The following is a 56,272-nucleotide window of genomic DNA, read 5'->3' as shown; positions in this document are numbered from 1 at the left end:
CGGGGTCGAGCCTTCGGCGGAGACCGCGGACCTCGCACGGCGGATCGTCGCCGCCGACGGTGAAGCCCAGCCGATGCCGGCCACTGCCGGAGAGAAATCGCGCCCGGACGCCGCCGCCCGGCGCATGCCCCGCAATTTCGCCATTGCCGTGCTGCCTTTCGTCAATCTGAACGGCCAGCCGGAACAGGATTTCATGGCCGAGGGCTTCTCCGAGGACCTCATCACCGAACTGTCCAGGCGCCGGGATTTCTCCGTCATCGCGCGGCAGTCGAGCTCACTGTTCTCCGGCCGGCCCGAGACCGCCGCGGCCGCGGCCGCGGAACTCTCGGTGCGCTACGCCCTGGCAGGCAGCCTTCGTGGCATCGGAGGGCGCTTGCGCGTCACTGCGCAATTGATCGACGCTCTCGGGAACCGATGCATCTGGGCGGAGCGCTACGACCGCGACCTCGCCGACATCTTCGCGGTGCAGGATGAGATTGTCGCGAGCATCATTGGCAGCCTCGATGCCGAGGTCCGGCAGGAGGAACGGGAGCGCGCCGCGCGCAAGCTGCCGAGCGAGTTGGACGCCTGGGAGCAATTCCATCGCGGTCTTTGGCATGTCTACCGCTTCACGCGGGAGGATACCGCCAAAGCCGAGGCGCTGTTTCGGCAAGCCCTCGAGCGCGCCCCGGATTTTGCCCTCCCGCATGCCGGGCTCGGCTACGCTGCCTTTGTCAAGGCGGTCTGGTATTTCGTGCCCGATCCCCGCGTTGCGCTGACTGAGGGATTGAAACATGCGCAGGCCGCCATCTCGCTCGATGGCAGCAATGTCTTTTGCCATGTGGTGCTTGGGCGATTGCTGACGCTCGTCGGCGATATCGAGGGCGCCCTGCATCATCTGCAGCTGGCGACCGAGATGAACCCGGGCTTTGCCCAGGCGCGCTTCGGCTTGGCGCAAGCCTTCGTCTACGCAGACAAGCCCAAGGAAGCCTTGTCGGAAATCGACCTGGCGCTCAGGCTGAGCCCCAAGGATCCGCTCCGCTGCATGTTCCTGACATTGCGGTCCTTCTGCCATTTCAGTCTGGGCGACTACGTCTCGGCCGAGATGGCGGCGCGCAGCGCGACGCAATTGCAGTGGGGGGATACCTGGTCGCGGCTTGCCCTCTGTTGTGCGTTGATCGAGCTCGGCCAAGCTGACGAGGCGAAGCAGGTTGCGCGCGAGACGCTGCGCATCGAGGCGGGCTTTTCCCTCGAGGGGTTTAAGCGGCTCGTTGCGCACGCCCCTGAACCAATGCGCAACCGCGTTTGGGTTAATCTTCGGGCCGCGGGCATCGAAATCGACGGAGACATGATTGCGTCCTGAGCCAGTTGAGCGCTCGGCCAACCAGTGACTTCGGTCAAGTCAATCAGGACGAGAAGGAGGCGGTACTTCTGCCATTCCTTTGATGTTGGCGCGAGCCGGCGCTTGATGCACCAATCGCTAAAGTGCGGAGCGTCACCTTGAGCGACGTGAGGCGGATGTCTTCAGTTCCCAGTGAACCGGGTCGATTGCTGCCGCCACTCGCACGGGATCGGTAAGCCCCTGGCCAGATCGCTGCCTCTGATCGGCAGGTCGATCGCTCCATCAAGGCACCCCTCGACCAGCTCTGGCTTGAGAAATGCCAGCGGCAAGAGTTGTGCGACATAGCGTTCGCTGACACCTTCTGTGGTCGCGATCTCCCGCATCGAGCTGGCACGGCCTGCGACCAGATCGTCATACCAGGTGACGGCGCGGGCGATGGCCTTGACCAGCGACTTCTCGGATCGCGAGCTGCTGTCGGCTCCGTCTGTCGGTGGGACCACAAGGTGCAAATCCTGTCCCTTTCGGACGAAGCGCGTTTCGACGTCGATCATCACGCATGTGGGGCTCTCAGCTTGGCGATCGTCTTTATCGAAGAACACAACGCACCCCAGCGGATCGGATTTCAACGCGATGCGAAGACCATCGCGGCGGATTGTGATCCGTTCGACAAGGCGATGAAGCGCCTCTCGCTGTCGCGAGGCGATCGGGTGCCGCAGTTCCGCTGCGAGCGTCGCGCCCGTGCCCAAAGGGGTGGGTTAGATCCGGAGGCCGCGCGGCCCGGCTGAGGCCGTAAAGCAGCAGCGCTCCATTGCCCGTGTCCACGAGCGAGTGCACGCCTTCCGACATCATTGCAGAGCTGCCGGTCCATGCTGCCGCGGCAAACTTCGTTGCCGCGATCAACAAATTTCCGACGATCGCGGCATAGATTACCGTCTTGGACCCAGATCGCGCCGCCATCAGACCCCTCTCAGCTATGTCGAGAAACACCGTGTTGGACGGCGAGTTCCGCGCGCGGCTGATGTACCTAGCGACGGCTTGCTCCGATCAGCGCCGACCCGTCGTTGACGACGCGGAGGCGATTGAGGCCTACGTGCCCGAGGGAACCTGCGTGTCTCGCCTATCTGAAGGCGTGCTTGTCCATCGAAGCGGCATGCTGCATCCTCCGGCTCGGCTAGCGATGGAGGCGCCCATGGCGGCAAATCCGGCCAAGGAAAGCTTGCGAACCGAACAACGCGAACAGCATCGCGCCGAGCGGCGCGAGGGCAAGGATGCGGAATTGACGCACGCGCTGGAGAACACGTTTCCGGCCAGCGATCCCATTGCATCTCAGGCTGCCACCACGAACGGCTCTGCGCTACGCTTAGCGGTCGGCCGGGGTGCTTCAACAGGTGCGGGACGTCGCAAGATCATGCGGTGACGTGGTCAACGCGCCAGATGTTCAAGTAATACAAGTCATCCTGCGCGGGATAAAAAGTACACGCGCGCCCTGGGGAAAAGCGCTATTATCTTTCACGGGAGTTTTCTCTTCCTGTTGAGAAAGACAAATCCCATGAAAATCCCAGCAGAACTGAAGCCGGCCGCCTGGGGCGCCGTCGGCGGAGCCGTCGCGCTTGCGATCATCGGGTTCAGCTGGGGTGGCTGGGTCACCCGCGGCACGGCCGAACGCGACGCCAAGACGCGCTCCGACGCTGCCGTTGTCGCGGTCCTCTCGCCGATCTGCGTGGTCAGGTTCCAGCAGCAGGCCAACGCGACCGAGCAACTCGCCGAGCTCAAGAAAATCGGCTCCTGGCAACAGGGTGATTTCATAGCGAAAGGCGGATGGGCGACGATGCCGGGCAGTTCCTCGCCCGACTCTGACGTGGCCAAGGCCTGCGCCGTCGCCCTCGGTCTCAACAAGACCTAGAGCAGGATGCGAAAAAGTGGGAACCGGTTTTTCGCATGGATCCTGCTCTAACTCTTTGATGAGAGACGGATTCAGCTTTCAGATGGAATCGCGAAGCGATTCCATCTGAAAGCATCCGGCTCTAGGACGATCCAAGCCTGTATCGTTCGCGCCATGCCAGCCCGGGCGGGCCGCTTGGCTGAACTCCAGGTCTCGAGCAGACGCTGCCAGAAGGCCAACGACATGACCGACGACACCGTCGATCTCGACCAGCACCGGGGGATCGCAGCGCAGAAGGCGACGCTGCTTCGTCGCCTTCTCTCGGAGGTCGAAGACGACGCCCGGGCGCTGCGTCTGCGCCAGGAGGAGCTGGAGGCGCAGCTCGGGGCCGCACCGGCCACGACATGGATGGACGCCGCTGAGAAGGCGCGCTATCTGCTCGATCTCTTCGCGACGACGCCAGCCGCGCAGGACCCGCGGCGGCAGGCCTTGATCGCCAATGTCCTGAAGGATTTCGAGCGGCTCTCGAAAAAACGAGGATAACGCCAATGGGCCTCCATTTTCCCAATCAGATCCGCCGCTATGACGCGGCGCGGGACTGCGTTTGTTTCTGGGGCTCCGATTCCGCCTTCGAGGTCGCATTCCAGGTCGACACGGCCGCATTGCGGCACATGGATCTCTCCGCCGGGCAGGACGAGGTCTCGATGCTGCGGGCTTTTGACGGAAATCTCGCCAAGATACTGAAGGCCGCCAGCACAGCCTATTCCCGCAAGCGCCAGAGCTATTACCGCCTGCTGACGACGGATTTCTAGCCGCGTTCGGCCTGTCCGCGCCCGACGGTTTCGCGCCAATGGCGGGCCGATCGAAGGCTTGTTCCCGGATGCGGCGATGCCGCGATCGCCTCAGCCATCCAAGGCCTTCAGCAGCGCGGCAATCTTGATCGTCGCAAAATTGCAGAAGGTGTCGGAGACCGCATAGGGCAGGACGATCTGGTCCTTATGCCGGATCGCACCGCAGGTGTAGACGACATTGGGAACGTAACCTTCCCGCTCGGACGGGTCTGGCCGGACCAAAGGCTCGCGCGAGCGCGCCAACACCCTCGAGGGGTCGGCCTTGTCGAGCAGAACCGCCCCGATCGCATATTTGCGGACAGGGCCGACGCCATGGGTCAACAGCAACCAGCCTTCATCGAGCTCGATCGGGGAGCCGCAATTGCCGATCTGCACGAATTCCCATGGAAATTTCGGCTTCAGGATCGCGACGCCGCCATCCCACGTATAAAGGTCGTCGGAATAGATCAGGTAGAGGTTCTCGTTGTCCTGCCGGCCGATCATCGCATATTTGCCGTCGATCCTGCGGGGGAACAGCGCCATGCCCTTGTTCTGCGCGGCGCTTCCTTTCAGGGGCGACATCCGGAAGGATATGAAGTCGCTTGTCTCGATCAGCTCGGACCTGATCGCCTTGCCACTATAGGCCGTATAGGTCGCGTAGAAGACTTTTCGCCCACCGTCGTCGAATTCGACGAAGCGCGCGTCCTCGATGCCGTTCGACTGCGAGGGCGTGATGGGAAAGATCACCCGCTCGCTGATATCCTCGTCCGGCCTGAAGGCGACCTCGACCGTCTCGCCATCGGGGCCGGATATCCGATTCCGCACCTTCGGAACCGATGCGAGGCGAGCCGTTGGGTCGATGGCCACACTGCCATCGGCGGCGATGAAGCCGGAGCGAAAGGTCAGCGACGACACATGCCCCTCGCCCACGCCACGCAGGCTCAGGATGAAGCGGTGTCCGCCCTCTGGGGCGCCCGACTGGTCGGGATGCGAGACGATGCTCGGATTGAAGAGGGCGGCAGCCTCGAAAGAGTATTCGTGCAGGAAGTAAGCCCCGATCAGCTGCCGCTGTCCGGCGGTGAAATCGACATGGGCTGCGAAGGCGTCTTCCATTTCGCCGGCGCGCGCCTCGAACGTCTCCAGCAGGTTGCGGTGGCGCCCCTGGAAATTTTCGAGGACGTCACGCAATTGGGCCGCCGCCGTCTCAGGGTCGAGGGCCAGGACCCGGTCGACGATATGGTTCGCCCGCGACTTGTCCGTCGCATTGAGATCACGCGGCTCGATGGCCGGTTTGAACGGGCGGACGACCACCCTTGCCGGATCGGGGCACAGAAAAAGCGCCTGCCGGTTCAGGAATGTGGCTTGTGACAAGGCGCCCTCGGCTGTTCGAGCAGGATTGCGAGCATCGGCAAGGCCCTGCAGGGCCCGCATCGGAGCATGCTCTCGAAGTATGAATTAATGGGCGCTCAACAGCTGGAGCGGCGCCGGCCTGGTGCGGCCGGAGCTAAGGTGGGCGAGCTGACGGATCTCGGCAAGACTGAGGAGATAGGACACGACAGACTCGCCGCCCCTGTTCTCATTGGCGCGGTCGCGGTGGAGCCCATCGCGGCAGCTCCCGGTTTCCAGGTCGACCAGGGGCACCGAAAGGTCGTTCTCGCCCAGGAACCAGCCGAAAGCGCGCGACGCCTCGGTCTTCCATGCGCCGTTGCCGTCAGCCCGCCAGGCCGCAAGGCAGGCCGAGATCGTCGCTGTAGCCTCCAGCGGTTGCTGATCGAACGGCAGTGGCGGGCGCCGCTGGTCGCCGAAGCTCTCGGTGCCGACTGGCCTGAAGAAGCCGACCGGAGTCGTCTGCAGCGTCGTCAGCCAGCGCAAGGATCTCAAGCCGGCCTCGACATAGCGGGACGTTCCGGTCGAGATGCCGGTCACCAGCAGCGCCTGGGGCAAGCGCGCATTGTCATAGGCGAGCCCGTGTTCGAACCAGGCCCAATCCTTCGTCCCGGTCGTCGCGAGCATGGTCGTCAATCTGTCGGCCAGGAGACGCCGGATGCGCAGGACAGCACCATCCGCCTCGGTCACGGCGCAATAGGCGTCGAGACCGAGCAGCGCGAAGCCCCAGGCTCGTGGCGAGCGAAAGCCTTCGATCGTCGGCAGCGCTTCTGCGAACAAGGCGGCGGCCCAGCGCCGCCGCGACGGGCTGACATCGCTGCGGGCGCATTCGCCCAGGGCCCAGAGTGTTCGCCCATGGCTGTCCTCCGAGCCTTTGTCCTCGAGCCAGCGCCGGTCGAAGCTCATGAAATTGCGGAACTGGCGCAGGTCGGGATTCCAGGCGTGCTGAATGAAGGCGGCGAAGCGGGAGGTCAGGGCTTCGGAGAGCAGCTGCTCGCCGGAATTGTTGAGCGCGCAGGCCAGCAGCAAGGCGCGGGCATTGTCGTCGACGCAATAGCCGTGGGACCGATCCGGCACCGAATGAACCGCATGCTGAAAAAGCCCGGTATCGTCGCACATCGACAGAAAATACCCGATCTGCATCTCCGGTGGCTTGCGGATGTCGCGTGAGAGATCGCCCTTGTCGATGACGGGGACCACCTTCAGTCGATCGGCGCGCGTGGCCGCTTCGAAGACGGCGAGATAGCGCTCGGCAATGCGTTCCCAGATCATCGATCGGCTGTCGGCATAGGCACGCTCGCGTATGGCCTGCCGACCGAGGTCATCGGTCAGCAATCCGGCGATCGCGCCGCCTATGGCCGAGGAATCGCCGAAGGGAACGAGGATGCCGCGGCCGCCGGCCAAGAGCTCCTGCGCGTGCCAATAGGGCGTCGAGACCACTGCCTTGCCCAGACCGAAGCTGTAAGACAGGGTGCCCGAGGTCATTTGCGCTTCGTTGAGATAGGGCGTGACGTAGACGTCGCACATCGAGATGAAGCCGAGCAGCGTCGGCTGGTCGACGAACTGATCGAGGAACACGACATGGTCCTCGATGCCGAGGCCGCGGACCCGCGCGACGAGGCTTTCGCGATAGGCCTCGCCCTGTTCCCGAACGAGATTGGGATGGGTTGCGCCGAGCACGACATAGACGGCATCGGGCCGGCTCTTCAGGATCGACAGCATGGCGTCGATCATCACCTCGATGCCTTTGTTCGGCGAGAGAAGGCCGAATGTCAGGATCACGGGCCTGTCGCTGAAACCGAATCTCGCCTTTGCCTCGTCAGGCGCGGCGAAGGCGACGTCCGGAATGCCATGCGGAATGACGTCGATGTTGTCCGCCGGAACCCGGTAGACGCTTCGCAGGAGAACCCGGCCCTTCTCGGTCATGACCACGATCCGTGAGGACGCGTCGACGATTCCGTCCATGACGCGACGCTGCGCCGGCGTCGGCTCTGCTAGGACAGTATGAAGCGTCGTGACGACGGGCATGGTCAGCCGCGACAGCAGCATCATGAGATGGCTGCCCGCCTCTCCGCCGAAAATCCCGAACTCGTGCTGAAGCGACACCGCGTCGAACCGGCCGGCATTCAGGAACTCCGCGGCATCGACATAGTCGCCGATGCGGTCGTCGCCGACCTGAAAATGGACGGTGGGCGGATAGACATAGGCGTGCCCGTGATCGTTCATCGCGACGATCGAGGTTTCGATGCCTGTATCTGTCGCCGAGACCGCCTGCTGCAAATCGGTCGTGAAGGTCGCGATCCCGCAGCGGCGCGGGAGCGAGTTTCCGATGAATGCCACACGGTTGAGTCGGGTCATGGTCGCGCCTCCATTGAGCGAGGTCGCGAACCCGCCATTGCTGTTTGAGAATCGGGTTGCAGCAAGGGCCGTGAGAGCGGCGGCTGCAGATCCTGCGCGTCGCGCTGATGCAGGATGTTGCGGCTCGGTTCGGCCGCGGGATAGGCGACGAGCCCCTTGAGCCCGTGGGATCCGGCGCTGAGGGTGGCATGCTCGGCATCGAGATAGACCGCTTCGCCGAGGCGGGCGTTGACCGGCCCGATCCGCGCATCGCCTTCGATGACCAGGAGCCAGGTTTCATGCTCGGCCTGGAGCTGCCAATGCGATTGCGGCGGCAGCTCGATCCGCTCGAGGATGAAATAGGGGTTGGCGACGAGCAGGGTTCTGGCGTCGGTAAGGGGTTTCACAGCGGGTTGCGGCTGGGCAGGCCCGGCCTCGGCGACCGCTACGGCATGGTCGATATGGAGCTCGCGCTGCCGGCCATAGTCGAAGAGCCGGAAGGTCGTGTCGCTGCTCTGCTGGATTTCCGCGATCACGAGCCCTGGGCCAATGGCGTGGATCGTGCCGGCGGGCACGAAGATGACGTCATCCTTCTGGACGGGGCGCCACTGGACCAGCTCGGCGATCGAGCCGTCCGCGATGGCGCCGCGCAACTCGGCCGCATCGAGCTGCCGCTTCAGTCCGAGGGCGACCTCGGCGCCGGGCGCCGCGGAGAGGACGTACCACGCCTCGGTCTTGCCATGCGCCAGCCCGATCGAGCGCGCGAAGGCATCGTCCGGGTGGACCTGGATCGACAGGGCTTGCGTCGTGAACAGGAGCTTGAGCAGGAGGGCCGTGTCGGGCGCCTCCGCGCCTCCACGCTGGAACCAGAGTTCGCCGATTGCGCCGCCACCATCGGCAGCGGCGCTCCAGGGAGCGAGATCGGTGCTTCCCCAGGGCTTCCGCAAGGCCAGCATCGAGGCATGTTCGAGCGCCATGGGGTTCTCCTGGTTCGCGCCGCTCGGGTCAGGGCGACCCGAGGCGGGCGATAATGCCGTCGCATGGTGTTCGCCGCCGGAGACGGTCAATGACGCCAGCTCTGCGGCGTGATCGGCAGTTCGCCGGTCACGTCCACATGGGCGACGTCGCTCGAGGGAGGCAGTTTCTTTTCCGAGAATGTGAGATCGAGGCGGCGCCCGTCATCGGTCAGGAGCTGAAGGTCCCTGCGGCCAAAGACCTCCCTGAGAACGGGACTGGCGAGCTGAATCTCGCCGCAGCTCGTGACGCCGACCGGCTGCCTGAAGAACCCGTCGAAGTCATAGAAGGCGCGGCCGATCTTTCTGCCCTTGCAGGTCAGCGTGCCGCTCCCCGAGATTCCGCCGAGATAGTGCAAGTGCCGTATCCTTTGCTCGTGAGAACGCGCCCAGAGTCGTCGCCGGTCTTCAGCGCAGCCGCCAGTTCGCCGGGTCGACGCGGAAGACCTGGACGCAGGCACCGGACATCGGCCGGCGAACCCATCCGTGGTCAGCGCGGATAAGACAATGATCCACGGCGGCAGAGCCGGCAGGCCCGGAGCCACGGAAAATCCCTAAAAACATAAGTCTTGCTTGCTCGCAAAGCAGCGAGTCGTCGAAATCGCATTTTCGGGCGAGGAATTTGTCGGGCAATGCGCAGAAATTGCGCAGTTACCAGATCACAAAACCATCTATCGACTTTGTGAATATGAGGGCCTTGGAGGTATAATACAAGAATTATTTGCCGTTTTATTTTTAAAAGGGACCTGCCGCGGCCGCGAATAGAATCATCCGAGGATGGAGCGGTAAAGCTGCCAATATCGATCCGCCATGCGCTCCACGGTGAAGCGCGCGGCCACCGCCGCCCTGCAGGCCGCGCGATCGATGTCGCCGATATGACCGATCGCCACGACAGCCTCGTCGATGCTGTCGACCAGGAATCCGGTCACGCCGTGGTCGATCAGTTCGGGCATCGAGCCGCGCCTGGAGGCGATGACCGGCGTGCCGCAGGCCAGCGCCTCCACGACCGACAATCCGAACGGCTCCTCGAAATTGACGAGATGGAGCAGAGCGCGGGCGCCGCCCAGGGTCCTCATGCGGGCCTCGCCGCCGACCGGGCCATGATAGATCACGGACCTCCCGTCGAGCGCGGGTGCGACCTGCACGTCGTAATAACTCCGATCCTGCACGATGCCGGCCATGACCAGGCGCCGACGCACCCGGCGGGCCGCCGCAATCGCCTCGGCCGCGCCCTTGTCGGGATGGATGCGGCCGAAGAAAAGCAGGTCCTCGCCGCCTTCCGGATCGAAGGGAAAATCCTCCAGCCGGATGCCGTGGTGGATCGTCGCCGCATAGCGCAGGTCCGGATGCCGGTCGGCATCGCTGATTGCGACATAATGCACGCGATCCTCATAGGTCTTGAAGACGGGCAGGATGCGATCCGACGAGAAGCCGTGGATCGTCGTCACCACTGGCGTCGTGACCAGCCGCGAGAAGGCGAGCGGCACGAAATCGGCCTGGTTGTGGATGAGGTCGAACTCGTCCGCACGCTCGAAGACATGGGCGACATGCAGCATCTCCCAGACCTTGGCGTCGATCGTGGGATCCTCTGAGTAAGCGGCCGGACAAACCCCGGCGAGCCTACCCGCCGTCAGGCTGTCCTTGGTCGCGAACAAGGTGACGTCGACGCCGCGCGCGACAAGCGCTTCGGTCAGCAGACTCGTCACCAGTTCCCAGGGGCCGTAATGCCGCGGCGGCGTGCGCCACGAAATCGGCGCCAGCATGGCGATACGCAAGCGATCATCCTTCCCTTGTTCTCATTAGCCGACGGTCAGGATCACGCCCTCGTCGGGCCGCAGCAGCAGGACGCCGCCTTCGATCCGCGGGGGGCCGGCAGTGGTGGACAGAAGCAGCCGGCAATCCCCGGCCCAGCCCGGCAGCGCCAGAGATTGAGCATGCGCGCCGAGATTGAGCGCCACGAGGAGCCGCTGCGCCTCATGCCGCCGCTCATAAGCGAGTACATCGCCCTCGGCGTCCAGCATCGCCAGGCTGCCGATCGTCAGCGCGGGATGCTCGCGCCTGACCGCCAGCAACTGGCGATACAGCTCCAGGATCGAACCGGGATTCTGTGCCATCCGCTCGACATTGCGGGTCGGCCAGTCCTGATGAAGCGGCAGCCAGGGACGGGCCGTGCTGAAGTCGGCATTTTTGCTCGCGGCCCATGACATCGGCGTGCGGACCGGATCACGGCCCAGGCCGAGTCCGGGCTCGCGCAACTCGCGAGGGTCCCGGACCTGCTCAGGCGGAATCGCGACGTCGCTCAAGCCGAGCTCGTCGCCGTAATAGAGGGTGGGTGTGCCCCGCAACGTCAACAGGAGCACCGCCGCGATGCGAGCCTGGGCCTGCCCACGCTTGGCAGCGACCCGCGGCCGGTCATGATTGCCGAGCACCCAGTTCGGCCAGCCGCCCGGCGGCAGCGCAGCCTCGTATTCCGCGATGAGGTTGGCCAACGCGCGTGCGTTCCATGGCGCATCGATCAGCTGGAAATTGAAGGGCAGATGCACCCCTGGCCGCTCGCCGCCGTAGTAGTGCATCAACCGCTCGACCGGCAGATAGATCTCGCCGATCAGCACCCGTGCGCTCTGTGCCCCGGCGCCGTAGCTGTCGGCAATGTCGCGCATCGCGGCGGCGAGCATGTGCACCTCCGGCTGGTCGGTGGAATTGACCTGAAGGACGCGGTGCATCTCGCCCATTGCCGGCTGCCAGGCAGGGTTCGACGGATTGTCCGGGAAGCCGGCCGCCTTGACCATGTGCCAGAGCACGTCGATGCGGAAGCCGTCCACGCCGCGGTCGAACCAGAAGCGCAATACGTCATGCATCGCCGCCTGAACGGCCGGATTGCGCCAGTTGAGGTCCGGCTGCTCCTTCAGGAAGGCGTGATAATAATATTGGCCGGTCGCCTCGTCCCATTCCCAGGCGGAGCCGCCGAAATCGCTGATCCAGTTGCTGGGCGGGCCGCCCCCGGGAGCGGGGTCGTGCCAGAGGTACCAGTCCCGCTTCGGGCTGCTGCGGGACGCCCGGCTTTCGAGGAACCAGTGGTGTCGGTCGGAGGTGTGATTGGGCACGAAGTCGAGCAGGACCTTGAGCCCCCGCGCATGGGCCTGCGCCAGCAGCGCGTCGAAATCGGCAAGCGTGCCGAAACGTCCGTCGACATCGCAATATTCGCTGACGTCATAGCCGAAATCGCTCATCGGCGAGGGGAAGATCGGTGAAATCCAGATGGCGTCAATGCCGAGGTCGACCAGATAGTCGAGGCGCTGCGTAATGCCGTTGAGGTCACCAATTCCGTCGCCGTTCGTATCCTGAAAGGAGCGCGGATAGACCTGATAGATCGTGCCCGTCTGCCACCAGGGCGCGCTCACGCGCGTGGATCCGCGGGAATGCCGGTGCTCACACCGCCGCCGCCTGGAGACGGAACCCGCAATGCGAGAGACCACGAGTGACCGGGATCGATATGGCGCGGCTTCACGCTGGCCTGCGCCGGGCTCGGATCACACCGACGGCGCAGAGGCTGCAGTCGTGATCCGGAACACAGATACCGTGGGGATCCTTGGCTCTCCATGACCAGTCCCTTCGCTCGTCTCCACAAAAACAAGGCACGATTGCCACGTATTGCACCGACGCGCGCGAACAAAGCGCAGCCGCGCATCAGACACGGGCTGAACGTTAAGGCTGGTCCATCTGGTAGGAAATGCAGAACGCAGCGTAGCCGGTCGGTCCGCGCTCAAGTCCGGTGGCCGAAACCCTGCGTCCATGGCTCGAAATGCACGCCGACCGGGTCAGGCGCGGCATCACCCGCAAGCGTTCAGCGAACGCCTGCTGAGTTCAAATCGACGCGGAGGAGAGCGGTTCGGCAGGACCTGCATCCACCGCGAGCAATCCGCAATGTCTCATGTTTTGGCCGCGCTGCGTTCGAGCCATTCAGCCTGTCGATGCCGGCGAGTGCCTCTCCAGGCCCCCGATCCCATGGCCGGTTCAGGTTCTGCCCCCTTGTGACCCGCCAGACATTTGATCGATAAGGCTCGTCGCAGATTGCCGGACCTCCATCGGCGTCCGGCCATAGCGCATCCTGAATTGCCGATAGAATGTCGAAGGCTCGGTGAAGCCGACATCGAAGGCGATATCGGCTATTCGCCTCGCATCCTGGCTTCGATCGGACAGACAGTCATGGACATGGGCCAGGCGCTGGCCGGCGACGTAATCCGAGAAGCTCGTGCCATCCTCGGCAAAGAGCTGGCGAATATAGCGGCCGCTGATCCCGAATCTCCGGGAAAGCTGATCGGTCGACAGGGCCGGATCGGCGAGGTGTCGTCTGACATGCTGCTTGATCGCGAGCAGCCGCGCCGCGCGGATGCCGGATGCGGGAGGCCCGCTGCCTGCCCCGCCGAACGACGCTGCCAGAAGGTCGGCGATGTGGCGCGACGCCAGCGGCGCGAGCGCAGCGGGGGAGTCCATCGCGTGCAGCGATGAGAGGTAGTCGAAGAGGAGCTGATGCGCCGGCTGAGCCCGGCCGATATGGTGCGGCGCGACATCGTCGAGATTTGTCACGAGAGGCGCCAGCAGCGAGCGCTTGAACTGGAGCGCCATCGTCCATTGCGAATCCTCGGTATGGGCCGACCAGCGGCGGTCGAGCGGCAGGATCGCGGCGGTGCCCGGCCGGGTCTCGAAATCGCCGCGCCCGGGCATGGCGAGCCGGTAGCCGCCCCGGTTCCAGGAGAGGATGATGTCGTCATTGTCGTCCGACATCAGCTCCCGGGAGCGGCTCCAGCTCATCGGCGAGACCGAGCCTTTGGTGCACATCAGCTCCGGCAGGATCAGCGTTCTCGCGTCGAATTTCAGCTGATGGCCGGGGTCGGGCGTGACCTGCAGGCGCATCTGGATGCGGCCGTAGAAATCCCGGATGAACTCGTCCCGACGATGCTCCGGAATATCGCTGGCTGAGAACAAGGCCGTCTGTGCGGCGACGTCGACAGGCATGGTCGGTGGCACCCCACGAGACTATGCGGACGGTGAGCGAATTTTCGGGCCATTTCAAGCGGTGCGGCCGCTCACGCCTGTTCCGCCAGTGCAAGCGCGAGTGCCGCCGATGCCATACGCCGCCCGCCCGTCTCTGCTAGCGGAGATGGTTCGGGGAGCCGGAACACCGACGGGGCAGCATGGCGGAGCGCATCGACTTCGAGCCATCGGTGGCCGCGACCGCGGCGCCGCGGGTTCGCCATGTCGCGATGAACACGGAGGGGCTTGCCCCGAAGGAGGCGATCGCCGCGTGGCAGGAGAGCATCGGCCTGCTTTACGATGTCCGCCTGCGCAACAATGTCGAACCCTTCCATTTCCACGCCGATGCCTTTCATCTCGGCGAGATCGTCCTGACCGGATACCAATGTGCGGCGCATAGCTTCGATCGCTCGCGGGCCCGTATCGGTCGCGACGGGCTCGACCATATCACGCTGCAGGTCTGCACCAGGGGCAGCCATGGCAGGCGCGACGGCGGATCGGCCGATCAGGCCCGCCCGGGCGATCTGCTGATCGCCGACCTGGCCCAGCCGCAGGCGACGGCCGCCAGCGATTTCGACAGCCTCAACCTGACCATACCGCGACGATTGCTGGCGCCGCTCCTCAAGGCGCCGGACGAGCAGAACCTGCGCCTCATTCCGGGCAAGGCTCCGCTGGCCGCCCTGCTCCGTAACCATATGCGGGGCCTGTATCTCGGTGCAGCCGGGATGAGCTGCGACGAGGCGGATGCGATCGTCCGTCCCACCATCGAGCTGGCCGCTGCCGCGCTCAACGCCGCGGTCTCCGAGGAGAGCGTCGCGTCGGTTCGGCAGGCGCTGACCCGGCAGATCAGCCGCTACATCGACAATCAGATCGCCGATCCGGCCCTGACCATCGAAGCGATCGCCGCTGCGTTCGGGATTTCGACGCGCAAGCTCCACTATCTTTTCGAGGCGCATGGCGGCGTGTCGTCCTATGTCACGCGGGCAAGGCTGCACCATGCGCGCGCGCTGCTGGCCGACCCGGTCCAGCAGGGCAGGAGCATCGCCGAGATCGCAGAGAGCTGCGGCTTCGCCTATCGCACGAATTTCGTCCGCGCCTTCCGCAAGCGTTTCGGCGTGACGCCGCGCGAGGTCCGGGCTCATGCGGCGGAGGGCCGCCGCCTGCACGGCAAGCCCAGCGGCGAGACGACGATGTGGCATTGGATCCGCCAGCTCAGATGAGGCGGGGTCGCGCATTGCGCCGCGGCTGAGCGATTCCCCGCTGGCGAAACCGCTCGAAAATCACGACCGGGATCGGCTTTATTCCCTGGCTGGTCTGCAGAATCTGCAGGGCCGGATACGGATTCGGCAGCCTCGGATACATTTGAATCCGAGCCGCCGCATTTCCTTGCAAGCCGGCTGACGCTCGCTCCAAAAACCGCCCGCAAGGCTGGGAAGCAAGTTCCCGACACCGGCGTCGTGCGCTTCGCGTCAGCGAAACGCAGGCGCTCTTCGGATTGCCCCGGCGCGAGCAGACGGCGTTTCAAGGGGCGATTTCATGGCGCGGGCGAATTTCGGTGTCCGGTTCGGTCGGGCGGCAGCAGCAAGGCGCGGCCCCGGGCTTCGCACCATGCTGCTGGCGACGACCGCCTTCGTCGCGCTGGCGCCGGTGCCGCCCGTCGTGGCGCAGACGGCCTGGACCGGCACCAACTCGAACAACTGGTTCGATGCCGGCAACTGGAGCGCCGGCACGCCGACCATCGCCACCGACGCCGAGGTCGACAATATCGCGCTCAACGTGCCGACGGTCTTCGCCATCGGCGCCAATGCGCTCTCGCTCACCATCGGCAACACCGCCCATGGCGCCCTGGTCGTCCAGGGCGGCGGCGTGCTGCTCAACACGACCGGCTATCTCGGTCGCGGGCTCGGCTCGCTCGGCACGGCCACCGTGGTCGGCGTCGATTCGGTCTGGGCGAATACCGGCAATTTCTATGTCGGCGACCAGGGCACCGGCATGCTGACGATCGCCAATGGCGGCAAGGTCAGCAGCCATGATTCCTTCGTCGGCAATACCGGCTCGGGCTTCGTCACGGTCACGGGGTCGGGCTCGAACTGGACGGTCACGGACCCGCTGATCATCGGGAATTTCGGCAGCGGCACGGTCACGATCGACAATGGCGGGACCCTGATCGCCGAGCGGGTGACGCTCGGCGCCGGCAATGGCTCGGATGGCTCCCTGACCGTCAGCGGGCCCGGATCGAGCTTGATCGGCGACAGCGATTTCATGATCGGCGACAAAGGCAGCGGCACGGTGACCGTGGCGGGCGGCGCCAAGGTCGAATCGCAGACCCTGGTCCTCGGCTTCGGCCAGACCGGGTTCGGCAGCCTCACCATCAGCGGCGCGGGCTCGTCCTGGACGACCTCGGCCAGCGGCAGTGTTGGCAGCGAGGGCGTCGGACATCTGCGCATCGAGGCGGGAGGCTCGCTCGGCATCGTCGGCCTGTCCTTCGCCAGCGACGCGCAGGCATCGGGAACCGGGACGGTCACCGGCGCCGGCTCGAGCCTCACCGCCAGCGGCAAGATCTTCGTCGGCGCCGGCGGCAAGGGAGCGCTGACCGTCTCCGACGGCGGCGCCGTGACCAGCGAGAATGCGAGCATCGCACTCGGCGGAACCGGCGTCGTCACCGTCACGGGCGCCGGCTCGCGTTGGACGAACAACGCGCTCTTCCAGGTCGGAAATAATAACGGCTTCGGCACCCTGAACGTCGAGGCCGGCGGCAAGGTCGAGACGCTGGAATCGATCATTGGCGACAACGGCCAGGGCCTGCTCAATGTCAGCGGCGCCGGCTCGAGCTTCACCAATACGGCGAACATGCTGATCGGCGACGAGCGCGACGGGGCGGTGTCGATCAGCGCCGGCGGCCAGGTCGGCGCGCAGAGCGTCATCGTCGCCGACGAGACGGGCGCGACCGGCGCCATCTCGGTCAGCGGCGCCGGCTCGTCTCTGGTCGCGACCGAAAATCTCTTCATCGGCCGCCGGGGCAACGGCGTCATGTTCGTGCAGGATGGCGGCACGGTGAGTTCCGGGATTTCGGCCCTCGGGGCGGGACCGGGCAGCATTGGTGAGGCGACCGTCACCGGCTCCGGCTCGGCCTGGCTCAACAGTGCCGATCTTTACATTGGCGGCGAAGGCAGCGGCGTTCTCACCGTCGCCAAGGGCGGCCGGGTCGAGGTCGCCGGCACGACGCATATCGCCGCCGGTGCCGGCTCCTCGGGCACGCTCGTCATCGGCGCGGCCAAGGGCCTGCCTGCCGCCGCTCCAGGCGCATTCACGGCTGGCCCGATTGTCTTCGGCCCGGGCAACGGCAAGCTCGTCTTCAACCACCTCTCGAACGGCTATCAGTTCGCGGCGGGCATGTCGGGCTCGGGCACGATCGAGGCCGTCTCCGGCACGACCGTGCTGAGCGGCAATTCGAGCGGCTTCACCGGCGCGACGACCGTCGACGGCGCTACGTTCGTCGTGAATGGCAGCCTCGGCGGCACGCTCGACGTCCTGGCAGGCGGGCGGCTGCAGGGGGCCGGCACGGTCGGCTCCGTCGCGGTCGCGGCCGGCGGAACCATCGCCCCCGGCAATTCGCTCGGCACGCTCAACGTCGCCGGCAACATGACATTCGGCGCCGGCAGCAGGTATGAGGTCGAGGTCGACCCGGCCAGCAATGCCAGCGACCGCGTCCATGCCAGCGGCACGGTCACCATCAATGGCGGCGCGGTCAGGCATATCGGCCTCGACGGCACCTACCGCCCCTTGCAGCGCTACACGATCGTCACCGGCGATGGCGGCGTGAGCGGGGCCTTCGCGAACGTGATCTCCGACTACGCCTTCCTCGATCCGACACTGAGCTACGACCCGAACAACGTCTTCCTCAGGCTCGTGCGCAACGATGTCTCCTTCTGCGCGATCGGACAGACGCAGAACCAATGTGCGGCAGGCAATGGCGTGCAGAGCCTCGGCCTCGGCAACCAGCTGCATGACGCCATCCTGATGCTCGACGAGGGCGGCGCGCGCGGCGCCTTCGACCAGCTCTCCGGCGAGATCCATGCGTCCGCCAAGGGCGTGTTGGTCGAGGAAAGCGCAATGGTGCGCGCCGCCACGCTCGACCGTCTGCGCCAGGCCTTCGGCGGTGTCGGCGCAGCGCCGATGGCGACGCTGAACTATGGCTACACCGCCGACCTCGCCCCGGCCGTCAAGGGACCGATGCCGAGGCTCGGCCAGGCCGAGCGCTTCGCGGTCTGGGGGCAGGGCTACGGCTCCTGGGGACGCAGCGACAGCGACCGCAACGCCGCCAGGCTGACGCGCTCGACCGGCGGCATGATCGTCGGCGCCGATATCGCGGCGTTCGACACCCTGCGCTTCGGTGCGCTCGCCGGCTACAGCCGCACCAGCTTCGAGGTCAAGGACAGGCTCTCCTCGGGCGACAGCGACAACTATCATTTCGGCCTCTATGGCGGTGGCCAATGGGGCGCCTTCGGCCTGCGCACCGGCGCGAGCTATAGCTGGCACGACATCGAGACCGCGCGCAGCGTCGCCTTCGCCGGCTTCGGGGACAGCCTGAAGAGCAGCTACACCGCCGGCACCGCGCAGGTCTTCGGCGAGCTCGGCTACCGGATCGACCTCGGCCGCGCCGCGCTCGAGCCTTTCGCCGGCCTGGCCTATGTCAACCTGCGCGCGGACGGTTTCACTGAACGCGGCGGCGCGGCCGCGCTCCGCCGGCAGGGCTCGGATACCGGCCTCGGCTATTCGACGCTCGGCCTGCGCGCCTCGACCAGCGTCACGCTCCAGGGCATGGATTTGACGCTGCGCGGCGCACTCGCCTGGCGCCACGCCTTCGGTGACACCACGCCGCTGGCGACGCTGGCCTTCGCCGGCGGCAGCCCCTTCACGGTCGCGGGCCTGCCGATCGCCAGGAATGCCGCCCTGGTCGAGGCCGGGCTCGACCTCGCGATCACCCCGCGCGCCACGCTCGGCCTGTCCTATACCGGACAGCTCGCCAGCGACGCCCAGGACCACGCCTTCAAGGGCAACCTGGCGATCAGGTTCTGACGTCGCCGCTCTGTCCAGAGCGACGTCCGACGAGCCCCTCCATCAGATCGAAGTAGGTCGGTTCAACCTATCGCCAGCAATGCGAGGAGCATCTCGCGATCCTCGACAGCCTGGCCGCGGGACGCCAGGCGGAGGCCGCGGAGCGCCTGCGTCTTCACCTGACGCACACCATCGACAACCTCGGCGGCATCCGCTCGCTGCTGAGCCGCTGATCGCGCAGCCCTGTCCTCCTGCAAATCGCGCCGGAAACTCCGCAGCTACGAAAAGGCGGCTACAGGACGGAGGGTTTGCGCTCCCAGCGTGCGACTGCCTGCTTCAGGGCTTCGAGCTCGCGCTCGGCATCCTCGTCGCGGGTGCTTCCCTGCAGGGCCTGGATGCGCTCTTTCGCCAGGTGGTGGTCTTCCGGCGTATCGAGCGAGTAGGCCGGCGCGCCGTCGTTGCCATCATCTGGCCCATGCTCGACTTTCGTTTTCATCGCTTTGGCTCTTTCGCGGTTGGCCGCCGCCGCTTCGCAGGGCGCGTGCCCGGCTCGTCAATCGTCCGACGCGAATTCGCTCGTCTGGTGCGGGTCGTCCCGGACCTTGCGCAGCACGCGCATCGCGTCCGTGTAGACTTTGATCGCGTCGGAGATCGTCTCGAGCTCGCGCTCCTCCTCACGGCCGCCCGTGCGGCCCATCAGCGCGTCCGCGCGAGCGAGGGCGGCGGTGAGTTCGGCGTCGTTCCTGATGGTGACTGGCTTGCTGGTCATGGTCGTCAACCGCGGCCGCTAGCTTTCGTTCCATCCCGGTCCCGAAGCCTTTTCGGTTTCCTGCACCGGGCCTGCGAAGGCGTCAGGTGACGTCGGCGCGTTCGCGCGCCAGGCCCGGCACGGCCGCCAGCAGCTCGCTTGTATAGGCCGCCTCCGGCTCCTGGAAGACGCGCTTTGCGGTCCCCAGCTCGACGATCCTTCCGTGCTGCATCACCGCGATCCGGTCGCAGATATTGGAAGCGACGCGCAGGTCATGCGTCACGAAGATCATGGCGAAGCCGATGCGGCGCTGCAGGTCCTCGAACAATTGCAGCACCTGCGCCTGCACCGAGACGTCGAGCGCCGAGACCGCCTCGTCCGCGACGATGATCGCCGGCTCCATGGCGAGTGCGCGGGCGATGCAGATCCGCTGGCGCTGCCCGCCCGAGAACTCGTGCGGAAAGCGCTCGAGCGCGTCGCGCCTCAGGCCCACCAGCTCCATCAGGTCTTCGGCGCGCGCGATGGCCTGGCTGCGCGAGAGCCCGTGCTGGACAGGTCCCTCGATCAGGGACTGCCCGACGCGTCGGCGCGGGTTGAGGGACTTGTAGGGGTCCTGGAAGATCATCTGGATATGGCGGCGCATCTCGCGCAAAGCTGGGCCGGCAAGCCCCGAGATATCCTGGCCCTTGAACAGGATGCGGCCCGAATCCGGTGTCTCGAAGCGCAGCAGCGCCTTGGCGAGGCTGGTCTTGCCCGAGCCGGATTCGCCGACGACGCCGAGCGTTTCGCCGGCGGCAAGTCCGAAGGAGACGGCGTCGAGCGCCCGCGTCTCGCGCTTGCCGCTGAAGAAGCCCGAGCTGCGATAGGTCAGCGAGAGAGCCTCGAGGGCGAGCACCGGCACGTTTTCGGTTTCCGGCTGGGGCCGGTAGCGGAAACGAGGCACGGCCTCGATGAGCGCGCGGGTATAGGGATGCTCCGGCGCCTCGAGCACCTGGCCCGGTTCACCGTGCTCGACGACCTTGCCGTGCTGCATCACCACGACATGATCGGCGACCTCGGCCACGACGCCGCACTCATGGGTGATCATCAGCACGCCGCTGTCGTGCTTGGTCAAAAGCTCGCGGAAGAGGCGCAGGATCTGGGCCTGGGTGGTGACATCGAGCGCGGTCGTCGGCTCGTCGGCGATGATCAGCGCCGGCTCCAGCGCCAGCGCCATGGCGATCATGACGCGCTGGCGCTGGCCGCCGGACAGCTGGCGGGGATAGGCGCGGGCCAGTCTCTCCGGCTCCGGCAGATGGACGTCCGCCATGAGCTCGCGCACGCGCGCCTGCCGCTGCTCGCCGGTCGTCTCCGGGCGGTGGATCTGCAGCACCTCGGCGATCTGGTCGCCGACGCGCATGACCGGGTTGAGCGCCGTCAGGGGCTCCTGGAAGATCATCGCCATGCGGTTGCCGCGCAGCTCGCACAAACGCGCCGGCGAGGCCGCGGCGATATCCTCGCCCTCGAGCCGGATCGTGCCGCCGGTGATGCGCAGCACCTTCTCGGGCAGCAGCCGCATCACCGCCGCCGCCGTCACCGACTTGCCGGAACCGGATTCGCCGACCACGCAGACGATCTGCCGGCGATGGACGTCGAGCGAGACATCCTGGACCGCGTGGCTGCGATCGAGGCCTTCCGGCAGCGCGACGCTGAGCTTCTCGATGCGCAGGATCGGCTCGGACGCGCTCATGACGCCACCTTGGTGGCGCGCGAAAGCCTAGGGTCGAGCCGGTCGCGCAGCCCGTCTCCGAGCAGGTTGACCGCCATCACCGTCACGGCCAGGAACAGGCCGGGCGCGATGATCGTCCAGGGCGCGCGCTGGAAGACGGCGCGACCCTCGGCCAGCACATTGCCCCAGCTCGGGATGTCGGGCGGGAAGCCGACGCCGAGGAATCCGAGCACCGCCTCGGAGAGGATAGCGGCGGCGAACATATAGGTCGTCTGCACGATCAGCGGCGCGATGCAGCTCGGCAGGATATGGCGCAGCAGCACCAGTATGGGCGGAATGCCGAGGCCTTCGGCGGCGCGGACATAGGCTTCCTCGCGCACGCTGAGCACCACGCTGCGCACCAGCCGCGTCACGCGCGGGATCTCGGAGAAGGTGATCGCCGCGACGATGGTGAGAAGGCTCGGACCGACGAGCGAGACCAGCGCCACGGCGAAGAGGATCCCCGGGATCGCCATGATCCCGTCCATGATCCGCATCGCGATCGGGTCGAGCCAGCGCAGATAGCCGGTCAGGAGGCCGATCGCGGTGCCGATCGCCGCGCCCGCCAGCGCCGCCAGCAGGCCGACGAGCAGCGAGATCCGCCCGCCATGCAGGACGAGCGCGAAGACGTCGCGTCCGAGCGCATCCGTGCCGAACCAGAACTCCTCGCCCGGTGGACGCAGCCGCAGGCGCGGGCGGATCAGGAAGGGATCGTCGCCGGTGATCGGTCCGGCGAACATTGCCGAAAGGGCGATGGCGAGCAGCAGCACGGCGCTGAGCAGCGCGATGCGGTTTGCGAGAAGCGCTTCGAGAAGATCGTAGCGTCGCGGGAGAACGCTGCCCTGTCCGGGTGTCGACATGGGCGCGCTCAGTAGCGGATGCGCGGATCGACGATCACATAGGCGATGTCGATCAACAGGTTCACGCCGATATAGATCAGCGCGAAGAACAGCATCAGCCCCTGCACCACGGGATAGTCGCGGGCGAGGATCGCGTCGATCGTCAGCCGCCCGACGCCGGGCAGGTTGAAGACGCTCTCGGTGACGACCGCGCCGCTGATCAGCAGCGCGATGCCGAGCCCGATGACGGTGATGATCGGCACCGCGGCGTTCGGCAGCGCATGGCGCCAGAGCACGCGGCGCTCGACATTGCCCTTGGCCCGGGCCGTGCGCACGAAGTCCTCGCCCAGCACTTCGAGCAGGCTGGAGCGCGTCACGCGCGAGATCAGCGCCATGAAGACCAGCGCCAGCGTCAGCGAGGGCAGGGCGAGGTGACGCAGCGCCGCGACTGGATCGTCGAACGGGCTGACATAGCCCTGGACGGGGAAGAGATCGGCCTTCACCGAGAGCATCAGGATCAGGATATAGCCGATCACGAAGGCCGGTACCGAGAAGCCCACGACCGAGAGCATCATCACGGCCCGGTCGATCCAGGAATTGTGCCGCCAGGCGGCGATCGCGCCGAGCGGCACGGCGACCAGGACGGTGATCAGGATCGCGCTCAGAGCCAGGACCAGCGTCGGCTCCAGCCGGTCGAAGATCAGGCTCAGCACCGGGATCTTGGACAGGATCGAGATGCCGAGATCGCCGCGGGCGATCTCGGCGAGCCAGGCGAAATATTGCACGATAAGAGGCCGGTCGAGCCCCATCTCGGCCCGGATGCGCGCGAGCGCCTCCGGACCGGCGGTCTCGCCGGCGATGATCAGGGCCGGATCGCCCGGGCTCAGGCGCAGCAGCAGGAAGACGATGGTGGCGACGACGAGCATCACCGGCACCGCCATCGCGATCCTGAGGGCGATCAGCCTGAGCATCAGGCCTTGCTCACGCCCCAGACGGCCATGACGGCGGAGGGGACATAGTCCGACACATTGGCGCGGAAGGCCTCGTAGTCGAAATAGGTGCCGAGCGGGATGTAGAAGACCAGCTCATAGGCGCGCTTCTGCATCTCCTCGACGATCGCCTTCTGCTTGGCCGGGTCGGTCTCGCGCTGGTAGCGCCCCTTCAGCGCCTCGGTCTCGGGGTCGTCGACGAAGCCGGTATAGGCTCCCTTGCCGCGGGCATCGAAATTGAGATTGCCGAGCGGCGAGATCAGGTCGATCCGGTCGAAGACCGCGTGCGCCAGGTTCCAGCCGCCTTCCGCGACGGGCTCGGGCTTGGCGCGGCGTGCCAGGAAAGCGCTCCATTCCATCGTCTGGATCTCGGAGGGAATGCCGATCTGGCGGAGCAGCTGCTGGGTCAGCGGGGCGAGCGGCGCGAAGGAGGCGACGTCGCCGGGCGTGATGATGACGATCTTCTCGCCCTTGTAGCCGGCTTCCTGGAGCAGGGCCTTGGCCTTGGCGATATTCGGCTTGCCGGTGTCGGGAAAGCCGACATCGGTCTCGAGCGGCGTGCCGCAGCCGAAGAAGGCCGGGCAGATCTGATAGGATTCCGGATCGCCGATGGCGGTGTCCATGTAGTCCTGCTGGGTGGCGACCGCCTGCATGGCCTGCCGGACCTTGACGTTGTCGAAGGGCGGCTGGGCCCAGTTGAAGCGGATGGTCGAGGCGCTCGGCCCCGCCTTGCGCCGGAGCACTACCTCCTTGTTGCCCTGGAGCAGGGAGCGCTGGTCGGCATTCATGCTCTCCAGCAGGTCGATCTCGCCCTTGGCGAGCGCGTTGATCGCGGTCTGCCGGCTCGGGAACCAGACCACTTCGACACGATCGACCTTGACCACCTTGCCGCCGGCGAGCCCGCTGGGCGGCTCGCTGCGTGGGACGTATTTCTCGTTGCGCTCATAGGCCCAGCTCACGCCGGGGCGGAACTCGGACGGAAGGAAGCGGAACGGGCCGGAACCGACGACCTCTTCCAGCACCTTGTCGGCCGGCAGGTCGGCGATGCGCTTGGGCATGATGAAGAGGGGAATCGAGCTCGGACGCGCGAACCCCTCGAATATCGGGCCGAACGGTTCTTTCAGGCTGATGCGGAAGGTCTTGGCATCGAGCGCCTGCATGCCGCTGGTCACCGCGGCGAGGCGCAGGCCGATGACGTCCTTCTTCACCCAGCGCGCGATCGAGGCGATGCAGTCCTCGGCGGTGACGGGCTGGCCGTCATGGAAGGCGAGCCCGTCGCGCAGCGTGAAGCTGTAGACCAGCTTGTCGTCGCTGACCGACCATTCCTGCACCATTTGCGGTTGCGGCCGGTACTGCGCATCGACCGCGAACAGCGTGTCATAGACCATGAAGGCGTGGTTGCGGGTGATGTAGGCGTTGGTCACCACCGGGTCGAGCACGCGCAGCGCCGCATGCGGGGCCATGCGCAGCGTCTTTTTTCCTTGCGCCCGTGCCGGGTTCATCGTGGCAAAGAGTGCTCCGGCAGACATGGCCAGGGCTTCACGTCGGTTGATCAGCATCGGCTCCGTTCCCTTTTGTCAGGCGGGCTTGCTGCCCGCTTCGCCAGTGAAAGCGCTTGGCTCAGTAGCTGCGGCCTCGTCTCGGGTCCGGCCAGAAGGACGTGCCCTCCCGTGCCGCGCCGCCGCCGACGCCCATCGGCACGCCGTCGGCGCGCCAGCAGGCTGCGCCGGTCATGGCGCCGTCCGCCTCGAACCCGATGATCCCCATGCCGCCGGCGACATGGTCGACGGCCGAGACACGGTGCCCGAGCCCTGAGAGCCTGGCGCGCACCGCGTCCGGCACGCCGCGCTCGATCTCGGCCTCCTGTCCCCAGGTGAAGACGCGGGGCGCCTCGGCCGCCTCCTGCGGGCTCATGCCGTGGTCGATCATGTTGAGCACGGCTTGCATGGCGGAGGCGGGAATGCGGTGCGCGCCCGGCAGGCCGAGCGCGAACAGTGGCCGCCCGTCGCGCTTCCCGATCAGGGCGGTGATGCCGCTGGTGATCCGCTTGCCCGGCTGCAGCGAGAGCGCCTTTCCGGGATGCGGATCGAACAGGTACATGTAGTTGTTGGGGATGATCCCGGTGCCCGGGATCATGATGCGCGCGCCGAACAGGCTGTTGATCGTCTGGGTCGAGGTGACGATGTTGCCGTCGCCGTCGGCGATGGTGACATGGGTGGTGTTGGCGGATTCGTTCGAAAGGATGCGGGCCTCGAACGCCCCGGCCCGGCTGGCCTCGATCTCCGGCCGGCGCAACGCCGCATAATCCTTCGAGATCAGCCGCGCCGTCGGTACGTCGACGAAATCGGGATCGGCGGTGACGGCGCGCCGGTCGGCGGCGGCGATCTTCAGCGCCTCCAGCACCAGGTGCAGCGTCTCGGGCGTGCCGAAGCCGAGCTGCCCGATGTCATAGGCCTCGAGCAGGTTGAGGATCTGCAGCGTCTGCACGCCGCCGGAGCAGGGCGGCGGCGGGCCGACGATCTCGACGCCGCGATAGGTCCCACGCACCGGCTCGCGCTCGATCGTCCGGTAGGAGGCGAGGTCCTCAAAGCGCAGGAACGAGCCGACGCTTTCCAGATAGGACGCGATGCGCTGGCCGAGCGCGCCGCCATAGACGATGCCAGGTCCCTTTTCCGCGATCAGCCGCAGCGTCTCGGCATAGTCCTTCTGGACCAGGAGATCGCCCGCCGCCAGCGGTTGGCCGCCGGGCAGGAAGACGGAGGCGATGGCGGCGTCGAGCGCGAGATCGGGCGCGCTCTCGCGGATGCAGGTCGCGAGATAGGGCGAGAGCCGGAAGCCGCGCTCGGCATGCCGGATCGCCGGCTCGATCAGCTCGCGCAGCGACAGCCGGCCGAAACGCTCCGCCGCCTCGCACCAGCCCTTGAGCGTGCGGGGAACCGCGATCGCCTTCGGCCCGACCCGATTGGCGCGGCCCTTCGCCTCCATATAATCCGGCCACTCGTCGGAGATCGGCGTGAAGCTGTCGGGGCGCGCGGCTGCCGGAGCCGTCGACAGGCTGTCCAGGACCAGTTCGCGGCCATCGGCCAGCCGGATCAGCGCCACGCCGCCGCCGAGGATGCCGACCATCATCGGCTCGACCACGGTCAGGGCGAACAGGGCCGACACCGTGGCGTCGATCGCATTGCCCCCGGCCGCCAGCATTTCGACTGCCGCCGCGGAGGCGAGAGGGTGATTGGTCACGGCCATGCCGCGATGCGCCCTGACCGGCGTCTTCTCAGAGGTGAATGGGCTTCCCGCCCGGGCGCGCCAGTTCATCGCCACCTGTCCGATCGATGAACGGCATTATCGGCGCGGAATTTCAGATCGGTCCAATACGCAGTGGGTGGATTTTCAAGAACTGGTGCTTATGAGACGGCTGGCGATGCTGCAGCGCCGCGGCGGGCATGCGCCGCGAAGGCCCGGGCCACCGGCGAGGGCTCGTTGCGGCGGCAGGCGACGGCGAGTTCGCCCAGCACGGGTTCGCCCGCGATCGGCCTGTAGCGCAGGCCCGGAACCTGGATGCTCTTCAGCGAGCGTGGCACCAGCGCGACGCCGAGCCCGACCGCGACCATGCTGGCGATGGTGACGAAGTCGCGCCCCTGCGGCCCGAGCCGGGGAAAGAACCCGGCGTTCCGGCAGGCTGCGGTCGTGTGCTCATGAAAGCTCACGCCCGGCGGGTGCCGCGGGGTGATGAAGATGTCGCCGTGGAGAGCCGAGAGCGGCACGGCCTCGCGCCCGGCGAGCGGATGGCTGTCGGGCAGGGCCAGGATAATCTCCTCGAGCAGGACCGGGATCGTCACGATGCCCAGCGGCAGCGGCACCGGTGGGCGCACGAAGCAGATGTCGAGCTTGCCCTGGTCGAGCTGGTCGAGCTGCTGCAGCATCTCCATCTCGGAAATGTCGAGCTCGACTTCGGGATAGGCGCTCCGGAATTCGCCGATCATCGTCGTCAGCGCTCCGCTATAGGCGGCGGAGCCGACATAGCCGATCGCGATCCGTCCGATTTCGCCGCGCCCGGCCCGGCGGGCCACGAGCAGCGCCGTCTCGGTCTGCCGAAGCGCCTTGCGCGCCTCTTCCGCGAAAAGCTCGCCGGCCAGCGTCAGCTTCACCGAACGGCGGGTCCGGTCGAAGAGCGGCGTCCCGACGATCTCCTCCAGGTTCTTGATCTGCTGGCTGAGTCCCGGCTGGGCGATGTGCAGGCGCTCCGCCGCGCGGCCATAGTTCAGCTCTTCGGCGGTCGCGAGGAAATAGCGCAGATGCCGCAATTCGAGCGTCGCGCTGCTGGGGCGGCGGCCGGGCGCCATGGTCTCTCCTGAGAAGTCGGAATTCTTGAAAAGCTCAACTCCGCATATTGGACTGATATGACCAGTGCCCGCAATATTCGCGGATTCTGGCTGGCTGGCGCCCGGCGGCGCGGCTACGTCCTGGAGATCTGGGCATGGACGATCCGGCTCTGCTGTTGCGCGGCATTCCCCACCGGGGCGGCTTCCTCGCGCGCCGCGCTGGGCCTTCGCGCGTCGCAGAGGGCCCGCGATGACCGGGCCGCTCGCCGGAGTGCGCATCCTGGACATGACCTCGGTGCTGATGGGGCCCTATGCCACCTCGATCTTGGGTGACATGGGCGCGGACGTCATCAAGCTGGAAGCGCCGGACGGCGACCTCATTCGCCAGATCGGGCCCAGCCGCAGCGGCGCGATGGGCGGCATGTTCATGCACGCCAACCGCTCGAAGCGCAGCATCGCGGTCGATCTCAAGACGCCGGCCGGACGCGAGATCGCCTTGAGGCTCACCCAGACGGCGGATGTCCTCGTCTACAACCTGCGGCCGCAGGCGATGGAGCGGCTCGGGCTGGGTTACGAGGCCGCGGCCGCCGCTCGCGCCGACATCATCTATGTCGGCACCTTCGGCTTCGGGCAGGATGGTCCCTATGCGGCCAGGCCCGCCTATGACGATCTCGTCCAGGGGCTTTGCGCCGTGCCTGCGCTCGTGGCGGAGGCCGGCGACGGCACGCCGCGCTACGCGCCGATCAACATCGCCGATCGTGTGGTCGGGCTGCACGCTCTCGCCGCCATCCTCGCGGCGTTGCGCCACCGCGACCGCACCGGCGAGGGCCAGCGCATCGACGTGCCGATGTTCGAGACGATGGCGAGCTTCGTGCTCGGCGACCACCTTGGCGGGCTCAGCTACGACCCGCCGCTGGACCAGGGCGGCTATCCGCGCCTGCTGGCGCCGGAGCGCCGCCCGTTCCGTACCGCGGACGGTTATCTCTGCGCCGTGATCTACACAGACCGGCACTGGCAGCGCTTCATGGAGATCGCCGGGCGCCAGGACTGGCGCGGCGATCCGCGCTTCGCCAGTCATGCGATCCGCACCCGCCACATGGCCGGGATCATGAAGGACGTGGCCGAGGTCTTTGCGGCGCGCACGACAGTCGAATGGGAGGAGCTTCTCTCGCGCGCGGACATTCCGCATGCGCGCATGAACACGCTGGAATCGCTGCTGGACGACCCGCATCTCACCGAGGTCGGCTTCTTTCCGGTATCGGAGCATCCATCGGAAGGGGCGGTCAGAACGATGCGCGTCCCATCGCGCTGGAGCGCCACCCAGCCGCAACCGTCAAGGCCCGCGCCAGGGCTCGGCGAGCACAGCCGCGAGGTGCTGGGCGAGATCGGCTATGCGGCAGACGAGATCGACCGTCTGATCACGGCGGGCGCCGTGGCCGGCCCCGCCTGTCGCGACTGACCGACGACAGCCGGAACGATCGATGCATTACGACGTCATCGTCATCGGCATGGGCGCCATGGGTGCGGCGACGCTCTATCAGCTGGCCCGGCGCGGTGTGCGGGTGGCTGGCCTCGATCGCTTTGCGCCGCCGCATGATCAGGGCTCCAGCCATGGCGACACGCGCATCACCCGTCAGGCGGCGGGCGAGGGGGCGGCCTATGTGCCGCTGGCGCTGAATTCCCAGCGCATCTGGCGTGAGCTGGAGGCGCTGAGCGGGGAGGCGCTGTTCGAGGCCTGCGGCATGCTCATGCTCAGTGACAGCCGGATGCCCAGCCGGGCCCCGGGCACGGCGGATTACGCCGGCGACACCGCCGCCCTGGCCCGAGCCTTCGGCATCGAGCACAGCCTGCTCAATGCCGCTCGAATCCGCGAACGCTTCCCGCAATTCGCCGGGTTCGGCGAGCAGGCCGTCGGCTATTACGAGCCCGGTGCCGGCTATGTGCGGCCCGAACGCGCCATCGACGTGCAATTGCGGCTGGCCCGGCAGCTGGGCGCGGACCTGTACCCGGATACGGCGGTCACCGCTATCGAGTCCCGCGGCCAGGGCGTGCGGGTGCACACGCGCAACGGCTCGCTCACTGCCGATCGGGCGATCGTCAGCGCCGGCATGTGGGCCGGAGACCTGCTGGGCGAGCCGTTCGATCGGCTGCTCAGGGTCTGCCGTCAGCAATTGTTCTGGTTCGCGCTGGACGAGCCCGAGCGTTTTGCGCCGGGCTCTCCGGTCTATATCCTCCTGCACGGCGTCGCCGACACCGAGAGTTGCTACGGCTTCCCGCCGCTGCCGGGGGAGAACGCCATCAAGATCGCCACCGAGCAATATGCGGATGCCGGCGATCCCGACGCGATCGATCGCACTATCAGCCAGGCCGAGATCGACGCCATGTATGAGACCCATGTGGCCGGCCGCCTGCTGGGCGTGTCGCGGCGGGCCGTGAAGACCAGGGTGTGCACCTACACCGTCACCCCGGATTTCGGGTTCATCATCGACGCTCATCCGAGGCTCGCCGGCGTTACGGTGGTGTCGGCCTGCTCGGGCCATGGCTTCAAGCACTCCGCCGGCATCGGCGAGGCACTGGCCATGCAGCAGTGCGGCGAAACGGGCGCGGCTGATGTGTCGGCTTTCTCACTGGCGCGCCTGGCCGGTGGAGGACACTGAGCCATTCCAACCGAGGACGGCTCGGACGCTACGGCGCGACATCCTGCGGGCGGGCCGCCGTCGCGGCGGACGGTGTCTCTCCTCCCAGCACGTCGAAGAGCCAGGACAGGCCGAGATCCATCATCGCGGCCTTCGACGCGACGGCATTGAGCCGGAAGGAGCGTAGCGGCAGCGGCGCGTCCAGGCCGATGACCCCGAAGCGTGGCGCGTGCATGGTGGCAAACCGCCTCGGCAGCGCGCAGACCAGTTCGGTCTCGGCAACGACGGCAAGCGCGAACATGAAGTTCGGGACGGTCAGCGCGATCCGCCGCGAATGGCCTTGCCGCGCCAGGATCTCGTCGACGAAGCCATGAGGATCGCCGGTGAGCGAGACCACGAGATGCTGCATCTCGCAATAGCGCTGCAGGGTCGGCTCATCCGCAAAGGGATGTCCGGCGCGCATCGCGACGATGAAGTCCTCTTCATAGAGCGTGCGCTGGTGAAAGCGCCGGGGGATGTGGTCCGAGGGCATGATCGCGATGTCCATCTCGCGCGCCTCCAGCTCCGAGAAGGTGGATTGCCAGGCACGTTCCGGCGAGGTTTCCCCCCGCAGCGGCAAAAGCTGACGCACGCAGATGTCGATATTGGGCGCCTGTTCGCGCAGCTCGGCGAGAAGCTCCGGCAGGAACACCGCTGAGACGCCGTCAGGCGCGCCGATCGTGAAGCGGCGCGTCGATCTGGCCGGGTCGAACGGCTCGGCGGTGGAAATGACGTTCCTTACTTGCGCCAGCACCGCCGTGATCGGCGCGGCGAGTTCGGTCGCGCGCGCCGTCGGCACGACGCCGCGCGGCGTCTTGAGGAACAACGGATCGTTGAGCAGGCGGCGCAACCGTCCAAGCCCATGACTGATTGCCGAAGGCGTGAGGTTCAGGCGGGCGGCGGCCCGGCCGACATGTCGCTCTTCGAGCACGGCCTCGAAGAGGACGAGAAGGTTGAGGTCGGCACGAGAGAGGTCAATTTCATTCAGCATATTGCTGAAATCGTATCATTGGATTCAGCAAGGAGATAGTGCGATCTCAAGCCCAGGCAAGGCGCTGTCGCGCTTTGCAACGATGAAAATCCGAATGGGAGAGATCCAGATGGCAGCCTCACGGCGTTCGATTCTCAAAGCGGCCGGCTTCGGCCTCGCAGTGCTCCGAAGCGCAGGAGTGGAACTGGTCTCGGCAATCGCGCAGCCAGGCCCCGCCGACGGCGATGTCGCCCGCCTTATCGAGCGCTCCGCCGCATCGAACGCTGCGCTTATGCGCGGTGACGTCGCCCGCTATCGCGCCCTGACCACGCTCACGCATGATTTCACGCTGATGTCACCGTTCGGCGGAAAGCCCACCCGCGGCTGGGAAATGACGAATGAACGTTGGGACGCGATGGGGCGCTTCTTCCGCAACGGCACCCTGGTGCAGGAAGTGGTCCAATCATACGCGTCGGCCGACATGGTCGTGCTTGCGCTCATCGAGAAGGCCCATGTCGAGGTCGGAGGCTTGCCGGCGCAGGATTGGCCGCTGCGCGTCACCCTGGTCTATCGCCGCGAAGGTTCCGAATGGCGGTTGGCGCATCGCCATGCCGACCCTCTCGTCAAGGGCATCAGCTTGGAACAGGCGGCCGCTCTGGCCCGTTGAGCCGCTGCCAAAGCCTCGTCGGCGGCGTGGCCCTGAAACGGCCGCAACCTGTTTTCACCACAGGACCACTTCCCTTGCATGAGAGAGCGTGGTTCTGCATTGAGCGCGGGGTCGGCTCGGCGAATGCATCGGTCCCGGCCTCGACGGAACCTGCCCGTTCGCCCCGCGCGAACGCTCATGCTCAAGAAGGTAGCGCCATGGATGTCCTCGACCACATGACCCAGCCGCAGGAGAAATGGCGCGACGGCGTGATGACGCTGATGCGCGTCTCCGCCACGGTCGGCAGCCGCCAGCTCTGCATTTTCGAGCAGTTCTGCGACCCGGGCCTAGGCGCGCCGATGCATCTCCATGCGGTCGAGGAGGTGCTCGAAGTCATCGAGGGCGAGGCCGAGATCACCTTGCGCGACAAGACCATGATCGTGAGCGCCGACCAGTCGGTGCTCATCCCGGCCGGCGCCCGGCACGGTTTCAAGAATGTCGGCACCGGCATCCTGCGCGTGCGCGCCACCCTGGCGGCCGCGATCTTCGAGGCCTCCTATGACGATCGCAATGAGCTCTCGCGGCGCTATGTCCCCGAGAATGCCTGACGATCGTCATTGCGAGGAGCGCAGCGACGAAGCAATCCAGGGGACTGCGCGAGACCTCTGGACCGCGTCGCTGCGCTCGCGACGACGGGTCGGGCCGGGGCCGGTCAGATCCCTCTGATCAGCCCGCCATCGACGCGGATCTTGGCGCCGGTGACATAGGACGCCCGCTCGCTCGCGAGGAAGGTCACGACATCGGCGAATTCCTGCGGCTGACCATAGCGGCCGGCGGGGATCGTCGCGATCGAGGCCTTGCTGACCGCCTCGCGCGACGATCCCGTCCGGTTCGCCGCGGCGTCGTCGAGCTGGTCGACGCGCTCGGTATGGATCCGCCCGGGCAGGACGACATTCACCGTCACGCCCTGGCTCGCGACCTCGGCCGCCAGCGTCTTCGACCAGCCGACCACGGCGGCGCGGATGCCGTTGGAGAGCGCGAGGCGCGGGATCGGCTGCTCGATGCCGGACGAGACGATGCTGACGATCCGGCCCCAGCCGCGCTCGGTCATGCCGGGCACGAGCTGCTGGACGAGGTGGAACAGGTTGGCGGCCATCGCCTCGAAATGCGTCAGCCAGTCGGCGCGCTTGGCCTCGCGCGCCTCGCCGGGCGGCGGGCCGCCGGAATTGCCGATCAGGATGTCGACGCCGCCCTCAGTGATCAGTTGCTTGGCCAGCGCATCGACCGAGGCGATATCGGCGAGGTCCAGCTTCGCGGCGCTGACCCGGCCGCGCTGTTCTGTCGGCAGCGCGGCGATCCAGGCGGCGAGCGCCTCCTGGTTGCGGGCGGCGGCGATCACTGTCGCGCCCTCCGCCGCAAGGCTCTGCGCGATCGTCGCGCCGAGGCCGCGGCTGGCGCCGAGCACCAAGGCGCGCTTTCCGGAAAGGCCTAGATCCATCAGTTGATCTCCTGCAGTCGCCGCGTCTGCCGTGCGACGAGGCGTTCGATATCGGCGATGTCGGCGCCCGAAAGGGTCGAGCCGGGTTTGCGAAGCGCACCAGACGCGATCGCGCCGCGCTTGGCGAGCAGATATTTGCGGATGGCGAGCCCATGACCGGGCTGCTGCTCGTAGCGAGCCAGCGGCAGATAGGCGTCGAACAGGTCATGCGCCCGCTCGACCTGGCCGGCCGCATGCGCCTTCCAGACGTCGACCATCATCTCCGGATAGGCGAAGCCGGTCATCGCGCCATCGGCGCCGCGCGAGAGCTCCTCCGGCAGGAACAGCCCGCCATTGCCGGCGAGGATCGAAATCCGCCGTGCGCCCTTGTCGCTGGCCGCGCGCAGCGCCGCGATCTTGGCGAGGCCCGGCCAGTCCTCGTGCTTCAGCATCACGCAGCTCGGCTGCGCCTCGACGATGCGCAGGATCACCGAAGGCGCGATCTGCACGTTGGTCGCGAGCGGAAAATCCTGCAGCACGAAGGGCGTCTTCGGCCCCAGCGTCCTGGCGACCATGTCGTAATAGGAGACGATCTGATCATCGGTCCGCAATGTTGCCGGCGGCGCCACCATGACGCCGGCTGCGCCGTCGCCCATCACGCTCTCGCTCAGCTCGGCCATCGCTGCGAAACCGGCCGCCGAGACACCGGCGACGACCGGCACGCGGCCGTTCACGCGCGCCAGCACGCGCCGCACGAAGCTGCGCGATTCGTCCGCGGTCAGCTTCGGCGCCTCGCCCATCATGCCGAGCACGGTCAGCCCGGTCGCGCCCTTCTCCAGATAGAAATCGACCATCCGGTCGGCGCTCGGCAGGTCGAGCGCGCCATCCTCGGTGAACGGCGTGACCGCGATCACATAGACGCCCTTCGCGCCTTCATCCAGCAGGGTCATGATATCCTCAGGTCTCGGTGGGGTGGGGCAGGAGTTTGCCGGGGTTCAGCCGGCCGTCCGGATCGAACAGCCGCTTGAGTGACGCCATCAGCTCGAGCTCGATCGGCGCCTTGCAGCGCGGCATCTCCGAGACGCGCAGCTGGCCGATGCCGTGCTCGGCGCTGATCGAGCCACGCCGCTTGCGCGTCTCGTCATGGACGATGCGGGTCAGGCCCGGCGCCTGTGCCGCGAATTCGTCCTCGTCGAGATAGGCAGGCGGCAGCAGGTTGTAGTGCAGGTTGCCGTCGCCGAGATGGCCGAAGACGATCGGCCGGATGCCCGGCAGGACGGCGCTCACGGCCGCATTCGCCGCCGCGACGAAATCGGCCATGGCGGCGACCGGCACCGAGACGTCGTGCTTTGCCGCCTTGCCGGCCCGCACCAGCGTTTCCGAGACGCCCTCGCGGATGCGCCAGAAGGCTTTCGCTTGCGTCCCGTCCTGGGCGATGGCGGCGTCGAGCGCGCCCCCCGCCTCCAGGGCCTCGGTCAGCGCGCCCTCCAGCCGCCGCGTCAGCGCCGGTTCGTCATCGGCGTCCGAGAGCTCGATCAGCACGGCGGCGGGTGGCATCGCGCCAAGCGGCAGCCGCGCATCCGCGATGTGGTGCAGGATCAGGGCGAGGCAATCGCCGGTCATGAACTCAAAGGCCGTCAGCCGGTCGCCGCAGCGCGCCCGCACCGAAGAGAGCAGGGCGAGCGCCGCGCTCGCATCGTCGATGGCGACGAAGGCCGTCGCTCGCGCCGTCGGCCGCGGGAAGAGTTTCAGCACGGCGCCGGTGATGATTCCGAGCGTCCCTTCCGAGCCGATGAAGAGGTCGCGCAGCGCGTAGCCAGTATTGTCCTTGCGCAGCGCGGTCAGCCCGTCCCAGATCCGTCCGTCCGGCAGCACGACTTCGAGCCCGAGCGTCAGCTCGCGCATCGTGCCGTAGCGTAGCACCGCGACGCCGCCGGCATTGGCCGCGAGATTGCCGCCAATCGTGCAGCTTCCCTCCGCGCCGAGGCTGAGCGGAAAGAAGCGCTCGGCCGCCTGCGCCGCCTCCTGGACTTTGGCGAGGACGACGCCGGCCTCGACGGTCATCGTGTTGCCGATGCTGTCGATCGCCCTGATCCGGTTCATCCGGGTCAGCGACAGCACGATGGCCTGCCCAGACGCGTCGGGGGTCGCGCCGCCGGACATGCTGGTATTGCCGCCTTGCGGCACCACCGGGACCTTGCGCTCGGCGCAGAGCGCCATCACGGCGGCGACCTCCTCGGTCGAGCCAGGCCGGACGATCGCCGCGGCGGCGCCGCGATATTTACCGAGCCAGTCCGTGAGATAGGGCGCCTGTGTGTCTGCGTCGGTCAGGACATGCGCCTCGCCGACGATCGCGGCGAGGGAAACGATCAGCTCGCTCACGCCGCCGTCCCCCGCAGCGTTCGCCCGCCCCAGCCGAGCCGGGCCCGGCCGATCGCCATGGTCACGGCCGCCTGGGTCGGCTCGACCACCGGCACGCCGAGCTCCTTCTCGAGCGGCTCGCGGAAGCGCGCCATGCCGGCGCAGCCCATGACCAGCACATCGGCATGATGGGTGTCGCGCAGCGTGCGCCCGACATCGGTCATGCGGCCCATGGTGCGCCCGTCATCGGCGAGTTCGGCGACGGTCAGGCCGACCGGGAGATCGCCGGCGCAACGGTCCATCACGCCCATCGCGCCGAAATAGCGCAGATGGCGCGGCACCGAGGCGGGCAGGATGGCGATCACGCCGAAGCGCTGGCCGAGCGTCATCGCGGTCAGGACGCCGCATTCGGCGATGCCGAGCACCGGCCGCTCGCTCTGCTCGCGCAGGGAATGCATGCCGGGATCGGAGAAACAGGCGATGACGAAGGCGGCCGCATCGTTCTCCAGCGCCGCCGCCCGCTTCAGCAGGGGCGAGACCAGCCCGTCGACATCGCGTTGCGACTGGATGCCGGGAGGCCCCTCGGCCAGGGTCAGGCATTCGATCGCCGGGCCATCGGTGGAGCGCAAGGGCGCCACGGCAGCGTCGATGCCTGCCGTCACCCCCTGGTTCGAGTTCGGGTTGATGACATAGATCGTGCCGCTCATCGGGTCTCTCCTTCGGGCTTGGCGGAGGCGGCGGCCTGCCGCGCGCGCCAGCTCTCCAGCGTCTGGCGCGGCGCCTGGAAGCGGTCGCGCAGGGTGACGTACCAGTCGGCGCCATGCAGGCGGCCGACCAGGTCGAGCTTGTCGATATCGACATGCAGCCGCTCGTCGACGATGCCGTCGCGGATATGCAGATGCTGGATCTCGCCGACCACGAGGTTGCGGTCGCGCGTGCCGAGCGAGAGCGAGACGGTCTCGCGGCATTCGAGCTGGACGGGCGACTGCGTAAGACGCGGCGCGATGACCTGGCGGCTCGGCGCGGTCTCGAGACCGGCGGCGGCGATCTCGTCGACATCGCCCGGAAAATCGATGGCGCAGACCTGCATCGCCTCGACCAGCGCCCGGTCGACGAGATTGACGACGAAGCTGCCGGTCGCCCGGATGTTGCGCATCGTGTCTTTCAGCACGGCCTCGCCGCCGGCGCGCCCCTCGATGCCGAGCACGACGAGCGGCGGCGCATGGCTGAAGACGTTGAAGAAGCTGAACGGCGCGGCATTGGCGCGCCCCTGCGCGTTCACCGTGGTGACGAGCGCGATCGGGCGCGGCAGCACGGTGTTGACGAGGAGCTTATAGAGGTCGCGCTCGGCGAGGTCGTTGACGGCCCATTCCATCGCGTCAACCGAGCGTCGCGTCGAGCAGGCGCACGGTCTCCGCCAGCACGCGCGCCCCGTCCGCCGCCTGATGCGGCTCGATCGCCTCTTCGGGCGCGTGGCTGCGGCCGTCGCGGCAGGGCACGAAGATCATGCCGATCGGGCCGGCGGCCGCGACGAACATGCCGTCATGGCCGGCGCCGCTCGGCATTTCGCGCGAGGACAGTCCGAGCGAGGCGGCCGCCTGGGCGATCGCCGCGCGCACTGCCGGTGCGCAGGCGGTGGGCGAGACGCTGCTGATAGGCTCCGAGGCGACATGCAGGCGCAGCTTCGCGAGCTCCGGTGTCAGGTCGCGCACCAGGGTTTCGCCGAAGAGCTTCACGGCAGCCTCGTCGCCGGAACGTGCCTCCAGGATCAGCACCGCCTCGCCCGGCACGGCATTGGCGGCGTTGGGGCTGACCTCGATGCGGCCGACGGTGGCGACCAGCGGCTGCGCATCCCGCGAGCGCGCGCTGGCGCGTTGATAGGCGGCCTCGATCAGCTTCGCGGCGCCGACCAGCGCATCGGCGCGCAGCGGCATCGGCGTCGCACCGGCATGGTCGGCCCGACCGGTGATGGTGATGCGCTCGCGCCTGATGCCGACGATGTCGGTGACGACGCCGATCGCGACGCCCTCGTTCTCGAGCACGCGGCCCTGCTCGATATGAACCTCGACATAGGCCGCGACGCTGTCGGGGCCGCGGCGCACCGAGCCGAGCTCGTCCGGCCGCCCGCCGACATAGGCGATGCCCTCGCGGAGCGTCATCCCGTCCGGCCGGGTCATCGCCAGCTGCGCCCCGGTGAGCGCGCCTGCAAGCGCGCGGCTGCCGATGCAGGACAAGCCGAACTCGCTCGGCTCCTCGGCGAGGAAGTCGTAGATCTCCAGCGAATGCCGCAGCCGGTCGCCGCGCTCGATGAAGCTCTGCGCCACTTCGAGCCCGGCGAGCACGCCGAGGATGCCGTCATAGCGGCCGCCCGAGGGCACGGTGTCCGAATGCGAGCCGAGGATGATCGGCTTCAGCGACGGGTCGGCTCCGGCGAGCCGGCCGACCAGGTTGCCGCCGGCATCGATGCCGGTCGCCAGCCCCGCGGTGCGGAACTCCGCCGCCAGCCATTCACGCCCTTCGAGGAAGCGCGGCCTGAAGGAGCGCCGCGTCCAGGGCCGGTCGGGATCGGTGAGCTTCGACAGCGCCTCGATGCGCCGCCACAGCCGGTCTGCGTCGATCGACATCGCCGCCGCTTACGCTGCGGGGCGCAGGAAATGGCCGTCGCCGGCCTTGTTGCGGATCTGCGAGCCGTCCCAGGCGAGGGCGCCGCGGACATAGGTCGCCGCCACCCGCACGCGGAACTCGCGGCCCTCGAAGGAACTCCATTTCACCGCGGCGAGGCTCTTGCTCGGGTCGTGGATGAAGCGGCCGGGCTCGAGCACGACGATGTCGGCGTCGGCACCGGGGGCGAGGCGGCCCTTGTCGGCGAGCAGGAAAGCCTTGGCCGGGCCCTCGCAGAGCTGCTTCACCGCCATGGTCGGCGAGATGCCGCGCTCCTCGCAGCCGGTCCACAATGCCGGCAAGAGGGTTTCGATGCCCGGCCCGCCCGAGGTGTTCTTGAAGATGTTGGGATCGCCCTTCTTTTCCAGCCCCCAGGAGACGTGGTCGGAGGAGATGAAGTCGCAATGGCCGGCGGCGAGATGGCTCCAGAGCAGCTCGCTCTCGGCCTTCGGCCGGATCGGCGGGTAGTGCTTGATCTTGGCGCCGAAGCGCGGCCCGTGCTCCTCGGCATTGAGCATGAAATACTGCACGCAGCTCTCGATCGTCGCCTTGTGGCCGGCGCGCTTGTAGAGGTTGCAGATCTCGAAGCCGCGCGAGGTCGAGACATGCACGGCATGCGCCCGCGCGCCGGTCTCGGCGCCGATCTCGTAGACGCGCGCGGTGGCGAGGTTCTCGACCAGCGGCGTATGGGCGCGCAGGAAGGCGTCCTGCCCGGTATCGCCGGCCTCGATCAGGCGCGCGATGTTCCGGCGCGTCATCTCCTGGTCCTGGTTGTGCACGCCGCAGAGCAGGCCGGTCGGCTCGATCAGCCTGAAGGCCTCGTAGATCGTGTCGTCGCCGATGCGCGGGAAGCGGGTTGGGTTGGCCTCGAAGGTCGAGAACTTGAAGGCGCAGGCGCCGGCTTCGACCAGGCCCGGAATTGCATGCAGCCCGTTCTCGATGGTGATCGTGGCATAGAGCGCGACATCGACATGGGCGTCGCGCTCGACGACCGCGACCTTCTCGTTGAAGAGCTTGGCATTGGTGACCGGCTCGGGCTCGTCATAGGGCATGTCGACCATCACGGTGACGCCGCCGGCCGCCGCCGCCCGCGAGCACATCCCGATGCCCTCGTGATTGGCCTGGCTGCCGGAATGGACCTGGCCGTCGATCACGCCGGGGATGATCCACTGGCCGCGGAAATCCTGGGTCTCGCGCGCCGAAGGCGGCGTGCCGGAGCCGACCTTGCCGACCTTGTCGCCGCTGACGGCGACATAGCCGTCCTCGATGATCCGGTCGGACAGGACGACGTTGCCGCGAAGGACGAGATCGAAATCACTCATGGTCTGATATCCGCTTGAGATGGCTTGCCTGTCGGCGCGGCGTCACGATAGCGGCTCGGCTCCAAAGCCAAACATACCAATTCTGCCGTCGCCCATAACGGGCTGTTATTTGACGAAACGGCAGGCGACTAGACCGCCTTGCCGAGCGCATAGCCCGTCAGGTCGATGCCGAGCGCCCTCTCGACTACGGGATAGACGCTTGGATCGGTGACGCTCGAGCTGAGCGGGATCTTGTCCTTGGCGATGCGCAGGATCGAAAGCTCCATGCCCTCGCTGATATGGCCGACGCTGACCGGCTTGCCGTCACTGTCGAGCGTGGTGATCACGTCGGGGTAGCTGGCGAGCCGCGCGCCGTCGGGATCGGTCACCGCCATATATTCGTTCATGACATGGAGGATGCGCGCCGTCGGGCCGGAGCCGACCTGGATGGTGCCGATGTCGAAGGCCTCGGTCGTGTATTGCACGGCCTTGCGCGCCACCGGCCCGCGTCCGATGATCGAGCCGCCGGTCTGGTCGCAGATCGCGTCGATGACGGCCGAGCCGCCCTTGCCCGTCGCGGCGAGGATGCGCTCGCCCAGCGCCAGCGCCATCGAGATGCCGCCCAGCGCCGCGTGCTTGCGGACATAGGAGGCCGGAACCGGGTTGCGGCAGGAGGCGATGAAGCCGCCGGACATGTCGGAGGCGGTGCGCAGGATCGGCGAGACCTTGGCGGTCGCGCCGCGCGTCACCAGCTCGATATAGGAGTTCTTGGCGCGGTTGCCGCCGACCGCGACCTGGATCGTTTGCTCGGGACTGTTGGCGAGGCCGATCGAGCCCATGTCGCCGGTCGGATGGGCCCGGATGTCGCCGACGGCATCGATCACCTTGACGCCGAGCAGGGCGCTCGGCAGCCAGGCGTTGAGCGTGCTCGACATGCCGTTCTGGCCGATGATCAGGCCGTAGACCGGCTTGCCGAGCGCCTCCTGCAGCAGCTGGACGGCGCGGACATAGTCGACGCCGAGCATCTCCCATTCGGTCGTGCCCGCCGGCGCGCCGATGGCTGCCGCGGTGGCGATGATCGCGTCGTCGGGCGCATCCTCGATCGAGACCAACTCGGGCCGGCCGGACAGCACCGCGGCCGTGCCGAGCATGCGGCCGTGATCGGCCCAGCCGCCGCCGCCGGCCGCGAAGATCGATCCGCCGGCGATCGCCGCCTCGACATCCTTGATCGTCAGAAAGCGTCCCATCGCCCAGCCTCGCTCGCACGCGTTCGCCGGCCGGCTGGCCGGTTTCCAGCGAGACTAGAGGACTGCGCGCCCAAGAAAATATGCTAATTCAGCCAGCAGCCATAACCGGACGTTATTCGCATGCGATTGAACCTGCGCCAGCTCGAAGTCTTCCGCGCCATCATGATCACCGGCTCGATCAGCGGCGCCGCGCGGCTGCTCTCCGTCTCTCAGCCGGCGATCAGCCGGCTCCTGGCCTATACCGAGGACAGGCTGGAGCTGCGCCTGTTCGAGCGCGTGCGCGGCCGCATCCAGCCGACGCCGGAGGCGCGCCGGCTCTTCACCGAGGTCGACCAGGTCCATCAGGGCGTGCTGCGCGTCAACGAGCTCGCCGAGGAACTGCGCGAGCGCGGCACCGGCTCGGTCCGCATCGTCGCCAGCCCGAGCGTCGGCCAGACCATGGTGCCGGACGCGATCGCGCGGCTGCGCCAGCGCTTCCCGGATCTGCGCGTCGAGTTCGAGATCCTGACCCTGCTCGAGGTCATCGCCAAGATCACTAGCGCCCGCGCCGATCTCGGCGTCTCCGTCCTGCCGGTCGACGAGCCGACCATCCAGTCGCAGGTGATGACCGAGGGGCGGCTGATGGCGATCATGCCGCGCGACCATCCGCTGGCGCGCTTGCGGGTCGTCAGGCCGGCCGATATCGCGCCCTACCCGCTGATCGGCTTCGGCCCGCAGACGCCCTATGGCTACATCGTGGAGCAGGCTTTGGCCTCGAGCCCCGAGCCGATCAAGGTCAGCACCGTCGTCCGCTTCACGCCGGTCGCCTGCGCCATGGTCCGGGCTGGCGCAGGCGTCGCCGTCGTCGATGAGTTCGTGCTGCGCGGGCGGACCTGGCCCGAGCTGGTCTCGCGCCCGCTCGCGCCGATCACGCGGGTGCGCGCTCATTTGCTGACCCTGCGCTACGAGCCGCTGTCGCGCACCGCCCGCGCCTTCGTCGACATCCTGCGCGATCTCGTGCCGCCGCCCCCTCCGGAGGGCGGCGAGCCGGCCGATTCCATCCCGACCGACTTAACATGAGATTATGGACCCCCGACAATATGTGATTGGTAAGGCATGAATTGCCGCTGATAGAGTTCGGCTTCGGGTTGGCCGGATTGTTGCAAGCGAAGGGCGCGGCAATCCCGGTGCGCCATTCGCTGCGTGGGATCGCGGCGTCGAACGGGAGCAGGATCATGAGATTTTTGTCGGTCAACGCAGCGCGCGCCGCTGTCCGGGGCTTTGCGGTCGCGGCTCTTCTCGCCACGCCGGTGCTCGCCCAGGACGCCGATCATCCGGCTAATGAAAAGCTCAAGGTCGCCTGCGATCTCGGCTTCGCGCCGTTCTGCTTCAAGACCGCGACCGGCGAGACCACCGGCTTCACCTACGACATGTCGGCGGCGCTGGCGAAGCAGCTTGGCCGCCCCGGCGTCGAGGTCACCGATTCCAACTTCTCGGCGATCTTCGCCGGCCTGTTCTCGAAGCGCTACGAGATGATCCCGGCGCCGACCAACATCACGCCGGAGCGCGCCCAGCAGATGCTGTTCAGCGAGCCCTATATGCCGACCGGCCTCGGCTTCCTCGTCAAGAAGGGCGGCAAGATCGCCAATCTGGAGGAGCTGAAGGGCAAGGCCGTGACCGTCAATAACGGCTCGATCTCGGACAAGTGGCTGACCGACAACGAGGCCAAATACGGCTACACCATCCAGCGCTACAACAAGAACGCCGACGCCGTGCAGGCGGTGATGATCGGCCGCGCCTTCGCCAATGTCGCCGACGTGCCGGTCTCACGCTATGTCGCGACCCAGACCCCGACCGCCGAGGTCGCCTTCGTGCTCGATAGCGGCCGCAATTTCGGCATCGCCTTCCGCAAGGAGGATGCGGCTTTCCGCGCCAAGGTCGAGGCGGCGCTCGAATGCATCAAGACCGACGGCACGCTCGCCAAGATCCACGAGAAATGGTTCGGCGTGAAGCCGGATGCCGGCTCGTCCATAGACAAGGTCTATCCGGGCGTCGGTGCGCCGGATTTCGAGGGCTATGACGCCACGCCGCACAAGGCCACCTGCCAGTGAGCGCAGCGGCTGAAGCGGCGCCCGCGCCCGGACAGGCGATCGTCGAGATCGCCGGCCTGCGCAAGAGCTTCGGCGATGTCGAGGTTCTGCGCGGCGTCGACCTCCGGGTCAACAAGGGCGAGGCCGTCGTCATCGTCGGCTCGTCCGGTTCGGGCAAGAGCACCTGCCTGCGCTGCATCAACCGTCTGGAAGAGCCGACTGCGGGCACGATCCGCGTCGGCGGCGAGGAAGTGACCGGCTCCAAGGTCGATCTCAACCTGCTGCGCCGGCGCATCGGCATGGTCTTCCAGGGCATCAACCTCTACCCGCACAAGACGGCGCTGGGGAACGTCACGCTCGCGCTGCGCAAGGTCGTCGGGCTGGGCAAGGCCGAGGCCGAGGAAAAGGCTCGTCATCATCTCGAACTGGTCGGACTCTCGCACAAGGCCGACTCCCATCCGGCGGAGCTCTCGGGCGGCCAGCAGCAGCGCGTCGGCATCGCCCGCGCCATGGCGTTGGAGCCGCAGGTCATGCTTTTCGACGAGCCGACCTCGGCGCTCGATCCGGAGCTCGTCGGCGAGGTGCTCAACGTCATGGTCCGCACCAAGGAGATGGGCATGACCATGATCGTCGTGACCCATGAGATGCATTTCGCGCGCGATGTCGCCGATCGCGTCGTGTTCATGGACCATGGCGCCGTCCTGGCGGAAGGCACGCCGCAGGAGATCCTGGTCTCGCCGCAGCACCAGCGCATCCGCGACTTCGTCACCCGTTCGAGGGCCTGACGGGCGCATGGATCAGATCATCCGCTATTTCTTCGATTTCTCGCTGATGGCGGCCTATTGGCCGGATATCCTGCGCGGTTTCTTCATCACCATCCAGATGTCGGTGCTGACCGTGCTGATCGGCATCCCGCTCGGCCTGGTGATCGCCATCCTGCGCCTCTACGGCTTCAAGCCGCTCAACGCGCTGATCATCCTCTATATCGATTTCTTCCGCTCGATCCCGCAGCTCGTGCTGATCGTGCTGGCCTATTTCGCGCTGCCCTATTTCGGGCTGGTGCTGGAGCCCTTCACCGCGACGGTCGTCGCGCTCGCGATCGTGCTCTCGGCCTTTTGCGAGGAGATCTTCTGGGCCGGCATCAACGCGGTCTCGAAGGGGCAGTGGGAGGCCGGGCGCTCGACCGGCCTCGGCTTCAACCAGACGCTCGCCTATATCATCCTGCCGCAGGTCGTGCGCATCTCGATCCCGCCTTTGACCAACCGCGCCATCGGGATCAGCAAGGGCACGACGCTCGGCTCGGTCGTGGCGGTGCCCGAATTGCTCAACGTCACCTCGAGCATCCAGTCCAACGTCGCCAACCCGACCGCGCTGACCGTCGGCGCGCTGCTCTTCCTGCTGCTGTTCCTGCCCTTCGTGCGTTTCACGCGCTGGCTCGAGCGCGCCTATGCCCATCCGAGGTCGTGATGGACGATCTCGTCACGACATTCTTCAATATCGACGTCCTGAAGCAGGTCTGGCCGCTGCTGTTGCAGGGCCTGTGGATGACGCTCGGGCTCGCCGCGGTCGCCGTGCCGCTCTCGGTCGCCTGCGGCGTTGCCATCGCCATGGCCCAGGATTCGCAGAGCAAGCTGCTGCGCATGCTGCTCGTCGCCTATGTCGACGTGCTGCGGGCGATCCCGCCGCTGGTGCTGCTGATCTTCATCTTCTTCGGTCTGCCCTTCCTCGGGCTGAAGCTGCATGAATTCACGGCCGCGGTGCTGGCGCTGACGCTCAACGGCTCGAGCTATTTCGCCGAGATCTTCCGGGCCGGCATCGAATCCGTGCCGAAGGGCCAGCGCGAGGCGGCGCGTTCGACCGGTCTGACCTGGCGCCAGAGCATGACCTATGTCGTGGTGCCGCAGGGCACGCGGAACGTCCTGCCCGACCTGATCAGCAACACGGTCGAGCTGGTCAAGCAGACCTCGATCGCCTCGGCCGTCGCCTTGCAGGAGCTGCTGCGCTCGGCCCAATTGGCGCAGGGCCTGCTCTACAATCCGACGCCGCTGGTTGCGGTCGCGATCGTCTATTTCCTGATGTTCTGGCCCTTCGTGCGCATGGTGTCGCGGCTGCAGAACAAGGCGGTCGCCCAAGCGGGATGAGCACTGTCCGGATGAGCGCCGGCCGACCCGGAGATCCGTCATGAGCGAGTATGATCTGGTCATTCGCGGCGGAACGGCGGTGACCGCGACCGAGATCGCAATGTGCGACATCGGCGTCAGGGACGGGCTGATCGCCGGGATCGGGACGAATCTGCGCGGCCGCGAGAGTGTCGACGCCAAGGGGCTGCTCGTGCTTCCCGGCGGCGTCGACAGCCATGTCCATCTCGATCAGCCCTTCTCCTCCGGCGCCGATATCGCCGACGGTTTCGCCAGCGGCACCGCCTCGGCCGCAGCCGGCGGCACGACCACGGTCGTCTGCCACGCACCGCAGATCCGCGGCGGCTCGCTGGCGCAGGCCGTCGCGTCCTATGCCGAGAAGGCGAAACAGGCCCGGATCGACCATGGCTTCCATCTCCTGGTCAACGACCCGACGCCTGACGTGCTGGAGCGCGAATTGCCGGCGCTGGTCGAGGCCGGGCACCGCTCGGTGAAGGTCTTCATGACCTATGAGAGCAACCGGCTCGGCGACGCGCAGATCCTGCAGGTGCTCGCCGCCGCAAGGCGAGCCGGCGCGCTGGTCTGCGTCCATGCCGAGCATCACGAGCTGATCGGCTGGCTGACGCAGGCGCTGCTGGCGGCGGGGCTGACCGCGCCGCGCCATCTCGCCTGGGCCAAGCCGATGGTGGTCGAGCGCGAGGCGACGCACCGCATCCTGGCATTGGCCGAGGCGCTCGACGCGCCGCTCCAGATCTTTCACGTCTCCGGCGCGCAATCGGGCGAGGAGGTGGCGCGCGCCCAGGCGCGTGGCCAGAAGGCCTGGGCCGAGACCTGCACGCAATATCTCGTGCTCGGCGAGGCCGACATGGACAGGCCCGGCTTCGAGGGCGCCAAGTTCATGATCTCGCCGGCTCTGCGCCAGCCGGCCGATCGCGAGGCGTTGTGGCAGTTCATCCGCGACGGCGTGATCGACATCGTCTCTTCCGACCACTCGCCGCTGCGTTTCGACGATCCGCGCGGCAAGAAGCAGCATGGCGAGGCGGCGCCGTTCAACAAGATCCCCAATGGCGTGCCCGGTCTCGCCGCGCGCCTGCCGATCCTCTATTCGGAAGGGGTCGCCAAGGGTCGCATCGACCTGCGGACCTTCGTCTCCATCGTCTCGACCAATCCGGCGCGCCGCTTCGGGTTGGCGCCGCGCAAGGGCGCGATCGCGCTCGGCGCGGACGCCGATATCGTGCTGCTCGATCCCAAGAAGCGCGTCTGCCTGACCAATGCCCTGCAGCATCACGGCAGCGACTACACGCCCTATGAAGGGCTCGAGCTGCAGGGCTATCCCGTCGCCACCTATCAGCGCGGCCGCCTGATCTTCGACGGGACGCAGGTGCTCGCCGAGCCGGGCGACGGCCGGCTGCTGATGCGGTCGGCCTATCCGGAGATCGCCCCGACCGGCCGCTTCCCGACGCCGTTCGATCCGTTCTCATAGACCGCATCGGCGTCATCCCGGCCAAGCTGCGTCAGCGGCACAGAGCCGGGGTCTATCCGGAACGCATTCCGTTCAGGCATGGATCCCGGGTCTCCCTTCGGTCGCCCAGGATGACCTCAGCGTTTTACAGATATGCCGGCACGCCCCGCGGATAGATCAGGCTCTTCACCATGCCGCTTTCGTTTTCGGCATGCCGGCGGAAGGCGTCGGGCGTCTCTTCCAGCGTGAAGCGGTGGCTGACCACGGCCTCGACATCGACCTTGCCGCGCGCGACGAGTTCGATCGCGCGCGGATAGACATGGCCCATGCGCCGCGAGAACTTGATCGAGAGGCCGCGCCGCCGCGCCTCCGAGGCGGGCAGCGTATAGGTATCGCCATCAGGGATGCCGACGAGCACGATGCGCCCGCCGATCCGCGCGGCGCGCACCGCATCGCGAAATCCTTCCGGCGCGTTCGTCGCCTCGATCACCAGCGGCATGCCTTCACCGCGCGTCCATTCAGCGATGTCCTCGACGCTGGCGCCGGCTTTTGCCGCGCCGAGCTTCAGGGCGAGCGCCCGGCGATGGGGCAGGGGATCGCAGGCCAGGACCTCGCCGGCGCCGACCGCCTTCAGGACCTGGAGGATGAGCAGCCCGATCGGCCCGCAGCCGACCAGCGCCACGCGTTCCAGCAGCTTCGGCCTGGCGAGATCGACGGCATGGATCGCGACGCCCAGCGGCTCCAGCATCACTGCGTCGAGCGGCGTGAAATCCTGCGGCACCGGCACGATCAGCGAGCGCGGCACCCAGATCCGCTCGGTCATCGCGCCATGATGGGGCGGTGCGCCGATGAAGGCGACATTCGGGCAAAGATTGGGATGGCCGGCATGGCAATGGTCGCAATGGCCGCAGGCATGGTTGGGATCGACCGCGACGAGGGCGCCGCGCGCCAGCCCGAGCTCCGGCAGATCCTCTGTCAGCCAGCCGCCGAACTCGTGGCCGGGCACGAAGGGCTCGCTGATCGCCGCCGCGCCGATGCCGCCATCCTTGTAGTAGTGCAGGTCGCTGCCGCAGAGCCCGACGGCCGCCACGTCGAGCAGCGTCTCGCCCGGCGCGCCCTCGCGCAGGTTGAAGGGCGCGACGCGCGCATCGCCGGGAGCGTGGAGAAAGACGGCTCGGGACATGTCGGGGTCGAGACTCCAGGCGGTGAGAAACGCCTTCTACAAATGTATTCTGTATCTTACATTAGTTTTGGTCAACCCGACTCATCAGGTGCCGGGACATGCGTGGAGCGGGGTTCGGGCGCGGCGCGCGATTGCATTGTGGTCGGCCTCCCGACTGATGTATTCCGGTCAAGGCAAATGTAATCCGGCCGCCGCCGCGCGGTCCCGATGCGACGATCGCCCACGGAGCTGCGATGCCGGACGATGCACAGACCCAGGTCCGAGCCGCATGGCTCTATTACATGGAGGGGCTGACCCAGGCGGAGATCGCCGACCGCCTCAAGATGACGCGCCTCAGGGTCAATCGCCTGCTGGTCGAGGCGCGCAGCAGCGGCCTCGTCAACATCACCATCAATTCCCGCCTCGAGAGCTGCGTGCGCCTGGAGCGCGCGCTGGTCGAGGAGGGCGGCCTGCGCGAGGCGGTGGTGGTGCCCACGCCGGCCAAGGCCGAGCAGGTGCCGGCGCTGATCGGCCGCGCCGCGGGCGAGCTGATCTCGCGGATGGTCGAGGAGCGGCCGCATGGCGGCTTCGGCGTCGGCTGGGGCGGCACCTTGCGGGAGACGATCCGCCATGTCCGTTCCGGCCAGTACCCGCAGATGCAGGTCACCTCGATGATGGGCGGCCTGACCTACGGCATCGAGCTCAACACCTTCGAGATCGCCAGCGGGCTGGCCCGGCGCTGGCAGGCCGAATGCCATTACCTCGCCGCGCCGATCTATGCCGGCACGCCGCAGTCGCGCGACACCATCCTGGCCCAGGATGTCTTCGAGGAGGCTTTCGCCCGCATCCGGGCGGTCGATATCGCCGTGCTCAGCGCCGGCGATTTGACCGAGCGCTCGCTGCTCGTCCGCTACGGGCTGCCGAAGGACGTGCGGCCGGAGGAACTGGCGGCGCGGGGCGCCGTCGGCGACATGCTCGGCCAGTTCATCGACGCCGAAGGCAATCCGATCGACCACCCGATCAACCGCCGTGCCATCGCCCTGCCGCATGATGCCATGCGCCGCATCCCGACCGTGATCCTCGCCTCGGGCGGGCTCAACAAGGCCGCCATCATCGCGGCCGCAATACGGGCTCGGCTCGCCTCGGTGCTGGTCACTGACGAGCGGACCGCTTCTGCCGCGCTGAAGCTGCTGCGCGGCTGAGCCCCGATGGCCCTGGTCCTCGGCATCGATCTCGGCACTTCCGGCGTCAAATCGGTGCTCGTCGACGAGCGGGACAGGATCGTGGCGGAGGCGACCGCTCCGCTCACCGTCTCGCGCCCGCGGCCGCTCTGGTGCGAGCAGGAGCCGGAGGATTGGTGGCAGGCCGTCGCGACGACGCTCGACGCCTTGGCGGCGACCGAGCCGAAGCGCATGGCCGCCGTGGCGGCGGCGGGCCTCTCCGGACAGATGCTCGGCGTCGCCTGCCTCGACGCGGCGGATCGACCGCTGCGCCCGGCCCTGCTCTGGAACGATGGCCGCGCCACCCGTGAATGCGCCGAGATCGAAGCTGCCGTCCCCGATTTCGCCGGCTTGGTCGGTTGCCGGGCGATGCCGGGTTTTCCGGCGCCGAAACTGCTCTGGCTCGCCCGGCATGAGCCGGAAACCCTGGCACGGACCCGGCGCATCCTCCTGCCCAAGGACTATATCCGGCTGAAGCTGACGGGCGTCGCCGCCAGCGACCATGCCGATGCCAGCGCCACGCTGCTCATGGACACGCGGGCGCGGTGCTGGAGTCCGGAGCTGCTCGCCGCCTGCGGGCTCGACGAGGACAGGATGCCGGCTCTTCTCGCCTGTCACGAGATTGGCGGGACGCTGCTGCCCGGCCTCACCCGCCGCTGGGGCCTGCGCGCCGGCCTGCCGATTGTCGGTGGCGCCGGCGACAACATGTGCGGCGCGGTCGGCGCCGGCGTCGTCGCTGCTGGTTCCGCCTCGATCAGCCTCGGCACCTCGGGCGTCTATTTCCTCGCCAATGATCGCTTTCTTCCGGCGCGCGACCAGGGCATGCACACCCACCGCCACGCCGTCGGCGGGCTTTTTGGGCAGAATGGCTGCGTGCTCAGCGCCGGCGCGGCGCTCGCCTGGGTGGCTTCGCTGGTCGGGGCGAGCGACATTCCGCGGCTCATGCGCGAGGTCGAGGCGGCTGGGCTCACTATTGCGGATACGCCGGTCTTCACGCCCTATCTCGCCGGCGAACGCACGCCCCATGACGATGCGGCGCTGACCGGCGCCTTCTCGGGTCTCACCATGGCGACGACCCCGCTGCATCTGGTGCAGGCGGTGTTGGAAGGCGTGGCGCTGGCGCTGGGAGAATGTCACGCCGCGCTCGCTTCCTCCGGTGCCCCGGTCCGGCAGCTCGCGCTCGTTGGCGGCGGAGCCCGCAGCCGGCTCTGGGCGCGCCTCGTCGCCAGTGCGATCGGCATGCCGCTGGCGGTCTCGGACAGCGCAGCGATCGGCCCCGCTTTGGGCGCCGCCCGCCTCGCCCGTCTCGGCATCGGCGGCCCGTTGCTGGCGGACGGGATAGGCGGCGAACGCGGCGTCGAGATCGCCCCGGAGGCGGCGCTGGCCGAGGCGCTCGCGCATAAGCGTCGCGGCTACGAGCGCCACCTCATGCTGCGCTGAAGCATTCAAGCGCCGCGGATCGCCTCCAGCAACTCGTCATGGATCAGACCGTTCGAGGCGATCTTCTCGAGGTCGTCGTCGCCGGCCTCGCGTCCGTCGAGGGTCGTGACCCGTCCGCCCGCGGCGCGCACCAGCGGCATCGCCGCGGCATGCGAGACGATGTCGGCCTTGAGGCCGATGAAGGCGTCGAGCCGTCCGGCCGCGACCAGCGACATTTCGAGCCCGCCCGAGACGACGATGCGCACGCCCCGCGTGATCCCGGCGAGCCGGCGGATGACGTCGCTGGTCCGTGCCACCTCCTCGGTGGTGTAATGCGAGGTCAGCACGACCGAGACGACGGCATCAGCGAGCGAGGCGGTGCCGGAGACATGGGCCGGGCGGTCGTTGACGGTCGCGACGCCGCCCTCCGCGTAGCGCGCCACGATCCCGGCGAGCGGCGCATGGGTGAGGCCGAGCACGGTCCGGCCCGCAACCTGATAGGCCATCGTCACCGAGAACCAAGGCAGGCCGCTGGCATAGTTCACCGTGCCGTCGAGCGGATCGATGATCCAGCGCGCGGCATCCTTGGAGCCGCTGAAACCGGCCTCCTCCGACAGGATCGCTGCATCCGGCGTGAGCCGGCGCAAGCCATTGATGACCAGCTTCTCCGAGGCGAGGTCGGCGGCGGTGACGACGTCGCGCAATTCCTTGCGGGCGACTGCGAGCTGCTCGCCCTGCATGCGCACCAGCAGTTCGCCGGCCTCGCGGGCCAGCGCATCGGCCGGGCCGAGCAGCGAGGATATTTGCGGATCAGGCATGAGCGGCCACCGGCTGGGCCTGGCCGGGATAGTCCGGGTCGGCGATGAAATCACGGATCGGGCCGAAATCGCCGATTGGCTGCAAATGGCTGACGAGCCCGGCCTCGGCATCCCAGACATGCAGCGCGAAGGCCGGCGGCTCCATGATCAGGCGGTTCTCGCGGCCGGGCCGCAGGTCGAGCGCCACCTGATGCGCGGTGCCCGGCGCGACATAGCCGATCGTGCCCGCGAAACGCCGCTGGATCGGGCGGTGGTAATGGCCGCAAATTACCCGCTCGATCTCGGAATGGCGCGCGATCAGCGCGGCAAAACCCGGCGAGACCCGGCAGGGCATGACGTCCATGCCGTCGACGGCGACGCGGAAGGGCGGGTGATGCATGAAGATGACGGTCGGCCGCCCGTTCCCTTCAGCCAGGCGCCCGGCCAGCCAGGCCTCGCGCTCGGCGCAGATCTCGCCCCCATCCTGGCCGGCGATGACGGTGTCGAGCCCGATCAGGCGAACCGGAAAATCCTCGACCGTGTAGTGCAGGAAGCCCGCCTTCGGCAGATAGCCATGGCTGGCGCCGAGCACCTGCGCGAAACTCTCGCGCCGGTCGTGATTGCCCGGCACGGCATAGACCGGCATCGGCAGCGCCGCGAGCGCCTCGCGCACGATCTCGTATTCCTCGGGCAGGCCGCAATCGGTGAGGTCCCCGGTGACCAGCACGCAGTCGGGACGCGGCTCCATCGCCAGGACGGCGTCGACCGCCCGCCGGATCGCGGCATTGGTGTCGATATCGCCATAGGCGGGGCGGCCGACGGGGCGGGCATGGAAATCGCTGAGCTGGGCGATGATCATTGAAGGACCTTCGAGAGAAAGTGGCTGCCTGTAACCTCAGCCCTCATCCTGAGGAGCCGCGTAAGCGGCGTCTCGAAGGATGCAGCCAGTGCGCTCTGGATCATCCTTCGAGACGCGGACTTCGTCCGCTCCTCAGGATGAGGGCTCGAAAGATATACCACCCGGCAGCGAGGCCGGGTGGCGATGGCGTTCGGCCTTAAGAAGCCTCGTTCACTTCATCAGCGCTTCGGTCTCGGAGACGATGCGCTCGATGCCCGCCTTGGGCGCGATCTCGCCGCGCATCACGCCGGAGACGACCTCGCGCTGCTGGCGCCAGATCCGGACCGAGTTGCCGCCCGGATAGCCCTGCCACGGCGCGGCGCGCGAGACCTGGCCGTTGATCGTGCGGAAATTCGCGTTCTCCTTGTAGAACGGGCCGAGGAAAGCGTCCTCGCCAGCGCGCAGGTTCGTCGGCATGTAGCCGGCGGTCTCGACCACGATCTTCTGGGCCTCGGGGCCGGTGACGAACTTGATGAACTCCCAGGCCGCCTTCTGCTTGGCCGGGTCCTTGGCGGTGATCAGGGCCGCGTTGCCGCCGGTCGGCAGCGTGCCCTTCTCCTTGTTGTCGACGGGGAAGAGCGCGGTCTTCAGCGTGAAGCGCTCGCCGACGAGATCCGTGACCTGGCGCAGCCGCGCCGGCGTGTCGAAGAAGATGCCGATCTTGCCGGCGATGAACTGCTGGCGCGACTGGTCCCAGTCGATCAGCGGCATGCCGCCATCGCTGACGAAGCTGCGCAGCGTCGCGAGGATCGTCTCGCCGGTCTCGCCGCCGAAGGCGACCTTCTTTCCGTCCGCGCTGAGCAGAGGCGTGCCGCCCTGCAGGACCATGCCGCGCCACAGCCAGTCATCCGGCCAGTCATGGATGTTGTAGGCGAGGCCGGCCGTGTCGCCGCTGCGGATCTTTTTGGCCAGCGCCAGCAGGTCGGTCCAGGTGTCGGGCATCTTCTCGGGATCGCCACCGGCCTTCTTCACCAGGTCGGCGTTGAAATACATCAGCGGGGTCGAGGCGTTGAAGGCGAGGCCCGACTGCTTGCCGTTGACCTGGCCGAGCGAGAGCAGCGCGTCCGAATAATTCGCCTTGCGCCAGGCCTCCGGCTCGGCTGCGAGCATCGGCCCGAGATCGACGATCTGCTTGCGCTTGTCGAGCGACTCGACCAGCTCGGTCAGCAGGTGGAAGCCGGAATAATACACGTCCGGCAGCTGGTTGGTGACGGACTGACGCAGCATCGTCTGATGCCCCTCGTCATAGCTCGCCGCCGGGGCGCGGAAATTGATCTTGATCTTGGGATTCTGCTTCATGAATTCCGCGGCGATCGGCTCGTGGAACTTGGCGAAGGCGGGGAAGGCGTAGAGCACGTCGAGGGTGACGTCCTGGGCCCGCGCCGCCGTCGAGGCGACGAGGGCGAGCGTCGCCGCAGCGAGCGCCCTGCCGAAACGTTTCATGGGTCTTCTCCGTGGTGGCTGGTCTTGGATGGATGGTCTTGCGTCAGGCTTGGGCTACTTCACTCCGGTCATCGTGATGCCGTCGATGAACCTTCGTCTTGCGATCAGGAATGCGATGACGAGCGGCGCGGTCAGGATCGTCGCCGCCGCCGTCAGCGCGCCGTAATTCGAGCCGGTCTCCGCATCGGCGAAGAACATCATCCCCAGCGGCGGCGGCGCCAGCTTCGCGTCGGAGATGACGATGAGCGGCCAGTACAGGTCGTTCCAGTGTGCCACGGCCGAGAACACCGAGAAGGCGGCGATGGCCGGCCAGGCGCTCGGGGTCACGATCCGCCAGACGATCTCGAACTCGCTCATGCCGTCGAGCCGGGCCGCCTGGATGATGTCGTCGGGAAAGCCGCGGAAGAACTGGCGGAACAGGAAGATGGCGAAGACCGAGAGGAAGAACGGCACCATCATCGAGAAATAGGTGTTGAGCAGCCCGAGCTCGGCCAGCGCGATATAGAGCGGCATGGCAGGCACCTGTACCGGGATGCACAGGCCGAGCAGCACCAGCACGAAGAGCAGGTTGCGGCCGGGGAAGCGCAGCTTGGCGAGCGCATAGGCGCAAGGGATCGCGACCAGGAGCTGCACCACCAGGATGCCGACGCAGAGGATGACGCCGTTCAGCGCAAAGCGCAGCAGCGGCGCCTTCTCCAGCGCGAAACGGTAGTTCTCGACCCCGTAGAACTGCTTCGGCCAGAGCGAGATCTCGGCGTTGAAGATCTCGGCCGGCGGCTTGATCGAGGTGATCAGCATCCAGACGAAGGGCAGCAGCATGAAGATGGCGCCGCAGAGCAGCAGCCCATGCGTGAACGCGAGCGACAGCAGGCGCCGGGCCACCGCGCCGGCGGGCGTGATCGCGATCGCGGCCCGGTCGGGGGCTGGGAGGTCGATCGTCGCCATCAGTAATGCACCTTCTTGTCGAGCGTGAAGGTCTGCGCCACCGAGAAGACGAGGATGAAGGCGAGGAAGACGAAGGTCAGCGCTGCCGCATAGCCGGTGTGGAAATACTGAAAGCCTTCCAGGTAGATGTTATAGAGCAGCACCTCGGTCGAGCCGATCGGCCCGCCCCGCGTCATCACCGCCACCGTGTCGAAGACCTTGAAGCCGGTGATCATCGTGGTGACGATGACGAACATCGTGGTTGGCCCCAGCAACGGCCAGGTGATGGTCAGGAAGCGGTCGATCGGGCTGGTGCAGCCGTCGATCTCGGCTGCCTCGTAGAGATCGCGCGGGATCGCGGTCAGCCCGGCCAGGAACAGGATCATGTTGAAGCCGATGAGCTGCCAGATGCCGATCACGGCAAGCGTGGCGAGCGCCGTCGAAGGTTCGCTCAGGAAGGCGACCGGGCCGAAGCCGAGCCATTTCAGCACGGCGTTGACCGGGCCGAGCGCCGGGTGGAGCAGGAACTGCCAGACCGTCGCCATCGCGATCAGGGTCGAGGTCACCGGCAGGAAATAGATCACCTCGTAGAAGGAGCGCGTCTTGCGCCGGCCATGCACCAGGATGGCGATGAGCAGCGCGCCGAAGACCGCGCCCGGCACGACGATCGCCACATAGAGCAGCGTGTTGCCCACTGCGCGGCGGATGATCGGGTCGGCCAGCGCCTTCTTGAAATTGGCGAAACCGACCCAGTCCATGGCGATCGCGCCGAACTCGTAATTGGTCAGGCTCAGGATGCAGAGCACGACCAGCGGCAGCAGCATGGTGAGCACGAGCAGCACCAGCGCCGGCAGAACGAAGCCGAGCCCGGTCAGCCGTTCGAGCCAGAGCCGGCGCTGCGGCCGGGCGAATGTCCCGCTGGCGGAGACGGCGCTCATCCTCAGGCCCTCAGCGGGATGACGGAGCGCGTCGCACCAGTGCCGCTTCGGGTCTCCAGGCGCTGGCCGGCCGCGTCGAAGACATGGCAGGCGGCTTCGTCGAAGGTCAGCGCGACCTCGCTCGACTCGCCGATCGTTGCGGCCGTCGCCGGCGCCGCGCGCATCGTCACGCCGGGCGCGTCGCGGCCGGCGAGGTCGAAATGCAGGATATATTCGGAGCCGAGATTCTCCTTGCGGCGCAGGCGCGCCGAGAACCATGCGCGTCCGCCATGGCCGGGCTCGCCCTGGGCGAGCGACAGCGCTTCCGCCCGGATGCCGAGCGTCACGGCGGCACCCGGCGCCCCGGCGACGCCGAGCGACAGCGGCCGGCCGAACAGCTCGACCCTGCCGGAGGCTGCAACCGTCGCCGGCAAAAGATTGATCGCCGGGCTGCCGATGAACTGCGCCACCTTCAGCGAGGCCGGGGCTTCGTAGAGCTCGGACGGCGTGCCGAGCTGCAGCACCTGCCCGCTATCCATCATGGCGACGCGGTCCGACATGGTCATCGCCTCGACCTGGTCATGCGTCACATAGATGAAGGTCGCGCCCAGGCGCTTGTGCAGCTCGGCCAGCTCCGTGCGCATGTGCACGCGCAGCTTGGCGTCGAGATTGGAGAGCGGCTCGTCCATCAGGAACACGGCGGGGCTGCGCACCATCGCGCGGCCGAGCGCGACGCGCTGGCGCTGGCCGCCGGAGAGCTGGGCCGGGCGGCGCTCGAGCAGATGTTCGAGCTGGAGCTGGCCGGCGACCGCGGCGACATCGGCCTCGATGCCGCGCAGGACCTCGCGCCGCTGCCGCGACAGCAGCCGCAGCAACGGCAGGCGCTGGCGCAGCTTCAGCCGCGCCATGGTCAAAGGCAGGGCGATGTTGTCGCGCACCGTCATATGCGGATAGAGCGCGTAGCTCTGGAACACCATTG

At 67.3% G+C, this 56,272-nt stretch carries 52 protein-coding genes and 1 pseudogene (1 of these 53 cut by a window edge); 20 read left to right on the top strand and 33 right to left on the bottom strand.

What is annotated here, in order from left to right:
* Positions 1–1,342 carry the 3' portion of a BTAD domain-containing putative transcriptional regulator gene (locus ACTIF2_RS00265; RefSeq protein WP_439495008.1) on the top strand. It extends 695 nt beyond the left edge of the window, so 1,342 of the gene's 2,037 nt are visible here — the last part of the coding sequence; the start codon falls outside the window, past its left edge; it ends in the stop codon at positions 1,340–1,342.
* A gap of 161 nt (positions 1,343–1,503) precedes the next feature.
* Here ACTIF2_RS00265 and ACTIF2_RS00260 read toward each other — a convergent pair whose 3' ends face one another.
* Positions 1,504–1,872 carry a hypothetical protein gene (locus tag ACTIF2_RS00260; protein WP_439495007.1) on the bottom strand — a complete coding sequence of 123 codons (369 nt, stop codon included), beginning with the start codon at positions 1,870–1,872 and terminating at the stop codon, positions 1,504–1,506.
* 21 nt (positions 1,873–1,893) lie between these two features.
* Here ACTIF2_RS00260 and ACTIF2_RS00255 point away from each other — a divergent pair, with 21 nt between their 5' ends.
* Entirely contained in the window at positions 1,894–2,106 is a 213-nt protein-coding gene (locus ACTIF2_RS00255; protein ID WP_439495608.1) for a hypothetical protein, read from the top strand.
* On the opposite strand, the pseudogene ACTIF2_RS00250 reads toward ACTIF2_RS00255, so the two are convergent.
* Positions 2,051–2,278: pseudogene (locus ACTIF2_RS00250) on the bottom strand (cation efflux transmembrane domain-containing protein); the annotation flags it as partial. The gene ACTIF2_RS00255 and the pseudogene ACTIF2_RS00250 sit on opposite strands and share 56 nt — an antisense overlap.
* Before the next feature lie 34 nt (positions 2,279–2,312).
* On the opposite strand from ACTIF2_RS00250, the gene ACTIF2_RS00245 reads away from it, so the two are divergent.
* The 4 genes from ACTIF2_RS00245 to ACTIF2_RS00230 all read left to right on the top strand — a co-directional run bounded on the left by ACTIF2_RS00245 (position 2,313) and on the right by ACTIF2_RS00230 (position 4,015).
* Positions 2,313–2,738: a hypothetical protein gene (locus ACTIF2_RS00245; RefSeq protein ID WP_439495006.1), complete on the top strand. Its 426-nt coding sequence runs from the start codon at positions 2,313–2,315 to the stop codon at positions 2,736–2,738.
* A gap of 132 nt (positions 2,739–2,870) precedes the next feature.
* On the top strand, positions 2,871–3,224 hold the full coding sequence (locus tag ACTIF2_RS00240; RefSeq protein WP_439495005.1) for a hypothetical protein: 354 nt from the start codon (positions 2,871–2,873) through the stop codon (positions 3,222–3,224).
* A 222-nt stretch (positions 3,225–3,446) separates the two neighbouring features.
* Positions 3,447–3,746, top strand: coding sequence for a hypothetical protein (locus ACTIF2_RS00235; protein WP_439495004.1), 300 nt, complete (start codon positions 3,447–3,449; stop codon positions 3,744–3,746).
* Positions 3,747–3,751: 5 nt separating this feature from the next.
* Positions 3,752–4,015 carry a DUF1488 family protein gene (locus tag ACTIF2_RS00230; RefSeq protein WP_439495003.1) on the top strand — a complete coding sequence of 88 codons (264 nt, stop codon included), beginning with the start codon at positions 3,752–3,754 and terminating at the stop codon, positions 4,013–4,015.
* Positions 4,016–4,105: 90 nt separating this feature from the next.
* Here the strand turns inward: ACTIF2_RS00230 and ACTIF2_RS00225 are convergent, their stop codons facing one another.
* The 7 genes from ACTIF2_RS00225 to ACTIF2_RS00195 form a co-directional block, all read right to left on the bottom strand.
* Positions 4,106–5,404, bottom strand: coding sequence for a glycoside hydrolase family 130 protein (locus ACTIF2_RS00225; RefSeq protein WP_439495002.1), 1,299 nt, complete (start codon positions 5,402–5,404; stop codon positions 4,106–4,108).
* Positions 5,405–5,488: 84 nt separating this feature from the next.
* Positions 5,489–7,777, bottom strand: a complete 2,289-nt coding sequence (locus ACTIF2_RS00220) for a glycosyltransferase family 4 protein (RefSeq protein ID WP_439495001.1) — start codon at positions 7,775–7,777, stop codon at positions 5,489–5,491.
* Entirely contained in the window at positions 7,774–8,733 is a 960-nt protein-coding gene (locus ACTIF2_RS00215) for a class I mannose-6-phosphate isomerase (RefSeq protein WP_439495000.1), read from the bottom strand. Before ACTIF2_RS00215 ends, ACTIF2_RS00220 begins: the two co-directional genes overlap by 4 nt.
* Before the next feature lie 86 nt (positions 8,734–8,819).
* Positions 8,820–9,128, bottom strand: coding sequence for a hypothetical protein (locus ACTIF2_RS00210; RefSeq protein ID WP_439494999.1), 309 nt, complete (start codon positions 9,126–9,128; stop codon positions 8,820–8,822).
* Between the two features lie 408 nt (positions 9,129–9,536).
* Positions 9,537–10,544: a glycosyltransferase family 4 protein gene (locus ACTIF2_RS00205; protein WP_439494998.1), complete on the bottom strand. Its 1,008-nt coding sequence runs from the start codon at positions 10,542–10,544 to the stop codon at positions 9,537–9,539.
* Positions 10,545–10,568: 24 nt separating this feature from the next.
* The gene (locus ACTIF2_RS00200) at positions 10,569–12,170 is read right to left on the bottom strand and encodes an alpha-amylase family glycosyl hydrolase (RefSeq protein WP_439494997.1); all 1,602 of its coding nucleotides are present in this window, start codon (positions 12,168–12,170) and stop codon (positions 10,569–10,571) included.
* A gap of 613 nt (positions 12,171–12,783) precedes the next feature.
* Entirely contained in the window at positions 12,784–13,785 is a 1,002-nt protein-coding gene (locus tag ACTIF2_RS00195; RefSeq protein ID WP_439494996.1) for an AraC family transcriptional regulator, read from the bottom strand.
* A gap of 179 nt (positions 13,786–13,964) precedes the next feature.
* On the opposite strand from ACTIF2_RS00195, the gene ACTIF2_RS00190 reads away from it, so the two are divergent.
* Both ACTIF2_RS00190 and ACTIF2_RS00185 read left to right on the top strand, forming a co-directional pair.
* The gene (locus ACTIF2_RS00190; RefSeq protein ID WP_439494995.1) at positions 13,965–15,023 is read left to right on the top strand and encodes an AraC family transcriptional regulator; all 1,059 of its coding nucleotides are present in this window, start codon (positions 13,965–13,967) and stop codon (positions 15,021–15,023) included.
* 388 nt (positions 15,024–15,411) lie between these two features.
* Entirely contained in the window at positions 15,412–18,882 is a 3,471-nt protein-coding gene (locus ACTIF2_RS00185; protein WP_439494994.1) for an autotransporter domain-containing protein, read from the top strand.
* A gap of 271 nt (positions 18,883–19,153) precedes the next feature.
* Here ACTIF2_RS00185 and ACTIF2_RS00180 read toward each other — a convergent pair whose 3' ends face one another.
* The 8 genes from ACTIF2_RS00180 to ACTIF2_RS00145 form a co-directional block, all read right to left on the bottom strand.
* Positions 19,154–19,357: a hypothetical protein gene (locus ACTIF2_RS00180; protein WP_439494993.1), complete on the bottom strand. Its 204-nt coding sequence runs from the start codon at positions 19,355–19,357 to the stop codon at positions 19,154–19,156.
* Between the two features lie 57 nt (positions 19,358–19,414).
* Complete coding sequence (locus ACTIF2_RS00175) at positions 19,415–19,630, bottom strand: hypothetical protein (protein ID WP_439494992.1); 216 nt, start codon at positions 19,628–19,630, stop codon at positions 19,415–19,417.
* An 82-nt stretch (positions 19,631–19,712) separates the two neighbouring features.
* Positions 19,713–21,338 carry an ABC transporter ATP-binding protein gene (locus ACTIF2_RS00170; RefSeq protein ID WP_439494991.1) on the bottom strand — a complete coding sequence of 542 codons (1,626 nt, stop codon included), beginning with the start codon at positions 21,336–21,338 and terminating at the stop codon, positions 19,713–19,715.
* Positions 21,335–22,216, bottom strand: a complete 882-nt coding sequence (locus ACTIF2_RS00165) for an ABC transporter permease (RefSeq protein WP_439494990.1) — start codon at positions 22,214–22,216, stop codon at positions 21,335–21,337. The genes ACTIF2_RS00170 and ACTIF2_RS00165 overlap by 4 nt, the downstream gene beginning before the upstream one ends.
* An 8-nt stretch (positions 22,217–22,224) precedes the next feature.
* The gene (locus tag ACTIF2_RS00160) at positions 22,225–23,166 is read right to left on the bottom strand and encodes an ABC transporter permease (RefSeq protein ID WP_439494989.1); all 942 of its coding nucleotides are present in this window, start codon (positions 23,164–23,166) and stop codon (positions 22,225–22,227) included.
* Positions 23,166–24,743 carry an ABC transporter substrate-binding protein gene (locus ACTIF2_RS00155; RefSeq protein WP_439494988.1) on the bottom strand — a complete coding sequence of 526 codons (1,578 nt, stop codon included), beginning with the start codon at positions 24,741–24,743 and terminating at the stop codon, positions 23,166–23,168. Before ACTIF2_RS00155 ends, ACTIF2_RS00160 begins: the two co-directional genes overlap by 1 nt.
* 61 nt (positions 24,744–24,804) lie before the next feature.
* The gene (gene ggt, locus ACTIF2_RS00150) at positions 24,805–26,499 is read right to left on the bottom strand and encodes a gamma-glutamyltransferase (RefSeq protein WP_439494987.1); all 1,695 of its coding nucleotides are present in this window, start codon (positions 26,497–26,499) and stop codon (positions 24,805–24,807) included.
* 89 nt (positions 26,500–26,588) lie between these two features.
* A complete protein-coding gene (locus ACTIF2_RS00145) occupies positions 26,589–27,527 on the bottom strand; it encodes a LysR substrate-binding domain-containing protein (protein ID WP_439494986.1) in 939 nt (312 codons plus the stop codon).
* Positions 27,528–27,756: 229 nt separating this feature from the next.
* Here ACTIF2_RS00145 and ACTIF2_RS00140 point away from each other — a divergent pair, with 229 nt between their 5' ends.
* Complete coding sequence (locus ACTIF2_RS00140) at positions 27,757–28,965, top strand: CaiB/BaiF CoA transferase family protein (RefSeq protein ID WP_439494985.1); 1,209 nt, start codon at positions 27,757–27,759, stop codon at positions 28,963–28,965.
* A gap of 22 nt (positions 28,966–28,987) precedes the next feature.
* Positions 28,988–30,163 carry an N-methyl-L-tryptophan oxidase gene (gene solA / locus ACTIF2_RS00135; RefSeq protein ID WP_439494984.1) on the top strand — a complete coding sequence of 392 codons (1,176 nt, stop codon included), beginning with the start codon at positions 28,988–28,990 and terminating at the stop codon, positions 30,161–30,163.
* A 28-nt stretch (positions 30,164–30,191) separates the two neighbouring features.
* Here the strand turns inward: solA and ACTIF2_RS00130 are convergent, their stop codons facing one another.
* A complete protein-coding gene (locus ACTIF2_RS00130; RefSeq protein ID WP_439494983.1) occupies positions 30,192–31,172 on the bottom strand; it encodes a LysR family transcriptional regulator in 981 nt (326 codons plus the stop codon).
* 94 nt (positions 31,173–31,266) lie between these two features.
* On the opposite strand from ACTIF2_RS00130, the gene ACTIF2_RS00125 reads away from it, so the two are divergent.
* Positions 31,267–31,818, top strand: coding sequence for a YybH family protein (locus ACTIF2_RS00125; protein WP_439494982.1), 552 nt, complete (start codon positions 31,267–31,269; stop codon positions 31,816–31,818).
* A 197-nt stretch (positions 31,819–32,015) separates the two neighbouring features.
* On the top strand, positions 32,016–32,405 hold the full coding sequence (locus ACTIF2_RS00120) for a cupin domain-containing protein (protein ID WP_439494981.1): 390 nt from the start codon (positions 32,016–32,018) through the stop codon (positions 32,403–32,405).
* 104 nt (positions 32,406–32,509) lie between these two features.
* Here the strand turns inward: ACTIF2_RS00120 and ACTIF2_RS00115 are convergent, their stop codons facing one another.
* From ACTIF2_RS00115 to ACTIF2_RS00080, 8 genes are all read right to left on the bottom strand, one after another.
* Positions 32,510–33,295, bottom strand: coding sequence for an SDR family oxidoreductase (locus ACTIF2_RS00115; protein WP_439494980.1), 786 nt, complete (start codon positions 33,293–33,295; stop codon positions 32,510–32,512).
* Positions 33,295–34,224 carry a dihydrodipicolinate synthase family protein gene (locus ACTIF2_RS00110; protein WP_439494979.1) on the bottom strand — a complete coding sequence of 310 codons (930 nt, stop codon included), beginning with the start codon at positions 34,222–34,224 and terminating at the stop codon, positions 33,295–33,297. The genes ACTIF2_RS00115 and ACTIF2_RS00110 overlap by 1 nt, the downstream gene beginning before the upstream one ends.
* Positions 34,225–34,231: 7 nt before the next feature.
* Complete coding sequence (locus ACTIF2_RS00105) at positions 34,232–35,656, bottom strand: FAD-binding oxidoreductase (protein ID WP_439494978.1); 1,425 nt, start codon at positions 35,654–35,656, stop codon at positions 34,232–34,234.
* On the bottom strand, positions 35,653–36,342 hold the full coding sequence (locus tag ACTIF2_RS00100; RefSeq protein WP_439494977.1) for an aspartate/glutamate racemase family protein: 690 nt from the start codon (positions 36,340–36,342) through the stop codon (positions 35,653–35,655). The genes ACTIF2_RS00105 and ACTIF2_RS00100 overlap by 4 nt, the downstream gene beginning before the upstream one ends.
* Positions 36,339–37,010 carry a flavin reductase family protein gene (locus tag ACTIF2_RS00095; protein ID WP_439494976.1) on the bottom strand — a complete coding sequence of 224 codons (672 nt, stop codon included), beginning with the start codon at positions 37,008–37,010 and terminating at the stop codon, positions 36,339–36,341. The genes ACTIF2_RS00100 and ACTIF2_RS00095 overlap by 4 nt, the downstream gene beginning before the upstream one ends.
* Positions 37,011–37,014: 4 nt before the next feature.
* On the bottom strand, positions 37,015–38,259 hold the full coding sequence (locus ACTIF2_RS00090) for a Zn-dependent hydrolase (protein WP_439494975.1): 1,245 nt from the start codon (positions 38,257–38,259) through the stop codon (positions 37,015–37,017).
* A 9-nt stretch (positions 38,260–38,268) separates the two neighbouring features.
* Positions 38,269–39,618 carry a dihydroorotase gene (locus ACTIF2_RS00085; protein ID WP_439494974.1) on the bottom strand — a complete coding sequence of 450 codons (1,350 nt, stop codon included), beginning with the start codon at positions 39,616–39,618 and terminating at the stop codon, positions 38,269–38,271.
* Positions 39,619–39,746: 128 nt separating this feature from the next.
* Complete coding sequence (locus ACTIF2_RS00080; protein WP_439494973.1) at positions 39,747–40,844, bottom strand: DUF917 domain-containing protein; 1,098 nt, start codon at positions 40,842–40,844, stop codon at positions 39,747–39,749.
* A gap of 120 nt (positions 40,845–40,964) precedes the next feature.
* On the opposite strand from ACTIF2_RS00080, the gene ACTIF2_RS00075 reads away from it, so the two are divergent.
* The 6 genes from ACTIF2_RS00075 to hydA all read left to right on the top strand — a co-directional run bounded on the left by ACTIF2_RS00075 (position 40,965) and on the right by hydA (position 46,534).
* A complete protein-coding gene (locus tag ACTIF2_RS00075) occupies positions 40,965–41,903 on the top strand; it encodes a LysR family transcriptional regulator (RefSeq protein WP_439494972.1) in 939 nt (312 codons plus the stop codon).
* Positions 41,904–42,058: 155 nt separating this feature from the next.
* Positions 42,059–42,934 (top strand): substrate-binding periplasmic protein, encoded by an 876-nt coding sequence (locus tag ACTIF2_RS00070; protein WP_439494971.1) that lies wholly within the window; start codon positions 42,059–42,061, stop codon positions 42,932–42,934.
* Positions 42,931–43,698, top strand: a complete 768-nt coding sequence (locus ACTIF2_RS00065; protein WP_439494970.1) for an amino acid ABC transporter ATP-binding protein — start codon at positions 42,931–42,933, stop codon at positions 43,696–43,698. The genes ACTIF2_RS00070 and ACTIF2_RS00065 overlap by 4 nt, the downstream gene beginning before the upstream one ends.
* Before the next feature lie 7 nt (positions 43,699–43,705).
* Positions 43,706–44,380 (top strand): amino acid ABC transporter permease, encoded by a 675-nt coding sequence (locus ACTIF2_RS00060; RefSeq protein WP_439494969.1) that lies wholly within the window; start codon positions 43,706–43,708, stop codon positions 44,378–44,380.
* Positions 44,380–45,054 (top strand): amino acid ABC transporter permease, encoded by a 675-nt coding sequence (locus ACTIF2_RS00055; RefSeq protein ID WP_439494968.1) that lies wholly within the window; start codon positions 44,380–44,382, stop codon positions 45,052–45,054. Before ACTIF2_RS00060 ends, ACTIF2_RS00055 begins: the two co-directional genes overlap by 1 nt.
* Before the next feature lie 40 nt (positions 45,055–45,094).
* A complete protein-coding gene (hydA, locus tag ACTIF2_RS00050) occupies positions 45,095–46,534 on the top strand; it encodes a dihydropyrimidinase (protein WP_439494967.1) in 1,440 nt (479 codons plus the stop codon).
* 124 nt (positions 46,535–46,658) lie between these two features.
* On the opposite strand, the gene ACTIF2_RS00045 is transcribed toward hydA, so the two are convergent.
* Positions 46,659–47,696, bottom strand: coding sequence for a zinc-dependent alcohol dehydrogenase (locus ACTIF2_RS00045; protein ID WP_439494966.1), 1,038 nt, complete (start codon positions 47,694–47,696; stop codon positions 46,659–46,661).
* Between the two features lie 233 nt (positions 47,697–47,929).
* Here ACTIF2_RS00045 and ACTIF2_RS00040 point away from each other — a divergent pair, with 233 nt between their 5' ends.
* Both ACTIF2_RS00040 and xylB read left to right on the top strand, forming a co-directional pair.
* On the top strand, positions 47,930–48,877 hold the full coding sequence (locus ACTIF2_RS00040) for a sugar-binding transcriptional regulator (RefSeq protein WP_439494965.1): 948 nt from the start codon (positions 47,930–47,932) through the stop codon (positions 48,875–48,877).
* A 6-nt stretch (positions 48,878–48,883) separates the two neighbouring features.
* The gene (xylB, locus tag ACTIF2_RS00035; RefSeq protein WP_439494964.1) at positions 48,884–50,335 is read left to right on the top strand and encodes a xylulokinase; all 1,452 of its coding nucleotides are present in this window, start codon (positions 48,884–48,886) and stop codon (positions 50,333–50,335) included.
* Between the two features lie 5 nt (positions 50,336–50,340).
* Here xylB and ACTIF2_RS00030 read toward each other — a convergent pair whose 3' ends face one another.
* The 6 genes from ACTIF2_RS00030 to ACTIF2_RS00005 form a co-directional block, all read right to left on the bottom strand.
* Positions 50,341–51,132, bottom strand: coding sequence for an inositol monophosphatase family protein (locus ACTIF2_RS00030; protein WP_439494963.1), 792 nt, complete (start codon positions 51,130–51,132; stop codon positions 50,341–50,343).
* Positions 51,125–51,970 carry a phosphodiesterase gene (locus tag ACTIF2_RS00025; protein ID WP_439494962.1) on the bottom strand — a complete coding sequence of 282 codons (846 nt, stop codon included), beginning with the start codon at positions 51,968–51,970 and terminating at the stop codon, positions 51,125–51,127. Before ACTIF2_RS00025 ends, ACTIF2_RS00030 begins: the two co-directional genes overlap by 8 nt.
* A gap of 210 nt (positions 51,971–52,180) precedes the next feature.
* Entirely contained in the window at positions 52,181–53,452 is a 1,272-nt protein-coding gene (locus tag ACTIF2_RS00020; protein WP_439494961.1) for an ABC transporter substrate-binding protein, read from the bottom strand.
* A 54-nt stretch (positions 53,453–53,506) separates the two neighbouring features.
* Positions 53,507–54,271, bottom strand: coding sequence for a carbohydrate ABC transporter permease (locus tag ACTIF2_RS00015; RefSeq protein ID WP_439495587.1), 765 nt, complete (start codon positions 54,269–54,271; stop codon positions 53,507–53,509).
* Between the two features lie 125 nt (positions 54,272–54,396).
* On the bottom strand, positions 54,397–55,314 hold the full coding sequence (locus ACTIF2_RS00010) for a carbohydrate ABC transporter permease (RefSeq protein WP_439494960.1): 918 nt from the start codon (positions 55,312–55,314) through the stop codon (positions 54,397–54,399).
* A 2-nt stretch (positions 55,315–55,316) separates the two neighbouring features.
* Positions 55,317–56,272 (bottom strand): ABC transporter ATP-binding protein (locus ACTIF2_RS00005; protein ID WP_439494959.1); only part of this gene is annotated, 956 nt, incomplete at its 5' end.

Source organism: Allobosea sp. (assembly GCF_051860145.1).
In the GTDB taxonomy this organism is placed as follows: Bacteria; Pseudomonadota; Alphaproteobacteria; order Rhizobiales; family Beijerinckiaceae; genus Allobosea.
The sequence above is the reverse complement of the archived record's forward strand: the minus strand, read 5'-3'. Positions and strand labels throughout refer to the sequence as shown.

Excerpts from the sequence above, each read along its gene's own strand:
- ACTIF2_RS00145 (WP_439494986.1), bottom strand. The coding sequence starts at position 27,527 with ATGGCGCCCGGCCGCCGCCCCAGCAGCGCGACGCTCGAATTGCGGCAT.
- ACTIF2_RS00230 (WP_439495003.1), top strand. The coding sequence starts at position 3,752 with ATGGGCCTCCATTTTCCCAATCAGATCCGCCGCTATGACGCGGCGCGG.
- ACTIF2_RS00095 (WP_439494976.1), bottom strand. The coding sequence starts at position 37,010 with ATGGAATGGGCCGTCAACGACCTCGCCGAGCGCGACCTCTATAAGCTC.
- ACTIF2_RS00170 (WP_439494991.1), bottom strand. The coding sequence starts at position 21,338 with ATGAGCGCGTCCGAGCCGATCCTGCGCATCGAGAAGCTCAGCGTCGCG.
- ACTIF2_RS00110 (WP_439494979.1), bottom strand. The coding sequence starts at position 34,224 with ATGACCCTGCTGGATGAAGGCGCGAAGGGCGTCTATGTGATCGCGGTC.
- ACTIF2_RS00165 (WP_439494990.1), bottom strand. The coding sequence starts at position 22,216 with ATGTCGACACCCGGACAGGGCAGCGTTCTCCCGCGACGCTACGATCTT.
- ACTIF2_RS00235 (WP_439495004.1), top strand. The coding sequence starts at position 3,447 with ATGACCGACGACACCGTCGATCTCGACCAGCACCGGGGGATCGCAGCG.
- hydA (WP_439494967.1), top strand. The coding sequence starts at position 45,095 with ATGAGCGAGTATGATCTGGTCATTCGCGGCGGAACGGCGGTGACCGCG.
- xylB (WP_439494964.1), top strand. The coding sequence starts at position 48,884 with ATGGCCCTGGTCCTCGGCATCGATCTCGGCACTTCCGGCGTCAAATCG.
- ACTIF2_RS00040 (WP_439494965.1), top strand. The coding sequence starts at position 47,930 with ATGCCGGACGATGCACAGACCCAGGTCCGAGCCGCATGGCTCTATTAC.
- ACTIF2_RS00080 (WP_439494973.1), bottom strand. The coding sequence starts at position 40,844 with ATGGGACGCTTTCTGACGATCAAGGATGTCGAGGCGGCGATCGCCGGC.
- ACTIF2_RS00180 (WP_439494993.1), bottom strand. The coding sequence starts at position 19,357 with ATGAAAACGAAAGTCGAGCATGGGCCAGATGATGGCAACGACGGCGCG.
- ACTIF2_RS00025 (WP_439494962.1), bottom strand. The coding sequence starts at position 51,970 with ATGATCATCGCCCAGCTCAGCGATTTCCATGCCCGCCCCGTCGGCCGC.
- ACTIF2_RS00190 (WP_439494995.1), top strand. The coding sequence starts at position 13,965 with ATGGCGGAGCGCATCGACTTCGAGCCATCGGTGGCCGCGACCGCGGCG.
- ACTIF2_RS00215 (WP_439495000.1), bottom strand. The coding sequence starts at position 8,733 with ATGGCGCTCGAACATGCCTCGATGCTGGCCTTGCGGAAGCCCTGGGGA.
- ACTIF2_RS00075 (WP_439494972.1), top strand. The coding sequence starts at position 40,965 with ATGCGATTGAACCTGCGCCAGCTCGAAGTCTTCCGCGCCATCATGATC.
- ACTIF2_RS00030 (WP_439494963.1), bottom strand. The coding sequence starts at position 51,132 with ATGCCTGATCCGCAAATATCCTCGCTGCTCGGCCCGGCCGATGCGCTG.
- ACTIF2_RS00015 (WP_439495587.1), bottom strand. The coding sequence starts at position 54,271 with ATGCTGCTGCCCTTCGTCTGGATGCTGATCACCTCGATCAAGCCGCCG.
- ACTIF2_RS00045 (WP_439494966.1), bottom strand. The coding sequence starts at position 47,696 with ATGTCCCGAGCCGTCTTTCTCCACGCTCCCGGCGATGCGCGCGTCGCG.
- ggt (WP_439494987.1), bottom strand. The coding sequence starts at position 26,499 with ATGAACTGGCGCGCCCGGGCGGGAAGCCCATTCACCTCTGAGAAGACG.
- ACTIF2_RS00090 (WP_439494975.1), bottom strand. The coding sequence starts at position 38,259 with ATGTCGATCGACGCAGACCGGCTGTGGCGGCGCATCGAGGCGCTGTCG.
- ACTIF2_RS00055 (WP_439494968.1), top strand. The coding sequence starts at position 44,380 with ATGGACGATCTCGTCACGACATTCTTCAATATCGACGTCCTGAAGCAG.
- solA (WP_439494984.1), top strand. The coding sequence starts at position 28,988 with ATGCATTACGACGTCATCGTCATCGGCATGGGCGCCATGGGTGCGGCG.
- ACTIF2_RS00125 (WP_439494982.1), top strand. The coding sequence starts at position 31,267 with ATGGGAGAGATCCAGATGGCAGCCTCACGGCGTTCGATTCTCAAAGCG.
- ACTIF2_RS00060 (WP_439494969.1), top strand. The coding sequence starts at position 43,706 with ATGGATCAGATCATCCGCTATTTCTTCGATTTCTCGCTGATGGCGGCC.
- ACTIF2_RS00175 (WP_439494992.1), bottom strand. The coding sequence starts at position 19,630 with ATGACCAGCAAGCCAGTCACCATCAGGAACGACGCCGAACTCACCGCC.
- ACTIF2_RS00260 (WP_439495007.1), bottom strand. The coding sequence starts at position 1,872 with ATGATCGACGTCGAAACGCGCTTCGTCCGAAAGGGACAGGATTTGCAC.
- ACTIF2_RS00020 (WP_439494961.1), bottom strand. The coding sequence starts at position 53,452 with ATGAAACGTTTCGGCAGGGCGCTCGCTGCGGCGACGCTCGCCCTCGTC.
- ACTIF2_RS00155 (WP_439494988.1), bottom strand. The coding sequence starts at position 24,743 with ATGCTGATCAACCGACGTGAAGCCCTGGCCATGTCTGCCGGAGCACTC.
- ACTIF2_RS00070 (WP_439494971.1), top strand. The coding sequence starts at position 42,059 with ATGAGATTTTTGTCGGTCAACGCAGCGCGCGCCGCTGTCCGGGGCTTT.
- ACTIF2_RS00185 (WP_439494994.1), top strand. The coding sequence starts at position 15,412 with ATGCTGCTGGCGACGACCGCCTTCGTCGCGCTGGCGCCGGTGCCGCCC.
- ACTIF2_RS00160 (WP_439494989.1), bottom strand. The coding sequence starts at position 23,166 with ATGCTCAGGCTGATCGCCCTCAGGATCGCGATGGCGGTGCCGGTGATG.
- ACTIF2_RS00115 (WP_439494980.1), bottom strand. The coding sequence starts at position 33,295 with ATGGATCTAGGCCTTTCCGGAAAGCGCGCCTTGGTGCTCGGCGCCAGC.
- ACTIF2_RS00240 (WP_439495005.1), top strand. The coding sequence starts at position 2,871 with ATGAAAATCCCAGCAGAACTGAAGCCGGCCGCCTGGGGCGCCGTCGGC.
- ACTIF2_RS00085 (WP_439494974.1), bottom strand. The coding sequence starts at position 39,618 with ATGAGTGATTTCGATCTCGTCCTTCGCGGCAACGTCGTCCTGTCCGAC.
- ACTIF2_RS00010 (WP_439494960.1), bottom strand. The coding sequence starts at position 55,314 with ATGAGCGCCGTCTCCGCCAGCGGGACATTCGCCCGGCCGCAGCGCCGG.
- ACTIF2_RS00100 (WP_439494977.1), bottom strand. The coding sequence starts at position 36,342 with ATGAGCGGCACGATCTATGTCATCAACCCGAACTCGAACCAGGGGGTG.
- ACTIF2_RS00220 (WP_439495001.1), bottom strand. The coding sequence starts at position 7,777 with ATGACCCGACTCAACCGTGTGGCATTCATCGGAAACTCGCTCCCGCGC.
- ACTIF2_RS00120 (WP_439494981.1), top strand. The coding sequence starts at position 32,016 with ATGGATGTCCTCGACCACATGACCCAGCCGCAGGAGAAATGGCGCGAC.
- ACTIF2_RS00140 (WP_439494985.1), top strand. The coding sequence starts at position 27,757 with ATGACCGGGCCGCTCGCCGGAGTGCGCATCCTGGACATGACCTCGGTG.
- ACTIF2_RS00195 (WP_439494996.1), bottom strand. The coding sequence starts at position 13,785 with ATGCCTGTCGACGTCGCCGCACAGACGGCCTTGTTCTCAGCCAGCGAT.
- ACTIF2_RS00130 (WP_439494983.1), bottom strand. The coding sequence starts at position 31,172 with ATGCTGAATGAAATTGACCTCTCTCGTGCCGACCTCAACCTTCTCGTC.